Genomic DNA, 47,717 nt, shown 5'->3' on the forward strand with positions numbered 1-47,717 from the left:
CAGGGCGGTCGTGACCGTCATGAGCGCGGTCAGGGTGGTGATAGGGATCGCGGTCCGCGCGGACCACGTCGTGAGCCTGGAAATAGCCCCATCAAAGCGGGCGGCAGTCACGCCGATCAGGAAAGAGCAGCTCTGGAAGCGGTGCGTGTGGCCGTGGATGAACTGCGCAGCAATCCCACATTGGCCGAAATCAAACTCGATCCATCCAACAGTTTCTTCCGTCGTTTGCAGCATAAAAAAGCGGTTGCCGAAGGCTTCCATTCCTTTTCCACTGGGGAAGGCATGCAGCGCGCTGTCGTTGTAACGCGCGAGAAGACGGAGCAAGAGGACAATACATGACTTCGGTCGTTTGCATTACAGGCGCATCGTCGGGCATCGGCGAGGCGCTGGCGCTGGTTTACGCGGAGCAAGGCTGCCATCTTGTATTGGGAGCCCGCCGGCTGGACAAGCTGAAGGCGCTGGAAAGTGTTCTGAAAGACAAAGGTGCCGCCTCCGTTTTAAGCCTGCCCCTTGATGTTCGTTCCCGTGAGTCCGTTCATGCCTGGGTGAAATCGGCAGAGGAAAAGCATAGTCGCTTGGATGTCCTGGTGAACAATGCCGGTCTTGTGATCGGTCTGGAGCCGGTGGAAACCGGCCGTGTGGAGGATTGGGAGACCATCCTCGATACGAACGTCCTGGGCGTGATGCGCGTGACCCAGGCCTTGATTCCTGTGTTTAAAAAGCAGGGTTCTGGTCACATCGTGATGATCGGGTCGATCGCCGGTCATCAGCCTTATGAAAATGGTGGGGCTTATTGTGCCAGTAAATTCGGGGTCAAGGCGTTGACCGGAGTTCTGAAGCATGAGCTCAACGGCACGGGCATCCGGGTTTCCACGGTGGATCCTGGAATGGTGGAGACCGAGTTTTCCATCGTGCGCTTCCGTGGTGATAAGGATAAGGCCAAGCAGGTTTATAAGGGCCTTGTGCCCCTGAATGGCCGTGATATTGCTGAATGCGTGCACTTCATGACCTCCCGTCCGCCGCATGTGAATATAGATAGCATCGTCGTGATGCCGACTGCGCAGGCGAGCGTATATAAAGTGCACCGCGAATCCTGATGCTACTGCCATTCCGCCCGCAGCATGGGCTCCAGGTTTCTTAAGGTTTCCTGGAGCTCGGGGTAAGGGTGGGTTTCTCCTTTGAATGCATGTCTGATTAAATTCCCGATAATTTCAATATAGCCTTCGAGCCAGCCCATGCCGTGATGCGGTGGATTATGGGATCCTTGCGTCGATTCCTTGCGGGTCAAGACTCTGCGGTCGCGGCCTTCGCCGATGAAGATTTCGTCCGGTTGCTCGAATTTCCAGGTGGCCGCAAGTAAAGAGCCCAGAACGTTGACCTCGAAGTGATTGGTGGAACCATGGACCGCTTTGGAAATGGAGCCGAAGGCCCGTCCGGAATTGGGATAATGAACGGTGAGCTGCACATGCGAGTCCCGATGCGGTGAATCCGCATTGATGAACGAGCGCCAGCCGGAAATCCTTTCGGGGGCTTCGCCAAAGAGAAAGCTGACAGCGTCGACCCAGTGGGTGGCGATATCAAGGTAGACATCGTATTCACCCGAAAGGCGCGTATCATCCTTCCAGCTGGGGGCTCCGACTTTCTTCGCCAGCGCGCGTTCGGCTGTTGAAGCTTGCCAGTAACGGCCTTCTATGGAAATGATGTCGCCAAAGTTTCCTTCCTTGATCATACGCTTGAGCTTTTGGATGCCCCAGGTCTGCCTATAGACGTGCAGCACCGCGGTCGGGCTGGTGACGCCTCTTAAAAAATCCAGCTCCTGAAGGTTCACGCAGGCTGGTTTTTCACAAAGGATCGCCGGGTATCGCACGCGATCAGCTTCCAGTATGGAGGCTGCATGCAGACCGTGGGGGTTGGCAATGCAGAGAAGAGGCTGCTCGTATTTGTCCCTTTCGCTGACCAGCAGTGCCGAGCGTTCAAGCCAAACGGGCATTTCAAGATCCAGCTCGGGATACATGACTTTCAGACACGCGAGGCTTTTGGCAATGGCCTGGCCCGCACGACCTGTTCCCAGGATTAAAGGAGTGATTGGCATAAATTCCCCCATGTGTGAAACGGAGTTGTCAGGCTGTTGTTTCTACACCACAATTGCCCGGCGGGAAACTTTAGGAAAGGATGCTCCATGAATACCCTTATGAAAATGTGGCTTTCACTTTTTATCGCCCTTATGGTGACGGGCTGTTCACATACTGGGAATTCAGCGGCAGAGAAGGCCTATGATGCAGAACTGAGTGGTTTTGATTACCCGCGGCCTGTGCAGTTTTTTGAGGTGGAGAGTCAGCGGCAGAAGCTGCGGATGGCCTATATGCTGGCGGAACCTGGGAAGCCGAATGGGAAGACTGTTGTGCTTTTGCATGGGAAGAACTTTGCCGGATTTTATTGGGAGCCGACGATTGCGGCTTTGGTGAATCAAGGTTTTCGGGTGGTTGTGCCGGATCAGATTGGGTTTGGGAAGTCTTCGAAGCCGGAGGCTTATCAGTATAGTTTTTCGCAGCTCGCGGCTTTAACGGAGCAGCTTTTAACTCATCTGAAAATCGACAAAGTTTCCGTCGTCGGTCATTCGATGGGCGGGATGCTGGCGACCCGTTTTACGCTTCAATACCCGTCGCGGGTTGAAAAACTTGCCCTTGTGAATCCCATCGGTCTTGAAGATTGGAAAACTGTTGTGCCCTATGCAACCATCGATGAAACCTATGCAGCCGAATTAAAATCCACGGAAGAAAGCATCCGCGAGTATCAAAAAACCGCATACTTTGCCGGTCAATGGAAACCCGAGTACGAGAGTCTGATCGAAGTGCTCGCCGGCTGGACTCGGCATCCCGATTATCCCAAGGTCGCCTACGTCTCCGCCCTCACTTCCGATATGATCTTCACGCAACCCGTGCTCTATGAATTCGGCAACATCCAAACCCCTACCCTTCTCATCATCGGACAACGCGACCGAACAGCCATCGGCAAAGCCCGCGCGCCGGCTTCCATTCGGGAGTCGCTTGGCAACTATCCGGAGCTGGGACGGAAGGCGGCTCGGGCGATACCAAAGGCGAGTTTGGTGGAAATCAGAGAAGCGGGGCATATGCCGCAGGTGGAGCAGTTTCAAGTTTATTTCGATGCATTGAGTCATTTTCTAGGGAGTTGATCAAGGACTGTCCTCCGAAGCAGTCGGAGGACTATTCACTCAGGGCATAGTGGTAAGCTTTGAAGGATTGCACATTGGGAAAGTGTTGCCATACTTCTGCTCTATTTCCGATTCGCCAGAAACAGGGAACCACTCGCCAGTGGTCAGAAATCTAACAGAATCGCCGTTAAGGGCATCAACCCATTCATAAGGTGGACCGGAGGGAATATTCTTGTCCCTGACCTTCGCAAGCTGAGGGTCACCATCATCTGGAATAAGGTCTTTATTCGGATTGATTAAGGAATGGGGAACGCCTTTGGGATAAGTGCAGACACGGGCATTATTTGCATTACTGAAGGCCCTGAAAATAGCTTGATTGTCAGCAGTCGGATCCATTTCTGTCACGACGAACTGTATAGGAATCCGAACCTGCTTAATCGCTGCAGCGGCTTCCTCTCCGTAATGAACCATGGCCTGAGTTGCTCCTACATTGACTGAACAGTAACCCGCGCGTCCGTTTATACGTGCCCGATTCATGCGACAGGCTTCACCCCAATCGGTTGTCACACCGGGGTTGAAGAATCCAACGACATCGGCAAGAACTTTGTTTACGCTTGGATTTTGATAGTAGGGAGCATAGAGAAGAACACGGCTCCAGACATTTCCGTTCGCCGTCTGACCCATCACAGCGGCACCAGTTGCCAATCCTCCACCACCAGATAGACCGGCAAGAGCTTTGATGCCAGTACTTGCCGCTGCTATGGCATTCATTTGTTCAACGAATTTTATATATCGCGGATGCTGCTTGGAACCGTTCGCATAAATTTCCCCGGTGGTTTTGGAGGGCAGGTCTTCCAAGTGATCCTTCTTCCCCGACTCTACCCGACCTTGCCCTGGCATCAACGGCAGGAAAACGTCGAAGCCTTCAGCAGACAGAATGTCCGCGATATCAAAATACTGCTGAGGGCACGCGGTGAAGCCATGAAAGAACATAACCATGCCTTTGCGCGGCATACTCTCATTATGTGGATAGAACCGTGGCATGCAATCCGGTCTAATGGCCTTACCACTCGAATTTTTTCTATCAGTCTCATCCTTGATATGATCAAGCCACAGTTTCTTCACGGTCGCGTTTTCCATACGCTGGATGGCGGTATCCTGGTCCTCCACCGCACTCATTTTGGATTGAGTTGTCTTACAACTCCAGAAGCCGAGACAAATAGCTAACAGCCACAGATTCTTCATGCACAGAATCCTCTCTCAAGTATCGAAAACAATTGGTTGGGATGGATCTATCGTAAGGGGGCGGGCAAAGCCGGTCAACTTATTCTTAACGGGATTCCGCAGGCCCAGAAATCAAGCCGATTAGACGTAAAAATCATTTCTAATTTTCTTATTATAAACAAAGTGTTATATATATTTCGTTGAAATTTTCAACGCGGTCTCCGATAATTCCAGGGGCATTAGATGTGGAAGGACGTTTGGAATGACTTGAGAGCGTCGAGGCCTATGATATCCCTCGATGGATCACATGTCAGAGATGATCGGGATGGAAGGTATCAACGAGCTCTCAACTCTGTTGGTTGGATTTTGGCTTTAGGCGAGCCTATCGGCTTTCGATATTTTCGGCGACACGGGGATTTTGATGTTTGCTATTTGGTAGCGTGGCTGATGGAAGAATATCAAGACGCTGGGCAGTACATGGTTTTTCGTGCGTATTATTCAAAGCAGAACTACAGTTTCAGCGAGAGCGGTTACAGAAGGTTTCTAGCGGCAGAAATCGCATGCTTTTACGATGGACAGAATCCTAATCCTGGCAGGATTCTTCGGGATCGAGAAAGCGCAATGGCCTGCATGCACCAGAAGGATGGATACCATGAATGCACATGATGAAAAATTCTTAAAAGAGTACAAGATGAAGATCGGATCAAAGACTTATATCTTTCAAAATGTTGCGCTGGAAAGAAGTCCCATTGGAAAATGGGTCATCACCTACGGAAAAGTCCACGATATGATGAAGGCAGTAGCCGCAACAATTCTAGCGGACAAAGAGCAGGCTTTAACCTTTGACGAGCTGGAACATTTAGCTCAGACGGCTGAGATCAGCATGGCAAAGATCGCAGAACTGATCAAAGTTGATCGTTCCACCATCACAAAATGGAAAAAAGGTGATGGCATGGTTCCTTATACGGAAAGCTATTGTCTGAAGGATAAGCTCCCACGAATCATTTTCGATTTTGAAGATACGATAGAGACAGCGCAGAATCGAACAAGCTACTGGCTGGAAAAAGGCAAGTTGCCGTTTCCGAAGGATGTGGCGTGAGATAAGCGGGGCGCAAGCCCCGCGAGATGCGGCACGCAGCGAGCATACCACACTTTCGATTTACATAGGTGTGACGGTCTGCTCAATCCGACCGAAGATACTCTTCCCACCATTATCAAACATCTCGATTTCCACACGGTCTCCATATTGGAGGAAAGGTGTGGTCATCGTTCCGTTATCAATCTTCTCAATCATCCGCTTTTCAGCCAGGCACGACGAGCCGCGGCTGCGGTCTTCGTTCGAGACGGTTCCGCTGCCAAGGATGGTGCCAGCGGTATAGGACCGGGTTTTCGCGATGTGGGCGATCAGATCGTGGAAGGAGAAATGCATCTCAGGGCCAGCGTTGGGGTCACCGAAGAGGTTTCCGTTGAGCCAGGTTTTAAGAGGCAGGTGGACCCGGCCCTCTTTCCAGAACGAACCCAGTTCATCCGGGGTCACAGCGAAGGGAGCAAAGGCAGAAGCCGGCTTCGACTGGAAGAACCCGAAACCTTTTTCCAGTTCCGCAGGAATCAAATTCCGCAAAGAAACATCATTCACAATCATCACAAGGCGAATATACTTCTCCGCCTCCGCCTTCTTCGTCCCCTGCGGCACATCACCCAAAACCACGGCAACTTCCGACTCAAAATCACAGCCCCACGCGGTATCCGCGAGCGGAATATTATCCTTGGGCCCCAGGAAAATCCCGGACCCACCCTGATAAATCAAAGGATCCGTGCGCAAAGTCTCAGGAGGATTCGCCCCGCGCGCCTTCCGTACCAAAACCACGTGATTGATATAAGCCGAGCCATCAATCCATTCATAAGCCCGCGGCAACGGCGAACGCCAGGTCTGATCGCTGGTCTTCGAACCGAGCTGGGCATCCTTCTCCAGCATATCCGCAATATTCTTCAGATGCGGCAGCGCCTCGTCCCAATGATCCAGCGCTTCCTGCAAAGAGTTCACTTCAGGCCCGGCCGGCAGACAGCGCTGCAGATCCCGGCTGACGACCATCAGTTCTCCATCTCGTGTTCCGTTATCGCGTGTGCCGAATTTCATGATTCCCCCGTGGATTTAATCCTTCAAACCAACAGCATTCTTCAGCGATTGAATTTCCTGCGACGTGAGCTGGCGGTACTCACCCGGTTTCAGACTCTCGGGCAAATGCAGATCGCCATAACTGTAACGCAAAAGTTTAACGACCTTGTTATCCAAATGCTCGAAAAGACGCCGTACCAGTCGGTTGCGCCCCTCACGGACCGTGATCATATACCAGGCGCCACGGCTTTGTCCCATGTCCACCGTTTGAATAAACTGCAGATCCACACCCTGCGTCGCGCCATCATCAAGCGTGACGCCACGGCGAAGCTTGCCTTCCTCTTCATCGGTAAGGCGCTTCTGCACCAACACCTGGTAGGTGCGCGGAACTTTAAAGCTGGGATGGGTCAAGCGATGGACGAGTTCACCATCATTGGAAAGAAGCAGCAGCCCCTCCGTGCGATAATCAAGGCGGCCGACAGGGTAAAGAAGAAACTTCACCTGACGCAGGGAAGGCAGATCGTAGATGGTCGCTTTCCCTTCTTCACGCGCACGGCTGGTCAGGCACAGATCGGGTTTGTTCAGCATCCAGTAAACAAGAGGCGGACGCTCGGAAACCAGACGACCATCGACAGTCACCTGGTCCTGATCGGGATCAATCCTCGTCCCGAGTTCTTTCACGATCTTGCCGTTGATCGAGATTCTCCCCTCCGTCAGCATCCTCTCCGCCTCGCGGCGCGAGGCCAGTCCCAGCTGGGAAAGCCACTTCTGTATCCGGATCAACTTGTCCTGGCTCATCGTCGTCAAAACCTTTCGCATCAAAGCGGGCGCCGACGCGCGGCTGCTCCTCTGGTGCAGTCGGTTCGTCGCCTTGCATTTCAAGCTGCTCTCTTACCTGAAAATTGACTTTGATGTCAGCAAAATCGCCCTCGTCGGCGCTTTCAACCAGTCCCTCTGACACGGTCGGAGCGTCCGACTCAGGATCATCCATGAATTCATCGACATCGACCTCCTCACCCAGATCGAGGCGGTTCTCCGCTTCGGCCATGGTTTCGGGTGCGGGCTGGAACGCGGAAAGCGGCGGCAGATCATCGAGGCTATTGATGCGGAAAACCCGCAGAAATTCAGGGCTGGTGCCAAACATCATCGGCCGGCCTGAATCCTCTTTGCGGCCCACGCAGCTGATCAGCTCGCGATCGAGAAGGTTTTTGATGATACTGCCCGCATCGACGCCGCGGATCGCTTCGATATCCGCGCGCGTCACGGGTTGCCGATAGGCAATGATGGAAAGAGTTTCCAAAGCCGCACGCGACAAAGGTCTTTGCCTTTGCGAAAACATGCGCTCCATCAAAGGCGCGGCGGCAGGAACGGTGCGGAATTGAAAGCCGACGCCCTTGTCATGTTCCAGACGAAAACCGCCGTTGCGTTCGCGATAAAGGCGCAAAAGGTTTTGAATCACGCGCTCGATTTCCGCCGTGTCTCCCGGATTGCCGTCTTCATCCGCAAGGATTTCTGAGATATCCGTGACCGAAAGCGGTTTCGGAGCTGCAAAGAGTATGGCTTCGACCTGACCTTCCAGGGTCAGAGCCTCGTCCCAACGCATGAGCCCATCCTTCGATTCCCCGCCGGGATTGGCGTCCAGGATCAGCTCAGGCGCATCGGATGCCGCGGCGCTTTCCTGGTCGTCCGCATTATCCTCGGGGAAGTCCTCGTCTTCAAAAAGACTCTCGGGCTTCGGATCATCCATGCTCATACTCCATCCATTTCAGGCGGTTCTGCCAAACGAGGGCGGTCCACGCCTTTCACCTGCAAAGGCAGCTGATTGGCGTCGAGATCGCTGCGATAAAGCCAGAGAGGTCCGTTCAACTCCTCCTGGTAGATCTTCACCGTCTGGGCCTTGGCCAGCTCCAGCGTGGCCAGGATATAAACGACCAGTTCATAGCGCGACTGGAAGGTTTTGTAAAAGCCCTGGAACAGCGCAAAATTTACGTTACTGATGATGCGACCCAGCTCGATGATTTTCTCCTCGACCGTCACCTGGTGCATCTTCGCTTCGTGACGCGCGGCTGGCTTGCGTTCGGCCAGATCGCGCAGCATCTGTTCATACAGCACGATGAGCGAGGTCGGATCCCCAACCAAAGGCGCTTCAATGCTTTCATAAAGCGGTGTCAGTCGTTGCCATTCCATCGACGAACGGATCTGCACGCCGAACTGCGGTTTGACCGACAGATATTCGGCAACTTTTTTAAAGGTTTCGTACTGAAGGAGGCGCTCCTGCAGGTTGTAGCGCGGGTCGTCCTCGTTCAGAAGGCCGGCTTCATCCTGACTTTCCTGGCCGGGCAGCAGCATCTTCGTTTTGATTTCGATCAGGGTCGCGGCCATTTCGATAAATTCGCCGGCATCAGCCAAGTCATCGTAGCGCAGGATCCGCAGATACGCGAGGTACTGCTGGGTGAGCTTGAAGATATCAATGTTGAAAATGTCGATTTCGTTCACCCGGATCAGGTGCAAAAGAAGATCGAGAGGCCCCTCGAATTGCTCAAGTTTTAGGTAATACTGCGTCGTCATGCCCTGAGTCCCTGGCGCTTTCGTTGAGCCGGTTCTAAACAATCTGGAGATTCTAGCGAAAAGCTGGGACTTTGGATAGCACGTGGTGGGGACCCATCCTGGGCCCCATTTGGGCGTTTACAGCGGACGCCTGGACTGGCATAAGCTGCAGATCCGGGAGGATGACGCATGGAAACCCTGAAAAATAATCTGCCCCTGGCCACGGACGCTTTGAAAGCCACCTATGGAACAGCGGCTTTGCTCCCTATTGAGTTTTTCAAACTGCATGCGGACGAACTGCGAAATCTGATCGCGGGTCCTGTGGCGCGAACCTTTCTGTCGAGCGGCACGACGCGCGCGGACCGTTCGCAGAGCCATTTTTCAAAAGCCGGTTTGGAAAACTATAGACGCCTTTCGGTGGCGGCGTTTCAGGATATTTTGCGGCATTTTTTTACGGACATCCATGCGGTTTCTGGTTTGAGCCTGATACCCAGCGTGAAGGAATGGCCTGATTCAAGCCTTGCGCAGATGGTCGCGTGGATTGGTGATGAGCATCGGCTTGAATATTGGGACGGAACCGGACCTGTTCCAGAAAAGCCAATCTGGATCTTTGGTACAGCTTTTCATTTTGTGAATCTTGCGGATGATGGTGTGCGCCTCCGTTTACCGGAAGGCAGCGTCGTGATTGAAACGGGTGGAACCAAGGGCCGCTCGCGTTCGGTCACGCGTGAGGAACTTTACACTTTAATTTCCGAGCATCTGGGTGTCCCGCGCAATCGCATCATCAGTGAATATGGAATGTGCGAGCTGGCCACGCAGGCTTATGATTACGTCGCCGAGCCTGATGGTCCCGAGCTGACCCTCGATGAACGCTGGTTCCGTTTTCCATCTTCGATCGCTGTCTCGGTTTATGATCGACTGAGTCATGCCCAGGCGTCCGGTGAAGGGACTCTTGTGGTGCATGATGCCTGGCGCCTTGATTATCCCTTTCCCATTCGAACGGAGGATATGGCCCGAGTGCGTGCGGATGGGGCCTTTCAACTTTTGGGGCGGGTTCCCATGAGCCCTTTGAAGGGTTGCTCGATGCTCGCGGAGCAGATTGCGGGGGAACGAACCCTGCCGATGGCATCGGGTCCCTCGGGTCGCACGATGAAGGATCCCATTTCGAAAACACGGGCGGCAGCTGTTCATGCGATCGCGCATGATCTTCGCAGTGATCCTGAATTCTGGGCTCTCTGGAAGACCGAACTTCATCACACCAAGGCTGCGGAATGGTTGCGCGAGGATCTTGCTTACAGTCTGCCAGCCACAGTTGATGAGTGGATCAGCGCGGCTGAGGTCGCACGCGGCTCGGCCTGCCCTGCGCGCTGGCTGATCATTCCTCCAGAGTCTCATAACTTTGCCTGGCTTTATCCCATCCTCCTCGGGACCGTGCTTGGACTTGAGCTGCATCTTCGCGCACGCCCTGATGATCCGCTGGTGCTTTGGATGCAAAAGCGGCTTGCGCCTTTGGGTGGTTTTACGAGCTGGGCCGCGCCGCAGCGCATCGGTGTGGATCCGATGCCCGATGTGGACGCTGTCCTTCTTTATGGTTCCGATGAAACCATTGCCGCTGTTCAGGCCGTGTGCCCTGTTCCGATTCACGGTTTTGGCAGCTCACTTACGGTTTCCCTCATACATAAAAAAGGCGGAATCATCGGCCTTTGGAAGGACGCCTTCAGTCTTTTGCAGAAGGGCTGCATGTCGAGTCGTGTACTCTTCGTGCTGGAGGACCCTGAGGCTTCAGAGTTTCAAGAAGGATTTCTACGCAGTCTCCAGGAGGCGACGCAGCCGATTGGCCCCTTGCCCCTTGGAATGGATCTGGCTTTGGAACATGCTGCCTTTGGACTACGCTGTGAGGGCCGCATGGTCCCGCCCCGGCCCTGCGAAGGCGCGCCACTGCTCTTGATTCAAACGTTTGATCCCAAGAAAAATTTACAGTCCGTCTTGCTGGATCGCGCCATGAGCCTTAGTCTTGTTCTGGTCCCAAAAAATCTTTGGGCGGACTTCGCTGAATGGTTGCCGGCCCAGAAAAACCTTCATAAGATCGCGGTTCACGGTCAGACCCTGCCTTGGGCACTTGATGACCGCCGCTTCGAAATTGTGGAAGCGGGGCTGGCCAATGCTCCGAATTGGGATGGACGGCATCAAAATCGTCCCCTCTTCACTCTGAGGTGAAGAATCGGGGACGGAACAGTATAATAGAACAACTTGGGGATACCGGTGTTTTCCCTGCTACGAAGCACGAGGACTGGAACGTTATGAAAAGATGGGGTCTGACTTTGTTCGCAGCGGGAAGCCTGGGCCTTGGTGGCCAGGGTTTCGCACATCCGGCCGAGTATTCACCGATTCTGGCGCGCGCCTATATCAAATCCGGGGCTATCAATCCCGAAAACAGCCGCGAGTTTCGCCTTGATGAAGCCGAGCAGGAAGTCGAAGTCGGCAAATTCTGTAAGCAGCTCGGTCTGCAGTTTCGGAAGTTCGGCTGGGAATCCGATCCCTGCGGCGCTGTGAAATGGCAGGCGAGCATTCAGACTGTGGAAAAACGTCCTTTGCTCTATGCGTCCTTTGGCAAGGGCAAGGATGTGACACTGCTGCTCAGCGCTGTTCATCCGAACGAAGTTACGCCCGTACCCATGGGCTTTCGCCTGGCGCGGCATCTTATGGAAAATCCGGAACTGATCAAACCCGATCAGAAGGTTGTGATTGCGCCGCTGATCAATCCGGATGGATTTTTCTCCGAAAAGCCCATTCGCACGAATGCGCGCGGCGTCGATCCCAATCGCAATTTCTTCACGCTCGATTGGTATGAAAAATCCCTGAGCTGGTGGCAGTCGGGTCGCAATAAAAACCTTGCGTACTTCCCTGGGCATTTTCCGAATTCGGAACTTGAAACCATCTTTCAGGTGCGCCTCATAGATGATTTTCAACCGGATAAGATCCTCTCGATTCATGCGCCTTTGGGTTTCCTCGATTACGATGGCCCCGGCGATGAAAAAACCAGCACACTGACCCCTACCGAAACGCAGGCCCGGCAGCTGGCGGCGGCCATTTCCAAAAAGGCCAATAATTATCGGGTCGTCGATTATTCCTTCTATCCCGGATCGCTCGGGAACTTTGCCGGAAATGAGCGGCATATTCCGACAGTTACCCTGGAACTTAAAACCACGGACGCGAAAAAGGTCGATGAATACTGGGGCCAATTCCTGCCGGGAATGCTCGGGGCTATCGAATATCCGTTCAAGAAATCCGTGGAAGCCAAGCTCAACACTTTCAAATTCTATAGTCATTACGAACCTTTGGCCATCAAACCCAAGGACCGCAGCTGACCCTAAAGGCCCTTGTGATCCAGGCTTTTTAATGCCATATTCTCGATCCTAATTCCGGCTATTCCGCCGAATTTTGCGAGAGAATATGGACCAGTCCCCTCTTAATCTTGAAGACTTTCGCTATGATCTGCCTGACCATCTGATCGCGCAAACGCCGCTCAGTGATCGCAGCGGATCACGTCTTTTGATTCATCATACCGATGGCCAGCTGCAGCACAGCATGTTCCGCCATCTGCCGGAGCATCTGCCCAAGGGAACGCTGCTTCTATATAACGATAGTCGCGTGCTGCCGGGACGCTTGCTCGCGCAGACGCAGCATGGCGGCAGACTCGAACTCATGCTGATGCGGCCTTTGAGTGGACAGGGCAATCGCTGGGAAGCCTTGGGGCGTCCGCTTCGGAAACTTCATGAGGGGCTGAGCATTCCCTTAGGCGCCGGTTGTGTGGCCACGGTGGAGCGCCGAATTCAGGATGCTGCGCAGCCTTATTTGGAAGTGTCCTTCAATCTGGAGCATGAGGCCTTTTACGATTGGATGGAAAAGGAAGGCTATATTCCTTTGCCGCCTTATATTGCCCGGCCTGATGCGCTGAGCGCCCCGTCAAGTCCCGATCGCGATCGTTATCAAACGATCTATGCCAATGAAAAGGGATCGGTGGCGGCTCCGACTGCGGGTTTGCACTTTGATGACAGGATGTGGCAGGCGTTGCGTGAGGCCGGGGTGGAAACCGCGCCTGTGACCCTGCATGTGGGCGGCGGAACGTTTCTGCCGGTGAAATCGAACGAACTCGATGCGCATGTGATGCACCGCGAAACCTATCGACTCAGCCGGCATAGCTTTGCTGCGATTGAAAAGGCTCTGGCGGAAAAGCGGCCGATCGTGGCCGTGGGCACAACCACGCTCCGTTGCCTGGAATCCTTTGCCGTGCGTATGCGTGAAGAGGGTGCGGCGGCGCTGCTGGATCAGTGGCAGGAGACGCAGCTTTTCCTTTATCCGCGGCATCGCCAGGATATCCATCGGCCTTGGGCCATAAGCGGCCTTATGACGAATTTTCATCAGCCGGAGAGTTCGCTTTTGATGCTGGTGTCGGCGTTGGTAGGCTATGAGGCTATGCAGGATATTTATCGGAATGCGGTGGCCCAGGAGTATCGTTTCCTGAGCTACGGCGACACGAGTCTTCTCTGGCTGCCGAATTAACGGACGGCGTTGAGTTCCATAAGCTTCACCAGCATCTGCAGATCCTCGACCTGCTGCTTGAGCTGGGCGATCTGATTGTCTTTCAGTTTGACCTGCGCTTCCATACTCTGGAGGCGCAGTTGAAAGCTTTCCTGCAGATGACGCTCGATGGAATTGATTCGAGTCACGCTGTGTTCGCAGAACTGCAGAAGCGCCTGCGTATCCACCAGCGTGTTATCATGTTTCTGAAGGTTACTGCTGATATTGCCAGGTAGCGTGCGGAAGCTGGCTCCAGGTCGGGGTGCCTGCATCACTGCGGGTTCCTCCTTGATGACCGGCGCCGGAATTGCCAGCGGCATCACAGGCTGGGGCTCCGTCGCCTGTCGTGCTTCAGCCGCAGCGAACTCTGCGGCCTCCGCGGCCGTGCCCGGACCTACCGGAATATAATATTTGCCTTCCTTCAAGACCGCCTGAAGCTTGCCGGTTTTAATCCGGCGACGGACGGTCATATCCGAAACGGCAAAGGTTCGTGCGTACTCCACTATGGAAAGCCACTGCTCAGCCATAGAACCCCTCATGCGCAAGCTGATTTTTGCTGCTGTTATCAGTCTAACGCGGGGCCGGGCAGTGTAAAAGTCAGCCAATTCCTTGACGCGGAAGCTGCACGGCCGGCCCCAGGATACCGGCATCTGGGTAAGATATGCCCCGGATTCCGTCCAGGGCCTGGATCTATTTCTTCCTTAGGTCGATCCGCGCATCGCCATCCACCCAATCCACGAAAGCCACACGCGGGGTTTCCACGCGGTCTTTGATCAGAAGACTGGCGATCGGGTTTTCGATTTTTTCTTCCATTTTCCGTTTCAAAGGCCGGGCACCGTAGTTCGCGGTGTCGATGCTTTTCACAAGGCCGTCGCGGACAGCATCGGTGACCTGCAGCTCGACGTGAAGTCGGGCGAGACGTTTGCTGAGGTCATTCAGCATGATCTCGACGATCTCGCGGAACTGGTCGCTGTCGAGGCGGTTGAAAATAATGATCTCATCGAGGCGGTTGATGAATTCAGGACGCAGGAAGCCCTTGACGATTTTGAAGATCTCCTTGGTTTCCTGATCCTTGGACCACTCATTGACCTGAGCCCCGATACCGATCGGTGTGCGGCGGTCGGACATCACTTCGGAGCCGATGTTCGAGGTGCCGATGATCACACAGTTCGCGAAACTTACGCGCTGGCCTTCCGAATCGGTGAGCCAGCCTTCATCGAGGATCTGAAGGAGGATATTGAAGACATCAGGGTGAGCTTTTTCGAATTCATCGAAAAGCACAACCGAATAGGGCTGGCGCTTCACTTTTTCGGTGAGCTGACCGCCTTCGCCATAGCCGACGTAGCCGGGGGGCGAGCCGATCAGTTTACTGACATCATGCTTGGCCATGTACTCGGACATGTCGATGCGAATGATGCGATTTTCGTCGTCCATGATTTCCGCGGCTATGGCCTTCGCAAGCTCTGTCTTACCAACGCCTGTTGGACCGAGGAAAAGGAACGAGGCGATCGGAACATTGGGACGACGAAGCCCGGCACGGTTGCGGCGGATGGCGTTCGAGACGGATCGGATCGCATGGTTTTGTCCGATGACCCGTTTTTGCAGATGCTCTTCAAGGTGGAGCATCTTCTCGACTTCGGTGGCCACCATTTTATTGAGGGGGATGCCGGTTTTTTTGCTGATGACGGCGGCCACGTCTTCGCGGTCGACGCTGCGATCCTCCTGGCCTCTTTCCTTTTGGAATTCGGCTTTTTTCTGCTCCATTTCCGTTTCGAGCTGAACGAGTTCCATCTGAAAGCGCGACATCTGCTCGAAATCCTGGGCATTGAATGCACGGGATTTGGCTTCGGAAAGCTCCTGGCGCTTCTTTTCCAGTTTGCGAAGATCGGGCGGGGTATAGATCACTTTCAGGCGTTTCACCGCACCGGCCTCGTCGATAAGGTCGATGGCCTTATCGGGAAGACTGCGGTCCTGGATGTAACGATGAGAAAGTTCAGCGGCCGCGATCAGCGCGTCTTCCGTGTAGTGGACCTGGTGATGCTCTTCATATTTGGGCTGAATGCCCTTGAGGATTTTAATCGTATCCTCGACGCTGGGCTCTTCGACACGAACGGCTTCAAAGCGCCGGGCCAGGGCCTTATCCAATTCGATGTACTGCTTATATTCACGGTTGGTGGTGGCTCCGATACACTGCAGCTGACCACGTGCCAGAGCCGGCTTCAGCATGTTCGAAGCATCCAGAGCACCCGAGGCGCGACCAGCACCGACCACGGTATGGATCTCGTCAATGAAGAGGATGATTTCCCCGGACGAAGCAACCACTTCATCACGGATATTCTTCAGACGCTCTTCAAATTCACCCTGCATCTTCGCGCCCGCGAGCAGCGTGGCGATCTCAAGCGAAAGAATTCTCTTATTCAAAAGATATTCGGGCACATCCGCAGCGGCGATGCGGTTGGCCAGACCTTCGGCAATGACGGTCTTGCCGACACCCGGCTCACCCACCAGCAAAGGGTTATTCTTTTTACGACGGGAAAGGATCTGAATCACCCTTTCAATCTCGGCATCACGGCCGATAACCGGATCAAGCTCCCCCTTGCGCGCCAGGGCAGTCAGATCGCTTGTATATTCATCCAGGGCGCTTTGCCTGGATTCCTCTTCCCGATCCGTGATTTTATGGTTCCCGCGCATCTGGTCAAGAACACGCGCACATTCTTCATAACGCAGCCCGACCTCTTCCAGGATGCGTGAGGTTCCGGGAACGGTCCTATCAAAACAAGCTAGAAACAGGGCTCCGGTCGAAATATAAGTGTCGCCCATGCGGCGTCGTTCACGATCCGCAGCTTCAAAAAGATTCTCCACATCCTTGGTCATCCGAATCTGTCCAACCTGACCCTGGCTGAACTGGGGCAGCTCGTTGATCGCGGCCATGGCCCGGTCGACCATCTCCGAACGCAGTTCCCCAGCGTCGCGATCAAGTTCGTTAATGATTTTGACGACGATGGAATCCTTCTGATCAAGCAAGGCCATAAGCAGCCCTTCGGCACCAACCACCGCCTTGCGCTGGTTGGCATATTCCATCAGTGCTGCTTGGAGAGCTTCCGTAACCTTCACTGTTGATATCTTCAGCAATCTCTGAACCATGCTGGCCTCCGGCTTTGGACAGGTGAGCCCCGCAATCGGGGGTCCTTACTTCGCTGCAGTATATCATTGCCCGAGGCGCCAAGGGCTTCTATATTCAGGTGCGGCTAAATCGTCGGAGGTAATTCTATGGATTTTCGTGCGGCTCTCTTTGACTTCGACGGGGTCATCGTCGACAGCACGCCGACCCATCTGCGCGGCTGGCAGGCAGCGTTTCAGGGCTTGTTCAAAACCGATCTCGACTCCGCAACCCTCCAGAGCCTGGTGGGCCGTTCGACCGCAGCGATCGGCCGAATCCTTGCCGATCGCAGTGGCTACCCTGCTGCCAAGCCGGAGTTAATCCGGCGCAAGCAGATCCATGTTTTCGAACATCTTGGATCCATTGATCTGATCGAAGGGGCGCGGGAATTTCTGGAAGAGCTGCACAGACGGGCGATTCCGTTTGGAATCGTCAGCAATGCCCCGCGCGATTTCATCGGGGCCGCCATTGAAAAGCATCGCCTCCCTGTGCCTTTCTATTTAGGATTGGACGACTATCGACGCCCCAAACCTGATGCGGAGCCTTACGTCAAAGGCGCGGTCAAACTCGGTTTCACCTTCACCATGCATCCCAGTATCCTCGTCTTTGAAGACAGCACGCACGGCATAGATGCTGCGATCGCTGCGCACATGACGCCAATCGGCATCTGCTCGCAGCATCGGCCCGAGATTCTGACCAACGCGGGTGCCAGACTCTGTTTTGAAAATATGCGCGAGGCGGCCGTACTTCTTACTCGATAGACTCGCGAAGAAAATCCTGCCGCATCCGATCCAGCTGACCCGAAGTTTTCATCTCCTGAAAAATGGCATCGAGTTTCGGCACGAGGGCTTCGTGTTTTTTATGAACGTAATGAAAGGCTTCGATGCGTTCGAGGGGCGGCTTGAGCGCCTGGATGGAAGAAAGCTTAAGTTCTTTAATAAGGGCGAGGCCATTGATGTCACTGAAGATGGCCACATCAATGCGATCGGATTCGAGCATCTTGAAAAGATGACCAGGCTTATCGACGATCGTGACCCGCGGCAGACCCTTCACGCCTTTTTCCGCATACACCATGCCCCGCATGATACCAATGCGCAGATCGCGCAGGCTTTCCCAGCCGTTGATCCTGAGATCCTTGTTTTTGCTGAAAGCTGTGGCTTCAAACCAGAAAATGGAGGTGGGCACGCGTCTCAGAGAGGGGAATTCCTTCTCAACATCCTTGATCCGCGAAAGGTCGGCATCCACATAGCCGGAGTTGGCTTCATAGAGGGAACGCTTGCCGGGGAACTCGATAAATTCAATGGGGATTTGAAGGCGGTCATAGGCCTCGCTGACAATACGCATCAGGAGTCGATGATCCGGGCTTTCCATTTTTGCGATACGGAAAGCGTCCTTACCCTGGGCTCCGACACTCTGAGCAAGCAGAGCCGTGATCATAAATTTGAAGATAAGTCTTAGCATTCACCCTTCAATGCCGCCTGGATGATTCCCATTCTAACAGAGCATGGAAGTCTTTTGAATCCAGGTCATTTCGGAGTTTCTAACGGTGGGACGGATACCAAACGCAGCCTACGGATAATTACCGATGGATGGTCGAGAAGCAGAATAAGCGCGCCTGCCGACTGACAGGCGCGAGACAAGGAATCAAATCACACTGCTGGAAACCAGACGCAGATTGGCTGCCGACTTTTGCTTTTTAATCGGAGCCGGAAGGGTATCGAGCTGTTCCACAATATAGTTCCACAGCTCGACGCGATTTTTCATCGCCTCCTCGGCCGCCTGCTCGGCTTCCATGCTCATCTTTTCATCGTTGTTGCAAAGGATTTCGACCAGTCTTCCGCTCGCGGAAAAACCAGGACGCTTCAATCCTTCGATATGACGCTCGAAATAATCCAGAAGGCGACTGATCTTCACGTTGCCACCGAGCTGACCAAGGCGCAGAAGGAAGGAATCGGGAATGAAGGGTTCGCCTTCGTAAAACAAGGCCGCGGCGCGCTCATGCAAAGGCGCCTGCGCGAAGCGGCTCATTTTTCGAGCATAGCGGCTGACTGCCGCCGGAAAGCGCGCGTGCTTCAAAGCCGTTTGCCAGTTCTGTCCAGAATCCTGCAGATCAAAGAAGGAAACGATCGGACTGATATTCGCTCCCAAATCCTGCATGGCTTCCAGATAAATTTCGAAGTGACTCAGGAGCGAACCGTCCTGCTGCTCTTCGACTTCCTCCTCCAGGACCATCTCCGACACAAGGCGAATGGCTTCTTTCTGCGACTGGGAATTCAGAGGATGGATCAAGCCCACCAGCTCCTGGTGGATTTCTCTTAAGAGGAAATTATAGGACCACACGCAAATGACATGATGTTCCATGAACAAACGCAGGGATTGTTCATCATTCACACGTTCGTAGAGCTTATGGTTTTCCAAAATCTGGAAATACCGCTCAGTGATGAAAGACATTTGATCAATCCTCCTGAAGGGGGATGGGCAGATAAGCTACCAAATACGAGGGTGAGGTCCTATCTAAATTATACGGGAAGGATGAGCGGGCGAATAGGCCCGCGCGGAAGACAAGACGGATTCCCGCTTCATCTTTAACTTTTCGGTAGGATATGCTGATCCATCAATTCGGCTGTCGCCGCCAGAATACGCTCAACGCTCACCTGGTCGTAACATTTCACAGGCTTATCGCAGGATTTTTTCCAACACGGCGAACAGCTCACATCGGACTGTAATTTCACGCCGCGATCATAGAGATCGATCTCCTGAATGCAACTCACGCCGAACCACGCGATCGACGGTTTTTTCAAACCGATCGCAATGTGAAGTCCGAGCGAACAGGCGGAAAGAACCATGTCGGCCGTGTTCATCCAGAGTACACCCGATCGAAGGCCTTCGGTGGTCGGCGTGTTCAAAACCAGAGGATCATTGGCGAAAGCTTCTTTCATAAGACGCTGGCGCTCGGTATCTTCCGGGCCGCCGAGCAAAGCCACGGCATGATCAGGCCAAGCCTGACGCCACGCGCGAATCAATTCGATCGAACGTTCGACCGTAAATTTCTTATAAGGGAAAAGCAGCGAACAGCCCGTGTTGTAACCGATGATGCCTTGGGCTTTGCCACCGATCAAAAACTCACGCCGTCTGCGGGTTTCCTCAAGTTCCGCGGCTGTCAGCTGAAGGATGTAGGGATCACGTTGCCAATCGAGGGCCATGGTTTCGGTGATCTGCTGCGTTTCGGTTTTCTGATTGATGAAGAACTTCAACTCATCATTCAGGCCAACATCGTACTGATACTGCGCCTCAGGATTCAGCGGAACGATCACGCCGTTCGCATCAAGACCGAAGCCGCGCTTTTCCTTTGCCTTCAAACGCTGGGCGATCGCTCCTGCCTCAAGGGATTTATCCACCGCGAACAGCAGATCAAATTGCAGATGTTCCGCCGTATTGATCGCTGTGGTGTCGGCCAGGAGGATGCGATCTATATAAGGATTATTGTCGAGCAAGGCTTTCGTGTTCTTGAGCGTGATCCAGGTGATATGACTGTTTGGATAGCGGCGCTTGATGGCCGGCAGAAGACAGGTGCTGCGGAGCACAGCGCCCATGGCTTCCAAACTCAGAATGCAGATCCGCTCTTTCACGGGATCATAGTGCGGACATCCAGCGCAGTCACGTTTGTGGACGCAGGGCTTGTATCCCGAAAACAATCGACAGTCAAATTTGTATGCCATAGACCTATCCTGAACTGCTATAGTGCTGGAATGTAAACATTTCTCACGGGATCCCATGCCGCACAAGGACCAGAACCACATCCGCATCATCAGCCCGGCCGGACGCTTTCAAGCCGAATTGCTGGACGCGCGCCTTAAGGAGCTGGAAGCCATCGGGCTTCCGCTGAGCTATCACAAACTCAGTCCTGATCCAAGCTGGCCCTTCACTGCGGGCAGCCGACTGGATCGACTGGAGCAGCTGCAAAGCGCTCTCCTTGCACCGGACGTCAGATATTTGATGAGCGTGCGTGGTGGTTATGGTGTGTCTGACCTTCTTGACGGTATTAACTGGGATCAGTGTCGCGCGATCAGACCCAAGGCCGTCATTGGATTTTCTGATATTTCCGCGCTCCACTCAGCATTTTATACCAAGTTAGGTTGGAATAGCATTCATGGCCCCATGCCCGCTACAGAACTTTGGCGAAAGCATGGGGATGATGACGTCAGGGCCTTGCTGGATCTCCTTTCGGGACAGCGCCGCGACGTTGAACTGCCATTGCTCTATGAAGGCAAGGGTCTGCCGCCGCGGGTGCAAGGCCCCGCTTATGGTGGATGTTTGTCCGTTCTTACGAATCTGATCGGCACACCCTATTTTCCCAAAACACTCGAAGGCCACATCCTTTATTGGGAAGACATCGCCGAGCATCCCGCGCGCATCATGCGTTTTATGAATCAGTGGATTCAAAGCGGAGCGCTCAAAGGTGTGCGCGGCCTTATACTCGGACGCTTTGTCGGCAGCGAGGTGGAAGGCATGTGCACCGAAGCCCATATGCGTGAGACTTTGGCGCAAAGACTGAATATTCCCGTCTGGTTTTGTCCCCTCTTCGGGCACTGTTCACCGAACTGGCCCTTGCCGGTCGGCTGGCCCGTGGACGTCGACGGCGATCGTTTGCGATGGACGATGGAGCCACAAATTGGACTTATCAATAGCTAGGAGGAAGCCTCTTGACGACGCAACTGCAACCGGGCGATGCCGTTTATTTCATGGGAATTGGCGGCACAGGCATGGCCTCTGTCGCGGGACTGGCTCAGGAAGCCGGCTTTAAAGTCAGCGGCAGCGACGCGAATATTTATCCCCCGATGTCGACCATGCTCGAAGAGCTTGGAATTCCCGTTCATACGCCTTACGGTCCGGAAAATCTGAGCAAAGCCCAGCCCAAACTCGTGGTCGTCGGCAATGCTCTTTCGCGGGGACATCCCGAACTTGAAGCGCTTTTGAGCAGCGGCATCCCCTATACGAGCTTCCCGGCTTTTTTGGGCGATAACTTTCTGCACAAAAGAGCCAGCGTCGTCGTCGCGGGAACCCATGGCAAGACCACGACGACTTCGATCATGGCCTGCGTCGCGCGCGACCTCGGCTGGGAGCCGGGCTATCTGATCGGTGGAATCCCTCGGGATTTGCCGCAGGGATTCGCACTCGGCAAAGGCAAAATCTTTGCGATCGAAGGGGATGAGTACGATACGACCTTCTTCGACAAGAATTCCAAATTCCTGCACTACAGACCGAAGTATGTGATCCTTAATAATATAGAGTTCGATCACGCCGACATCTTCAAGGACCTGGCTGCTATCGAAGCCCAGTTCACCAAACTGCTGGGTCTTGTCAGTGATCCGACAAAAATAATCGCCAACATCGACGATCCCGGAGTGGCGAGTCTCCTCGATCGACTGCAGTTGACGCAGAAAGTCACGACCGTCGCCACCCTCGGCAAAAATACCAGCGCCAAAGTGAAACTTCTTAATCTGGAAGCACCCGCGCCCGGCAAAGGTGACCTGTGGACGATCACCGTGCAAACCGCCGATGGACAGATGCGGGCAGTAAAGACCCATCTGGCCGGCCCCCATAATGCCGCCAACATCTGTCAGGTCCTGGCCTGCCTGGATCTGATTCAGGCCGCCGGTGATGCGCCGCGGGTGGATTTCACAAAGGTCGCCCAGGCCATCCAGAATTTCTCGGGCGTCAAACGCCGTCTGGATCGACTCGCCAGCGTTCGGGACATCGATGTCTTTGAGGATTTCGCGCATCACCCCACAGCCGTGAAAGCCGTGCTGGAATCCATGCGCACACTTTATCCCGGCCGTCGTTTGATCGTCGCTTTTGAACCGAAGAATGCGACCAGCCGGAGAAACGTGTTCGTCAAGGAGTTCGCCAAATCGCTGAGCGTCGCCGATCGCGTCTTTATCGGCGCATGCCCTGTTGATCAACGTATTCCCGCCGATCAAAGAATGAATACCTCGGAGATGGCGGAACTCATCGGTGAACGGGCGCAAGCCTTTGGTGACAATGAAGCTTTGCTTGAATCGCTGGTGGCCTTGGCCAAACCCAATGATGCCATTATTTTCATGTCGAGCAGCAGCTTCTCAGGCATTCAGTATCGCTTGGGTGAACGCCTGAGCCACCCGAACGCCTAGGACTTCACCCAAGACATTTGACCGTGCAAAACACGACGTCTCCCCGAATTCTTCTGAAAATCCCACCTCCCCTTCCCTCGAAGGGGAGAAACGCAGCCTTTTAAGCGAAATCCAGGTTGCATTTTCCACCCCTCTGTGATTACGATTACCCCTCGTTATTGGCGACATTTGAGGTGTTCGAATATTTTCATATACTCAGGAGAAGACAGGATGATTCTCAAGACTCGCAAACCCTGGGCTGCTGTAGCAATGGCTTTGTCCATTGGTCTGGTTGGTTGCTCGGATGACAAGAAACCAGAAGAAGTAGTTCAGCCTGCTCCCGCCGAGCAACCGGCAACTCCTCCCGAGCCAGCTCCAGCTGCTTCGGCTGCGGAAGTGACCCAGCCTGTTTACTTTGCATTTGACGACTACTCGCTCAATAGCGAAGGCCAGGGCCAACTGAACAAACTCGGTGAGTTCATGAAAACCAGCGCTCGCGCTGTAACTCAAATCGAAGGCCACACCGACGAGCGCGGCTCGGTTGAGTACAACCTTGCTTTGGGTCAACGCCGTGCACAATCGGCTAAGAACTACCTCGTTCAACTGGGCATCGACGCCAGCCGTCTGCCAACCATGAGCTACGGCGAAGAGAAGCCAGCTGTGGAAGGCCATGACGAATCCGCTTGGGCGAAAAACCGCCGCGCTGAATTCGTTCTGTCGAATCCCTAATGCTTCATGACCTCTGAGTCTCTGGCTCAGAGGTCAGGCCCGACCTCGGCCCCGTCATTCCCCCCGGAAAACAGCTTGCATCCAACCGCAGCACTGCGTTGCATTCTTTCCAGTCTCGGGCTACCATCACAAGTTCATTAGACTAGCACGTCGTCCCGTAGCGAGTCCCGCTCTATTCTGGCTCTATTCTGTCTGGAGGCCCCTCACAGTGGATACCGCAATTATCATAGCCGTCCTGGTTGCAACAATATTCGTCAGCTTTGTCGCGTTTATCGCGTTCAACAAGAAGAATTTCAAGAAAGCGTTCGAAGCAGCCCAGGCCGATTCCGAACGCATTCTGGAAGAAGCGCACCGTGAAAAGGAGCGTATCGTTCAGGAGGCCCATAACGAGGTGAAGCAGGAGGCCAAAACGCGCCGCCTGCAGTTCGAAACCGAAGCCAAAAAGCGTCGTTCTGAATTGGCCAAGCTTGAAAGCAAGGTGAAAGGACGCGAGGAACTGCTCGAAAAGAAACTGAGCCAGCTCGAAAAGAAAGAGCAGGATCTTGAAAAAATGACTGGCCACCTCAATCAGGAAGAGGAACGCCTGAAGCAGCTGATTCGTGAAAGTGAAAAAGCTGTCGAAGACAGTCGCAAGACCCTGGAAACAATAGCAAATCTGTCGCAAGAGGAAGCCCGTCGGGAGCTCATCTCCTCTTTGGAAGCCGAAGCCAAAGCCCAGGCCCGTGAAAGCCTCAAGAAAATCGAAGAAGATACCAAGCTCGAAGGTGAGCGCATTGCCCGTTCGATGGTCAGCCTCGCGGTGCAAAGGGTTTCCTCCGAATACGTGAACGATTCCACGGTCACGGTCGTCGGCCTCCCCTCGGATGAAATGAAGGGCCGCATCATCGGTCGCGAGGGTCGGAACATTCGCGCGATCGAACAGGCGACCGGCGTCGACCTTATCATCGACGACACCCCCGAAGCCGTGATCATCTCCTGCTTCAACCCCGTCCGCCGCGAAATCGCCAACATCTCGCTCCAAAGACTGATCGCCGATGGCCGCATTCACCCCGCGCGCATCGAGGAAACGGTGAAAAAAGTCACCGAGGAATTCGATCAGATCATCCAGGAAAATGGTGAGCAGGCTGCCTTCGATACCGGCATCACCGATCTTCATCCCGAACTCCTGCGTTACCTCGGCAAACTCAAATACCGGACCGCTGGGGCGCAGACCGTTCTGCAGCATGCCGTGGAAGTCGCTCATATCTGTGGAATCATGGCCGGTGAAATGGGCCTCAATGTAAAGAAAGCCAAACGCGTGGGCCTGCTCCACGATATCGGCAAAGCCGTGGATCAGGAAACGGAAGGCCATCACTCGAAGATCGGCGCCGATCTTTGTATCAAGTACAACGAGCCGGCTGAAGTCGTGGATGCGGTTCTGAACCACCACAACGAGGATCTGAACTACGCCTATCCATTGACCGTGGTCGTGCAGGCCGCCAACGTTCTCTCCGAGCGCCGTCCCGGTGCGCGTCGCGAGGTGCTGGAAACTTACATCAAACGTCTGCAGGATATGGAAGGCCTCGTGAATTCCATCCGCGGCATCCAGGAATCTTATGTTATTCAGGCCGGCCGTGAAGTTCGCGCGCTCGTGACGCCAACCGGCGTCAGCGATACCGAAGTGATCGACATTGCCAATGAAATCGCTCACCGTCTCCGCAAGGAAATGACCTTCCCCGGCCAGGTGAAAGTTATCGTACTCCGCGAGAGCAAATACGCAGAATTCGCTAAATGACCATTAAAGTTCTCGCCATTGGCGACGTGATTGGAAAACCAGGTCGCCGTTGTCTCAGTAAGCTCCTGCCCCTTGCCCGCGAGCGTTTTCAGCCGGACATCGTGATCTGTAACGGGGAAAATGCCGCGGGAGGCTTCGGCCTCACGAAGAAAATCTACAATCAGTTTGTGGACAATTTCGGCATCGATTGCATCACCATGGGCAATCACTGGCACGATAAACCCGAGATTCATAGCTTCGCGCCGCAGGCCGAGCGCCTTGTGCTGCCTGCGAACATGATGAACGTGGATCGACTCGATGCCGCGTTCCGGGTTTTGAAAAGCAAGTCCGGGCATAGCTTCGCCGTGATCAACCTCATCGGCCGGGCCTTCATGCATCCGGATAATCGCGATTTTTTCACGCCCGTGGAAGCCATACTCAAACAGCTTCCCGATCAGTGTAAAATTCGGATCGTCGATTTTCACGGCGAAGCCACCAGTGAAAAACAGGGCATCGGTCACTTCCTGAAGGGCCGCGCCTCGCTCGTTTATGGAACGCATAGCCATGTGCCGACAGCGGACGAACGCATCATGGGCGGCTTCACGGGTTACACCACCGATCTCGGCATGACTGGTCCTTATGACTCAGTTATCGGTATAAGGACGGAAGCCGCGCTGCAGCGCATGCAGACCGGCGAAAAACGCCGTTTTGAACCCGCCACACATGACCTGTGGCTCTGCTTTATCCTGGCCGAAATTGACCCTGCAACGGGTCGATGTGTTGGCATTCAACGGCATCGTTGGGAATACGAGCAGATGAAAGACCAGATCACAGGGTCCGACGAAGATGAGTAAGCTCGCCAAGCGCCCGGCATTCGTGTTATGAACTTGGGTCAACCCCATCGCATTGGGGTATGATCCGGATGACATAAGGGCTGCGTCCCCGACGGGATTCCAGCCGCCAATATCTTTTGAAGGAAGAACACAGCATGCAACGAGGATCCTTCATCCTGGGCAGTTTCGGTCTTGCCGGTGCCCTTATCAGCGGCACCGCTTCCGCGATTTTTGTGGATGGCCATGGTTACTACAGCCTGCGCGGCGAAACCCGTACCAAACCAGAATTTCAGGCCGGTTCCAGCACGTTCCAGGCCGTCGATCAATTCTTCCGTCTCGACACGGAACTCCGGGTGAACGACAAATCCAGTGTCTTCGTGGAATTCAAAGTTTTCGATGATGAACGCGAAGCTTTCCTCGGTGATAAAGCCAGGCCTCAGCCTTGCCCATCGGGAGCCAATACTCCTGCCGGCACCGATTGCCAAATAGATCATCAGAACAGCGGTGAGCCGCGCTATCAGCCTTACCAGCCCAAGGTCACCAAGCTCTATGCGAAGTACGCGATGGATTACTGTCTTCTGACAGCCGGTCGCCGCGGTCGTCAATGGGGTATGGGCATGCTGCTCGACGACGGCACGCGTCCCTTCACAACCGACGCCAGCGTGTTCGATGGCGTGACCTGCGATATCAATATTCAGAAATCGCAGACTCTCGGTTTCTCGGTTGGTTATGACAAGATCTCGGAAACCGGATCCTCGATCCTTTCCACCGGAGTCGATAGTCAATCGTATGGCGCCACCAACAACGGTGATGACCTCGATCAATTTTTCCTGACTATCGAATACAACGATCATCGCGCCAACGCCGGCAAGGGCTTTTCCAAGCAGATCGGCATTTACTTCGCGAATATCGTCGGTGGTGACAACACCCGCACTGATTTGAAAATCGCTGACCTTTACCTGAACTTCCAGCTTCAGGACATGGTCATTCAAAACGAGGCCGTCTTCCGTCTCGGTCGCTCAGCAGATCCCAGCTGGTCGCTGCTTGGCGGCGCCCGCACGCTCGATATCGAAGACCGCGTGGTCAATGACCTGCAGTCGATCGCGCTGGCAGGATCGGTGGAATACTTCCTCTCGCGTTCAGGCGCTTACCTTGGACCGAAGGAATACAATCAGGGCAACGCCACCTCGCATTCGATCTTTGCCGGTTATGCCTACGCTCCCGGTGATGCGGATGGATACCTCGGTGAATACCCAGATCCCGCTGTTCCCAACAGCCCTCGTGACAAGAAGGTGACTGCGTTCGCGTTCCACCCGAACTTCAAACCAGGTCTTCTCCTTTTCAACGGCCGCAAAAAAAGCGACAGCATGCGCATTGATGGTGTGTTCGATCCTTATCGCGTCGTGAACGCAACCGTCTTCAACGCCGGCTACCGTTATCAGAGCGTTGAGAACGGCAACTTCGAAGCCAAGCTCGTGACCGCGAAAATGAACGAATCCATGCCGACCTCGGCTCAGGAAGCGGGCACGACAGGCGTGGGTTCCAACGGTGATAACCTGGGTGTGGAAGTGGATCTTTCCTATACCCGCGCTCTTGGCAAGGAAATGGAATTTGGCTTCGCTGGCGCCATCGGTCTGCCGGGCAATGCCTGGGAAACCAGTCCTGATGCCAAAGTCGAAAGCAGCTACCTCTTGCAATCGCACGTGACGTTTAACTTCTAAGATTGTTTTTTGACCATCAGCTGACGGCGGTGGAATGCAATCCCGACCATCAGCTGACGACGGCTGACATGCAATCTCAAAACTCCAGCTGGAGACGGCTGGAGTTTTTCCCCAGACCCACCCCTCGATTTCCTCGCGCATTCCCCTTTTTTATCCTTATAATGGAAGAGTCTTAGCCGGCATCCCGGACCTTTCCCTACGAGCGGAGAAAGCCTATGCATCAGAGCGAATGGCCTGCCCTGCAACGTCTTGATCTCGCCTATACGATTCCTTTCCTTTCGGCCTCGGCGGCGGCCATGTGTGAGCTTGGACTCGCGTCGGATCGTGATGCCGATAACCTCAGGCAAACCATCAAGGATCATCAGAGGCAACGCGGGGAAGGGCACAAGGTCCTGCTCCAGGAACTCATGGATCAGAATAATGCCATCGTCGCTCTGCTTCAGGCGCGCTATGGATGGGATGGCTTCGATGCCCTTCTTTTCCGCTGGACCATTAGCCGCGCCGCGGAGGATTTGGCTCATGAACTGTGGAATTTCAGCGAAGAGCTGGTGAAAAAAGCCGAGCTGATGTTCAACCAGCCCATGCTGATCATGGAGGGGGATGCCGTCGAACGTCGTTCGCTCTTTTCCATCTTCCTTGTGGATGTTGCGGCCCATATTGGCGGGATTGCGGAACAGCTGCAGAACCACGGTCTGTCGCTGCGGATTCACTATCCCCTCCCCGCTCTCGATGTGAAGCTGGACGGCCTCGACAAGGGCCTGGCCACGCACCTGGGCTTTACCTTGGGTGAAGTCGAAGCCCTTCCCTATCAAAAGCTCCAGGGCACCCTGCGGCTTCTTTATGTGGAGATGGAAAATCTCTTCGCCCTCCTATCAGCCACCCTGACTCAGATCCGGGCGAACTGCACAGGCAGCGATCACGATCAGGCCGTGCAAATGATTATCGAGGATATGGAAGGCGAAATGGGGCGACTGCAAAAAACGCAAGTTTATGCTCCCGCAGCGTTGCCTCAGATGGAGAATCGTCGGCAGAGACTGCTCGGAACTCTGCTTGCGGTGCGTTCCGGTATTCATGAAATACGGCAGCACTTTCAGGATATTCTGCGCACCAGTCGCGTGAAGGCACCTCTGGAATGGGTGTGGCCCGTGGCCGAGCGCCGACAGCTTTTGAGCGCCCTTCTCAGCCGCTCCGTCAGCATCCGCGATGCCGAGCTCGCCATGGATGCACTCGAACGCTACTGCCGCCAACACCTGGTTGCACCTGATCAACTCCTTGGTGCTGAACTGAATCGAATTCATAAGGAACTCGATGAGGCGTCCTTGCAGATCCTTCGTAAAATCGCTATGGATAAGGGGATCGGCCAATCCTTGATCCAGGAGAAACAGGTGGTATTGCATCGCAAAGACAAGTTGCTGCATGTCATCCAGACAAACTTAAGCCGCGCTTTGGTTCTGACTTTTCTGTGCCTTTATCTGCCAGGCTGTGGAGTTAAGACCGCTCCACGCTCGGACGTCCTTGACCTGCGTCCCGCAGTCCCCTACCATGCGGAGCAACGCACAAACCAGAAAAGTACGGAAAAACCCGTTCAACCCGCAACACCATCAAGACCACAGGAGAAATGAAGCATGGGCTCTGCACCGCGCATCACGGGCGTCTACACGGCAATCGTCACCCCCTTTACCAAGGACGGACAGATCGATTGGGGCGCCTTCGATAAGCTGCTGCATATGCAAGCCCAGGCCGAAGTCGATGGTGTAGTCGTGACCGGAACTACGGGGGAATCACCCACTCTCAGCGTCGATGAAAAAGTATCCCTCTATCGGCGTGCGCGCACCTTCCTTCCTGCCAGCGTGAAAGTCATGGCCGGCACGGGCGGCAACGACACGAAACAGTCGGTGGAATTATCCCGGCTCGCCCAGGATGCGGGCGTGGATTCGCTTCTGATCGTCACACCGCCTTACAATAAGCCTACGAAAGAAGGACTCTACGCGCACTACGAAGCCATTGGCAAAGCTGTGCGTATCCCGCTTTGCCTTTATCATGTCCCGAGTCGCACGGGTCAGAGACTTGCCCCTGAGGAACTCGCCTACATCTGTTCGCTGCCTCAGGTGACCGCAGTGAAGGAGGCGAGTGCGGATCTCTGTCTTTTTTCGAAAGCCGTAAGCCTGACCCTGGGTCAGGCGGATTATTTGAGCGGTGATGATTTCACCTTCCTGCCGACGCTCGCTGTTGGTGGCCAGGGCGTGATTTCGGTTGTCACCAATGTCTTCCCACGCGCCCTGGTGCAGTTGACCCGTCGCTTCCGTCGCGGGGACACCGGCGGCGCTCTGGCGATTCATCAGGCGATCTTTCCTTTCGTCGAATGTCTGTTCCTGGAATCGAATCCGGGCCCTGCGAAATATATCCTGGCTCAACAGGGCATCATTCAGGATAGCCTGCGTCTGCCTTTGGTTTCGGTTCAGCCGCCCACCGCAAAACGTCTGAACGAATGTTTTGAAATGACAAGACAGAAGCTTCAGGATGTGGGAGCGCTTTCATGAGCATCAAACGCGTTTGGATCAATGGGCTCTCCGGCCGCATGGGCCTTGAACTGCAGACTTTGATCGCGTCCTCCGAACGATGGGATCTGGTCGGCGGCACGAGTATCGGCGAGCTGGTCGATCGGGAATTCAATATCACCGAAACGAACTGGAAGCGTCTTCCCGAATGCCTCAACCGAACGGATGTGCTGATTGATTTCTCGGCCCCGGCGGGCAATGCCGAGCTTTTGAAGTTTTTTCAGGAAAGCAACGTGAAGGACAAGGCGGTGCTGATCGGCACCACCGGCCTGGATGCGGATCAACGCGGCGCCTGGAAAAAGCTCGCCAAGGAACGCAATATCCGACTGCTGCTGGCTCCGAATACCAGTCTTGGCGTTCTGCTGACCCTGAAGGTTTCCCAGCAGCTCGCGGGTGTCTTGAATAAATTCGATTTCGATATCGAAGTCGTGGAATCGCATCACAGGGCGAAAATTGATGCCCCGAGTGGAACCGCCAAATTTTTGGCGGAAGGCGTGGCGCGCAGTGTGGATAAACAAACCATCTACGGCCGTACCGGCAAGCGTCAGCCGAATGAAGTCGGGATTGCCTCGCTGCGGGGCGGCTCGGTTTTCGGTGAGCATGAAATTCGTTTCCTCGGGGATAACGAGGAGCTGGTCGTGAGTCATCGGGCTTTGTCGCGTACGCTTTTCGCGCAGGGCGCGCTTATGCTGGCCGGATGGATCGTGACCCGGAGTCCGGGCCACTATGGTCTTGAAGATGTCAGTATTGAAGATATGCTGAAGCTTTTACAGGAAAAAGGCGCTTAATCCTCGCGCCGGGCCTGCTGCAGATTGTAGTGGGCCGTGCTTCCTGTTTGCACCACGGAAGCTGTCCAGTAATCCACGGCAATGGTATCCAGACTCAGGATGGCTCCCTGCTGGCTTTCCACGATCACCGAGTAAACTCCAGGATTCATATTGAAGAAGACGGTCCGGCTCAGTCCCTCATCGGCGTTGCCGAAGGACCAGCCCTGGTTATAAACCTGACCCTGACTATCGACTAGTGATACATTCACCGCACCCATGCCGCTTTCCATGCGATGCAGAACCACGACGGCCCCCATTGCGGAATCAAAAGCTATGGATGCATGATTATCCTGAACCGCGAGTTCATGGAACACATCCTGGATGTAGCCACGCTGCAGCAACGGAGCCACAGGAATGCTGCGGCGGACCTGCTTGTCGCGATCGAAGGTATAAAGAGCCGTTTCAAATTCAGGAGCTTGGGCCACCGTATAGAGGCGACCTTTGAAAAGAGTCGTGCCTTCCTCGTAACCCAGAACCGCATCCCCAACGCGGGCCATGCTGCGGTTTTCACCCACAGTGATCATATCCACGAAGTCGATGGGTTGCAGAGGCTGTTCAAGTGCGGCCTTCTCTTCATAGATCTGATCCACAGCGCTCGGCACCGCAGCCAGGAACACGCGACCGTTGTCGTTGTTCAGCAGCGGCAGGTCTTCTTCCGTGTGAGCCCCGGCGAAGACCGGCATCGAAAGAGCCGTGCGAACATTGTCGCCTTCGAAGGTCAGCTCCACGAGTCCAGGCTTGATATTAAAGAAGCAAAAGCGTCCCACAGCATCTGTTTCATGCAGACTGGGCTGGGGCCAACCGAGCTGACTCACATAGTAGGGTCCATCCGCTTCCACATTCAAAGATACCTGAAATCCGGGAAGAGCCTGACGCCCATCTTCAGACATGACCCGGGCACAGAGTGAAGCCTTGTTCGTGTCCTGAGCCAGATCAAGTATATTGAGATAGTTGGAATAACTGCGGTAATTCATCGTACGCGTGCGCAGAACCTGATCGCGACTGTTGCGATAGAGGGCCACTTCACTGACCGTCGGAACGATCTGACCATTTTTCTCGTCCTGAATCTCCACAAAAAAGCGGGAGCCTTCAGGAATTTCGCCGAATTTCGCGTGGCCGTTGGCCGTTGTGCTGGCCTTCAAACGCGTGCCGAGGATTCGAACCGAGACGCCGCTCACAGGAAAAATGTCCGCGTTTTCTGGCGAGGAACGTTCATCAAGGACCTGAATATCAAGCGTGCGATAATCCGGGCTGGCATCGGGATAGAAAAAGCGGGCCTGCTGGGTTGCGACGCGTTCCTTGGTCGCTTCCACCTGGGCTACAGATGTGGCCAAAGTCAGAGGTTGGCGCGGTTTTTCCTGGCTATCAGCCGGAACCTCAGGCGCAGACAGAGACGTTACCGGGGCATCTCCGTAACTGGCATAAGGCTGCTCCATCAGGGGCAGAACGCTCGTCAGTTTTTGGAACGATGCCGGACCTTCGCTCGCCAAAAGCGGATCACGATGCTGCGTGCCGTCGCTGACTTCGATCGGGATGATATAGAGCTGATCGCCATAGGTCACATAAAGTTCCGTGCGGCCGGCATCACGGGCGTCGAGTTTTTTACGACCCGCATCCCAGCGCACGATCTTGGAATTTCTTAAAAAGATCTGGGGAGCGCCGCGCAGGTTCTTATCGACGACCGTAACGCCATCATCCTGCACCGACATTTTCAAAGTTTTGGGAGTAATGCGCAGCTCGTCACCGACTTCCACCAGTTCAAGCGTGGCGCCTGCGACTGTCACTGCGCGCTGAACCTGTTTCAGAGGAGCGGTTGGGGCTGGAGTTTTCGCGGCCATCGGCAAAGGACGAGGCGCTGCTTCCGGGGGCAGATCCATTTTCAAAGCCGCTTCGGCTTCGCGCAGGATTTCCTCTTCCTCCCGTTCCCGGGCTTTCATTTCATCAGGCAAAACTACGGGCGTCAGTGCACCTCCGGTTTTAGGACCGGCGACATAGACGAGCGGTTTTTGAGGATTCACAACCAAAGGAACCGGCGGCGCCTTGCGATCCAATGGCAATTGCCCGCGGGCAGCGGCCATGAGTTCACTTAAGGTTTTCGCGGGAAGATGCTTGATCGTCTGCAGATCCGCACCGGGAAGAGTGCGGGTCTTGGTCGGCTCAGCGGATAAAAAATCCTGACCGACCGCAAACTCGCCGTCCGCAGCGTGAGCAGGCATCGCCAGCCAGGCTGTCAAAGCCAGCATGGGAAGGGCGGCAGGTTGTTTCACACTACGCATGGATGATTCCTGATTCCACGGATGTTCCCTCGTGAAGGCTCATCGGCAGAAGCAAAGGCAGCCTTAAAGGCATACTCGCCTCTTTTATGATACCAGAAGGCCAGGACACACGGGCCTTATCTTACCGGGTCATTATTAGGAGAAGCTGAGAAAGAAGAAAAGAAGCTTTTTTTCAGGTTTTACCAAATCTACAGGCTTCGCACTTTTTCCTGAAGCCCGACGGGCAAGGTTGGAATAACCAGAAGTTCAAGCAAAGAGGCCTGGGAGCGTTTTGCGGGGTCGAAGCCTAGGGATTTTTCCCAGTCGGCCAGGATCTTCTGGGCCCCTTCGATCGAAGGAGGCTTTCTGGCTTCGATTTCAAAACAGCGAATCACGCGATCGAGGTACTGCGCCTGATAGTAAACCACTTCGGCATCGGGAAAGTAAAAGGCCTGGACCTCCTTGCGAAGGGTTCCCTGCCACAAAACCCCAAGCGGAGCAAGAAAGGCCCGGATGCGTTCGATCTGATTGCCCTTGGCAGGATCCAGATCAAGATTCACTTCCAGGCGCACTTCTGTATCCGCGCCGAGGCTTTTCACGGTCAGCTGCTGCAGGTAGCTATCAATCCGATGCCGATAGACAGCCTGCGGCGGATTTTCGACCAGGAAATAGGTGTCCTGCACATCCGTTTGGATGAATTTTTCCGGCTTCCGTTGATGCAGGTCATCGAGCAGGGACCTGATGTCCAGGTCTGCTTCGATGACGAACTTATGCTCGATTTCCAGAAACTGCAGGTTATCACTCATTACTGGATCTGTTGCACAGTGAAGAGGTTACTGGCTTCCTTGCCGAGCGAGGACAGCGAAACCGATACGAAGACGTAACGGTCACCATCGCTGAGCCAGGTCTTGCGTGTCATCAGACTGTTGATGATAGGAAAAACCTGCTCGATGTCGGGCGCTTCATCCAGAAGAATCCCAACCACGCCCCGCACCAGACGCAGACGGCGCACCACATCCGGGGACATGGTCACGGCGATGATTGGCGTCTGCACTCCATACGAAGACAAGTGAAGAGCGGTGTTACCGGCTTTGGTGATACACACGATGCCTTTGGCCTGATTGCGGTAGGCAGCGCGATAGGCGGCAAATGTTACCGCTTCGATCTCGGTCGTGATCTCGGGATGTTTTTTCACCCAGTTCAGACCCTGAGTCGTCGACGATTCGGCGTCTTCAATCGTTTTCACTGCAAGGGCCACGCCCTTCTCAGCAAATTTTCCGTAAGCGAGCTCTTCAGAAAGAACCACAGCATCCGCGCCGTCAAAGACCGCGTTGGCGATGTCGGAAACTTCAGCGCGCGTCGGCGTTACGTTGTGCCGCATCGAACCGAGCATCTCACTGGCAACGATCGACATCTTGGCGTAATCATTACACTTTTGGATGACTTCCTTGGTGACCATGGGAACCAGAGCCGGATCCATCCGCATGGCGAGTTCCACGCGGGAAATGACGACGCCATGAACGAAGGGCAGGAGCTCTTCGAGGTTTTTCAGTGTGCCTTTGGTGGCGACTTTCAAAAGCAGCCAGGGGGAATTCGGCTGCGCTTCCAGGCGTTTTTTCACCTTCTCCAGATCCGCGGCATCTTCAATCGAAGGCAGAATCAGATAGTCGATGTCGGGATCCGAAGCGGCTTTCCACGCGTCTTCAGGCACGGTATCAATTCTGATTTGTTTTTTGGTGGCGGGAACCACGACATCGCAATCGTTATGGAGCACACCGCCCTGAACGACTTCGAGAACCACGTGATCCTTTTTCACTTCCTTGGTCTTGCAGACGACCATGCCATTGGCAAGGTAAACCGAATGATCGACCGCGAAAAGATCGGGCCATTCTTCCGTGCGAATCGTCAGATCGCCCTGACCTTTTTCAGGGCTGACCTTGATGATGTCGCCGAATTTGAATTCTTTCGAACCTTCCAAACCGACCACCATACCGCGCACGCGATCATAAAGATCGACGAGCAAAGGCAGCTTTTCCTTGGCCATGGGGACTTCGCGTTTGATCCGGCGGCAGATTTCCCGTACGCGGTCTATTTCACCGTGTTTCGACACGATGCGAATGGCATCGACTTTGTTGGGGTCGATGGTGCGAATCAGTGCATCCGTCAAGCATGATGTTTCAAAAGACCAGACCACATGGGTTCTTCTCAGTTTGTTCATTCTTCTTTTCCACTCCCTCGAATCATTGTGCAGGAGCCCTGATAACACCGCGTTGGGGGCGATTTTTCCTGTCAGCTGAGGCGTTCACCCAGGCGGACAGGACGGCTGGACAAGGCATGGTCCATACGATAACGCTTTGCCAATGCCTCGTCAAAAGCAATAATGACAGTTGATCCCAGCATAAAGGTGCCAAGTTCCTGACCAGGTACAATCCTGTGTGTACGGTCCAGCTCAAAACTGCGTGGACCCTGCCGCGCCTGACCCAGACTGCCATTGCTGGCGAAATCTGTCAGAAACGGCGTAGTGATGCGACCCACATTCAAGGCTCCGACCATGGCCAGATAAAGCACACCATCCTTCGTCTCAATATCAAAGACAAGGCGTTCATTACGCGTAAAAAGGCTGGGCGTCCAGCGCACCGAAGGCTTGTTCACGGGCCATAGCTCACCAGGATAATAGCGAATCTTTTTCAGATCCCCCTGAATTGGGCTATGAACGCGGTGATAATTGTGGGGCGCCAGATAAATGGTGGCCGACCAGCTCAGATAAAGATCGGGCGGAACATCATCACCAAACATGAGTTCCGCCAGCGAGTACTCAAGACCCTTGGCCTGCACCGCACTGTTTTCGGTGGCAGGACCCGACACGCTCAGGACGCCATCGCAGGGCATGACCAGATCGCCCTGAATCGGACGGGCTCCGGGTTTCAGCTTGCGGGTGAAGACATCCTCGATCGTGGCGTAGTCTTCCAGCGGTCTTTCCGCCTCGCTCATATCGATGCCAAAAGCTTTGACGAAAGCGCTGCAAACAGGCTGTCCGAGCGTTCCAGGCAGTTTTAATCGTGCGGCCTTGCCAGCGGCGAGACTGATCATATTCAAAGGCAGAATCTGCCCCAAACCACTAAAGACCTGCTTGCGCATTCCACTCTTCTCCATGCTGATAAGTCTTGGATGAACCGGAAATTTGGGCCTGATACGCGGCGAAAACTTCGCGCGATCGTGCACACTGTAACGCCTTCCGCTGGGGTTTGCCCATACCTCTTTGTTTGGGAAGACCCGGCAAAAGACCGAGGTTGGCGTTCATCGGTTGAAAATCCCCGAGCCCGCCTTCGGTAATATAGCGGTAAAGCGCACCGATAATCGTGCCGGCAGGTGGCATCAGAAAGCTTTCATTTTGCACCTTAGCGCTGGCAGCGCGGCCAGCCAAAAGCCCGATGGCGGCGGATTCCGTATAGCCTTCGACGCCGGTGATCTGTCCGGCCAGGAAAATCCGCGGCGCGGTTTTGAACGATAAATCCGCATTCAAAACATCGGGGCTTTTCAGATAACTGTTCCGATGCACAGAACCGAAGCGGAAAAATTCAACATCCTTCAGGCCCGGCAGCATACTGAAAACACGTTTCTGCTCCGGCCATTTCATTTTGGTTTGAAAGCCCACCATCGAAACCATGGTGCCTTCCTTGTTTTCCATGCGCAGCTGGACGGCAGCCCAGGGCCTGTGGCCGGTGCGGGGATCGGTGAGGCCCACGGGTTTCATCGGGCCAAAGCGCAGAGTGTCCCGGCCGCGTTCGATCATGACTTCGATCGGAAGGCAGGATTCGAAATACGCGACGTCTTCAAAATCGTGCAGGGGCATTTTTTCAGCCGCGATGACGGCATCCACGAAGGCCTCGTATTCCTCTTTATTCAAAGGAACATTCCAATAGTCCCCATCACCCGAATCATCATAACGGCTGGCGCGAAAGACGATGCTTTCGTCGATGCTGTCCGTTTCCAGTATCGGTGCGATGGCGTCATAGAAATGCAGACGGCGGCTGCCTTGACAAAGACCCTGGATCTGATCCACCAAAGGCTGGCTGGTCAAAGGCCCTGAGGCGATGATCCAGGCTTCGTTCTCGCCGATCGCAGGCAGTTCGGTGACTTCAGCGTCGACGCGGGTGAATCCAGGAAAGCTTTCGAGGGCTTCCAGAATATACTGGGAAAAAACTGTGCGCTCCACAGCCAGGGCCTGGCCTGCAGGCACAGCGGCATGGGCGCCGGCCTTTAAAATCAGGGAGTCCAGCGCCTGCATTTCGCTTTTCAAAAGCCCTGGGGCTGAATCGGCCAGCATGGATTTCAAGGAATTCGAACAGACGAGTTCGGCAAGATCACCTGTGGAATGCGCGGGCGTCATTTTCTTGGGGCGCATTTCATAGAGGCGAACCTCATGTCCCGCGCGCAGGCACTGCCAGGCGGCTTCACAGCCAGCCAGACCACCTCCGACGATATGAATGAGTGCCTTCTTCATAGATTGCTCCTGCGCATGGGTCGATTGGGCCGATAATCGGCCCAGCTTTATACCAAATCGCAGGACACAAGACGAGCCGTTCCATCCTGAATCAGGCGCAAAAACCTGATCCGGGGCTTGGACATGAGGACATTACTGGCAGTCGACGATGCGCGCAAACTCGACCGGGTCAAGCGAGGCGCCGCCGACCAGAGCCCCGTCTACGTCGGCTTGCTGCATCAGGCCTTTGATATTCGACGACTTCACGCTGCCACCATAAAGGATCCGCAGGGAATCCGCAGCGGAGCCCAGCTTTTGCCGCAAAACACCGCGAATAAACGCATGGGCTTCCTGAGCCTGAGCGTCACTGGCTGTCAGCCCGGTGCCGATGGCCCAGACGGGCTCATAAGCGATCACAAAGTTGCTGGCTGTTCCTGTTTGCTGAAGGACGGCTTCCACCTGACGCTTCAGAACAGCTTCCATCTGCCCGCCTTCACGTTCGGTTCTTGTTTCGCCGACGCAGACGATGGGATTGATGCCCTGATCCAGACAGGCCTTGGTCTTCAAGGCAACGCTGGCATCGGTTTCGTTATAATACTGACGACGTTCGCTGTGACCGATCAAAGTCCAGCGGATGCCCAGATCCTTCAGCATGGGAATCGACAGTTCACCCGTAAAGGCGCCGTCGGCTTTCTCATGGATGGTTTGCGAAGCGATCAAAATCCCGCTTTTTTCGCCGTATTCGCGGGCTATTCCAAGGAATGGGGCGGGCACGGCCAGAAGCACTTCGACCTGATCACGCTTCAGATTCTTGGCTGCGATCTCGCGACTCAGGGTCTGCATATATTCAGGAACCTTCGAGTAAAGAAGGTTCATTTTCCAGTTACCGGCAATCAATGGTTTGCGCATCGTTGGTCTTCCTTATTGCTTCAAGAGGACTTTGACGCCAGGCAGGATCTGGCCTTCCAGGAACTCAAGCGAAGCGCCGCCGCCGGTCGAGATGTGATCCATTTTATCGGCCACACCCGCCTTGTTCGTTGCCGCCACGCTATCGCCGCCGCCGACCACGGTAAAGGCCGAGCTGCGCGCCATGGCTTCTGCGATGCGAAGGGAACCCTTCGCGAATTTATCGAATTCGAAGACGCCCATGGGTCCGTTCCAAAGCACAGTCTTCGAAAGCCCGATGATATCGCTGTAGCGCTTGATGGTGCGCGGACCGATATCAAGACCCATCAAACCCTTCTGAATCGTGCGTCCTGGAATTTCAACAGCCTCGGCATCAGCATCGAATTTCGCGGCAGCGACGTGATCTTCAGGAAGAATGATTTCCACTTTACGAGCTTCGGCGTTGCGGTAGATGGAAGCCACGAGGTCCATCTTATCGGTTTCCACGCGGGAATCGCCGACGTCCACACCCTGATACTTAAGGAAGGTGTAGGCCATGGCCCCACCGATCAGAAGGTAGTTGGCATGATTCAAGAGATTCAGAACGACGCCGATCTTATCCGAAACTTTCGAGCCGCCCATGATAACGGTGAAGGGGGCCTGAGGTTTTTTCTGCAAAGCGGAAAGAACGCTGATCTCACGCTCCACCAGAAGTCCGGCCGCGCGCTTTTCGCTCGGGAAGAGTTCAGCCGCCGCGACCACGCTGGCATGCGCGCGGTGCAGAGTCCCGAAGGCATCGTTCACATAGCAGTCGAAACCGTGAGCGAGCTTGGTGGCAAAATCAAGGTCGTTCTTGGTTTCACCGGGATGAAAGCGAAGATTTTCGAAGAGGATGATCTGATTTTTATTCAGCTGATTGAGCACCTGTTCGGCTGGCTCTTCGGTATAGTCACGCACAAAGACGACTTCCACGCCAAGCAGTTCGGCCAGGCGCACGCCCACGGGCTCGAGGGAATACTCGGGCATCACTTCCCCATCAGGGCGCCCGAGGTGGGACATGAGCGCGATCTTGTTCGTGCGTTCCAGAATATAGCGCAGGGTCGGCAAGGCTGCCGTGATGCGGGTATCGTCGGTGATTTTGCCCTTTTTAATCGGGACATTGAGATCGAGGCGCACGAGGACTTTCTTGTTCGTAAGGTCAAGGTCCTGGAGTTTGCGGAATTCCATCGGGCTTTCCTTTCTTCGAGTCAGGCGTTACACTCTCGCAACATACCGGGCTGAGAAAACTCTGCAAGCGAAAGAGGACATCATGGCAAAGATCCACCACCTGTTTGTGATTGACCCGATCGAAAACCTGAATCTAAAGCTGGACTCGAGCCTGCGTGTTGCCCGTGCTCTATGTAACATTGGCCATCTCGCTTACATCTGTACGCCCGGTCAATTGGAATGGTTAAGCCGCGAATCCTGCGCTGCAGCGTTCGCTCAGGAGCTGGCTTTCCCGGACGGAGACATCAATTCCCTTCGCATGTCCCCGGCCCGCCGTCTGCGCCTTGATTTCTTCCAGGCCATCCATATGCGGAAAGATCCGCCCTATGACATGAATTACATTTCCACGACATGGTTGCTCGATTCTGCGGTGGAACGCGGCGTCAAGGTTTATAACGCGCCTCTCGCGCTGCGGAACCTGAATGAAAAACTCAGCATCTTTAAATTTCCGGACGCGATCCGTGATGGTCTCGTCTCCGCGGATCCTCAGCAGCTCCTGCATTTCATCAAGGAATCCGCGAATGGAGACGCCGTGCTGAAACCCTTGACCCTTTACGGTGGTCGCGGGGTTTTGCGCCTGAATCTGAATCAGCAAAAGGAAGAGCAGGTGCTGCATATCCTGCGCGAAGAAACCCAGAATGGTCAGGATCTCAGGCTGCTGCAGGCCTTTGATCAGCGTATTTTCCAGGGTGAAGTGCGAGCCTTCAGCATCAACGGCAAAGCGCTGAGCTGGTGCCTGAAGAAACCGCACGGCGATAATTTCCTGGCCAATACCCGCTCGGGCGCGACGCTGGAATCCTATCAGCCGCACATAGATGAAGTGGCGATGGTCGAGAATGTTGCCGGCGCGCTTGTGAAGGATGGTGTTTATTTCGTGGGATTTGACATCATTGGCAACTTCATTTCGGAAATCAACATCACAAGTCCCCGGCTTTTGCATGGGCCTGATGATACGCGCGACTACTATAAGGAAATCGCAGCGAGTCTGGCTCACGATCTGGGATAAGCGGGAAGATTCTGCCGACTTACGTCCTTTACGTGAAATAAAAACCCAAGAATTATGAGATGTTGCAGGGCCCCCGCTCAAGTCGCAGGCTGGATATCCGAAGGACCTCACAGCTTGCGTCAAGACAGGGAGTTTGCTCGTGAGAACACTTCGCCGTTTCTATACTGGTCTGGCTTTGTCGGCTCTTATTCTTTCCTCGAACTGCACCACCAGCGACAGCGGTGATGTAGAAGACAGCTTCGAGGCTGCGGATGCAGGCAATCAGGTTGTTGAAGTTCAAAAAGACGAAATCAATGACAGTGAAATCCCCGATCCCGAGCAGGTCGCCGCGGATGCTCAGCGTGCTGCGGAAAGCGCGGGTGAATCCATAGACGGCAACAGCTCCGGCACCATTCAGGATTTGACTGCCGAGCAGCAGGCCGAGCAAAAATCCCCTGATCTTCCAGAAGATCATCCGGCCGACGCCAGCAATTATCAGATGGCTGAGCAAAACAAGACAGCGCAACCTGTGAGCGACGTAGAGCCTGCGGCCCAGACCGACAGCCTGCCATCCCTTTCCCAGGTCGTGGCAGAAAGCGATACACCGGCCGACACAGCCTCGCCTATGCAGAATTCCATGGTCAGCGCCTCGGACGCCGGCATGGACAGCACTGGGACCATGGATTCCGAGAAACCAGCCAAGGCTCGTAAAAACAAGGTTCGGAAGACCCGCAGTCCACGCGGCACCGAGCACCTTTCCGGTAACTTCTATATCGTTCAGCCGGGCGACACGCTGGGTCAGATCTCGACCATCATCTTCGGAACATCGCGCCGCTGGCAGGACCTCGCAACAGCCAACAGCCTGGACGCCAATACTCCGATCTTCCCCGGTGACGTTCTTCGCTATCCCGCAGATTCTGCCTCGGCGTCATTCGAAAGCGCCTATAAGAATCTGCCTCGCTCGAAGGTCGTTGTGCAGAAGGGTGACACCCTGGAGCTGATCGCCGAACGTCAGCTCGGTAATAAAGCCTTCTGGAAACTGGTCTGGCGCTGGAACGAAGCTATCATCGCGGAACCTAACAGGATTTTCGAAGGCCAGAGCCTTGACTACATCGCGGCCGAGGAACTGACCGCACTTCTTTCCGATCGTAAGGGACTTAAGTCGGCTCACTAAGAACCGGAATAGCTCCATGATGTCCGTAAAGTAAACTTGCTCCTCAAGGTCTTTTTCAACCGGTTCGATAAGTTGGAAGATACAAGATTGGGACCATGAGGAGTTAATGATATGGCCAACATGCTCGGCAAGTACTTAGGTGGTATCGGTGGTATCGCCTTTACATTCGCCAGCTTTATCGCCTGTGGATCACAGATGTATAAAGTCTCGGTGCATGAGGACATCGACACCACGAAGACCGAGACGGCCAGCCCGCATTCCAATGATAAGACATCGACTCTCTATGGTATTCATGCCGCCAAAGGCTGGAACGGGGTTCATATCCCCTTCAAGTTCGGCAAGGACATGACCCAGCAGCAGAAGGTGCACCTGATGGCGGCCATCCAACGCTGGGAATGGGCCGTCGGCAAAAAGCTCTTTGCATTTGATGGTGATCACGCGGGTGTGACCGGAGACTCCTTCAAGGACCTTTATAGCTCGCTCCAGGACAATGTGAACGGACATTATCTGGATAACAACTGGAGCAAGACCGGAAAGCCTGACTCCGTGCTGGCGACGACGATCTGGAACAACGGATTCGATGCCTCGATCATTGCCAAGGCTGACATTCGCTTCAATACTCAGAACTATCTGATCGGCGATAGCATGACTCTGAAAGCCAAGGATAACAAGGACGTCGTCGACATGCAGTCCTTGGCGCTGCATGAACTCGGTCACCTTCTTGGACTCACGCACGTCTCGGAAGACGTGGATACCTTGTCCATCATGAACCCTGCCCTCTTCATCGGCGAGGGCCTTGCCACTCGTGAACTGTCACGCGGCGATATTGAACGCATCCAGACCGTTTATGGATGCGAAGGCAAGGCCTGTGACATTGATGCGCTGCTGAAAGAGCAGGAAACGGCCGACTGGGAGAAGCTCACGCTGACCGCCCAGGCCTGGATCGAAACGAAAGCCCAGGAATCACCCAAGCTTCAGTTGAACTAAGCCATAACCACGTCATCTTAAGTTGTGAACCGGGTCCTTTGACCCGGTTTTTTTTCGTGTCCACGCTCCCTCAAAAAGTCATCGACGCCCGGTTCGCTGCATCCTATATTGATGCGAAGTGCGCGGACAGTGCCATAAGGAGCGTGTCATTCCATGATAGAGTTGGAACCCAGCTACGACCATAAGCAATACGAAAAGAAATGGTATCGCCACAGCCTCGAAAACAAGTTTTTCAGCGCTCCCGTCGATTCCAAAAAAGTGCCCTATACCATACTCATGCCGCCCCCGAACGTGACCTCCCAGCTGCATATGGGCCACGGGCTTGGCTATTCGATTCAGGATCTTTTCATCCGCTGGAAACGGATGAAGGGTTTCAACGCCTGCTGGCTGCCCGGCACCGACCACGCGGGCATTGCCACGCAGATGATGGTGGAAAAGGACCTGGAAAAGGAAGGCACGACGCGCTGGGAAATGGGCCGCGAGAAGTTCTTCCAAAGACTTGTGGACTGGAAAGATAAATACGGCGGCATGATCCTGGAGCAGTTTAAGACCATGGGTTTTTCCTGCGATTGGGATCGGCTCGCGTACACCATGGATCCGAAGCTTTCGGAAGCTGTGCGTTACGTGTTTGTGGAGCTTTACAAGGAAGGCCTGATCTATCGCGGCGAACGCCTTGTGAACTGGGACACCGTCCTGCAGACCGCTATTTCTGATGATGAAGTGGAAAGCAAGGAAATCCAGGGGATTCTTTACTATTACCGCTATCCGATCGACGGCACGGATGAATTCATTCCGATCGCCACGACGCGTCCGGAGACAATGCTCGGTGATACCGCGGTTGCTGTCAATCCCGAGGACGAGCGCTTCAAACACCTGATTGGCAAGCAGGTTCGCCTGCCTTTTGTGAATCGTTTGATTCCCATCATTGCTGATGAGTATGTGAAAAGCGAGTTTGGAACCGGCGCTGTGAAAATTACACCGGCACACGATCCGAACGACTTTGAGATCGGCAAAAGGCATAAGCTGCCCTTCATCAACGTGATGACCCCGACCGGAACCATGGCCGAGAATACTCCTGCTCCATTCCAAGGCCTCGACCGCTTTGTCGCGCGCAAGGAAGTCATCAAGCAGATGAAGGCCCTTGGTCTTTTTGATGAAGAAAAATCCTATAAGACCACGGTTCCGCATTCCGAACGCAGTAAGACCATTATCGAGCCCCGTCTGAGTCTTCAGTGGTTTGTGAGCATGAAGCAGCTCGCGGAACCTGCAGCTGAAGCCGCACGGAGTGGCGAACTGCAGTTCCATCCGGAAAGCTGGAAGAAGACGTATCTTTACTGGCTCGATAATATTCAGGACTGGTGTATTTCACGTCAGCTGTGGTGGGGCCATCGGATTCCCATCTGGTATTGCAGTGATTGCCCCGAAGTGACCACGGGCCTGGAAGATCCCACGCAGTGTGCGCACTGCGGGTCGAAGAAGATTCGCCAGGATGAAGACGTCCTGGATACCTGGTTCTCAAGCTGGCTCTGGCCTTTGAGTCCCTTTGGTTGGCCAAGTGATGGCAAGAATTCCAAAGAGCTGGAGTATTTCAATCCCACCGACGTGCTTGTGACCGCACCGGAAATTATTTTCCTTTGGGTCGCGCGCATGGTGATGGTGAATTTGAAATTCAAGCAACGCCTGCCCTTCAAACATGTTTATTTCAATGCCACGGTCTGCGATAAGCAGGGCCGCAAGTTCTCTAAAACATTAGGAAATGGCATTGATCCGCTGGAAGTCGTCGATAAGCACGGTGCGGACGCCGTGCGTTTCACTGCCATCAGTCTTGCGCCACTCGGTGGTCGCGTGCGGATGGATATCGAGGATTTTGAAAACGGCTCGCGCTTTGTGAATAAGATCTGGAATGCGGCGCGTCTTGTGTTCCAGCACCTTGATGGCAATCAGAAGCTGCCTTCGCTGCAGGGTTTGAATTTAACCTTGGCCGAAAAATGGCTGCTCCATCGCCTGCGTGAAGCCACAGAAAAAGTGGACCGTCATCTGGAAAGCTTCCGCGTGAATGATGCTGTGGAAGAGCTGCATCACTTCATCTGGGGTGCTTTCTGTGACTGGGGTCTTGAATGCGCAAAGACCGATCTGGCCTTGCCTGCGGGGCATAAGGACAAAGAGCGGGCACTGTCCGTGCTCGTCTATGTCTTCGACGGCGCCCTGCGTCTTGCGCATCCTGTGATGCCTTTCGTCACGGAAGAACTCTGGCAAAAGATGCCGCAGCATCCCGATTGGGGCGCGCGTCCGGCGAGTATCTGTGTGGCCAGCTTCCCCGACGCTCAAAAAATCCCGAGCTATGAAGAGGAAGCCAAACAGTGGAAAACCGTCCAGGATATCGTCTCGGGCATCCGCTCGGTCCGTGCCCAAATGGGTCTTCCGCCCAAACAGGAACTTCCTGCGCACATCCGCATCGACGAGAGTCTCGCGAAAACCGTGGCCGAAGCCGAGGAATGGATCAAGCGCCTCGCCCGCGCTGATAAAGTCGTCTCGGGCCCGCAGGTCGGCCGTCCCGGACAATCCCTGTCTGCCGTCGGCAAAGGCTTTGAAGTCTATCTCCCTGTGCAAGGTCTCATCGACATCGACAAGGAAAGAAAACGCCTTGCGACCGAAGAGCAGCGTTTGCAAAAAATCCTCGATGGCATCATGGGCAAGCTGAACAACGCAAGCTTCGTCGAGCGTGCGCCCGAGGAAGTCCTGGTTCAAACACGGGCTCAGAAGTCGAACATGGAAGAGCAGCTGAGTGCGATTCGGACCAACCTGAAGGCTTTGGCTGATTGAAAGTGGGGGCCCGTTTATCGGGCCCTTCCGAAAAATCCCTGGCTCAAACGCAATAGAACCCTTCGTTCTTCATCCCCTGGCAACGGCTCCCCTATGGAGCTCTACGCCAAAACAAAGGAATGAAACATGTCTCAAAAGTTTTCTTATTATTCGCTTTTTTCCTAATTTCTCCCCTATCTTTGATTGCCGACAGTGCCAGGGCGCAGTCTGCCGATGACATTCGGGAAATTCGTAAAATCCTGGCCGTGCAGCAGGCAACCATTGCTGAGATGAAACGCCAAGCAGTTCCGGTTGGCACTGTTGTGGCCTTTGCCGGAAACAGCATACCCAAAGGCTGGCTGCTCTGTGATGGCAGCGCCTATGCGAAAGCTACCTATCCTGATCTTTTCAATGCCTTGAACTCGACTTACGCAACGCAGGTGAACAATACAACAGGCACAAGCTTTGCCGCACCCGACGAAAACATGTTCCGAGTTCCGGACTATCGCGGCGTCTTTCTCCGTGGAACGGGCGCCAATAGCCTTGGCGTAACCACTCAGCTCGGTGGCTGGCCGGACGATTCCACTGCAGTCAATAGTTTAACGGCCGCATCCAGTTCCAGGAGCACTTCGCAGTCCACTGTCAGCGATCCTGGTCATGCTCATACTCTTTCGCAAAACGCCAACTTCTGGAGATTGGGTGGGAATGGTGCAGGTTTAAATGCGCCCGGTTTAAACAATACTGCGATTTTCTTCCTGGAAGTGCAAAAGGCACAAACCGGTATTGGGGTCTCGACGAGCACGTCGACGGAAACCAGCACAACACTGAGTGGTGCAGCCGAAACACGCCCGCAGAACAGGGGCGTTCAGTACATTATCAAGGCAGGATACTAAAAGGCTTTCATCAGAGATCACGGACGGCCACAGCAATCCGCTGCACGGCTGTCAGCAATTCATCTTCACTAATATTGAGCGCCGGGGTTAACGAAATCCCCTGCCCCTTATCCCCACTGGCCAGAGCAATCACACCATGCCGCCGCAGGATATCCATCAAACGCGCACCAGCCAAAGGCTCGCGGAGTTCGAGTCCAACCATTAGGCCGCGGCCGCGGACGGATGAATACAGAGGATGATTCTGTAGGGTTTCGCGGAGCATGACCTGGAGTTTTTCTCCGAGTTCCATGGCGCGTTGAGGGAGCCTTTGTTCCTGAATGGTGCGCAGGGTTTCAGTGCCCAGGCGACAGGATAAGGGATGACCGAAGAAGGTTCCGGTGTGAATGCCTTCGCCTTCGTTTTGCGGCCAGGCGTCCATGACGTCCGTACGGCCGAAGCAGGCGGAGAGTGGAAGACCGCCGCCGAGGGCTTTGCCGAGGCAGAGAAGGTCGCATGGAACCATTTCTGCGAAGGTTATTTGGCCTGTGCGGCCGAGGCCGGTGAAAACTTCGTCGTAGATCAGGAGGACTTTTTCCTGCTGGCAGATTTCGTAAAGGCCGGAAAGCCACTCGAGACTG

Annotated in this window: 41 protein-coding genes (1 of these 41 cut by a window edge); 22 read left to right on the forward strand and 19 right to left on the reverse strand. The window is 54.4% G+C overall.

What is annotated here, in order from left to right; translation table 11 throughout:
- Positions 1 to 339, forward strand: partial view of a R3H domain-containing nucleic acid-binding protein gene (locus VFO10_RS16230; RefSeq protein ID WP_325141995.1) — the end only. Its footprint begins 567 nt before the window's first position; only the last 339 of its 906 coding nucleotides appear in the window; the start codon falls outside the window, past its left edge; it ends in the stop codon at positions 337 to 339.
- Positions 336 to 1,097 (forward strand): SDR family NAD(P)-dependent oxidoreductase, encoded by a 762-nt coding sequence (locus tag VFO10_RS16235; protein WP_325141997.1) that lies wholly within the window; start codon positions 336 to 338, stop codon positions 1,095 to 1,097. Before VFO10_RS16230 ends, VFO10_RS16235 begins: the two co-directional genes overlap by 4 nt.
- Positions 1,098 to 1,099: 2 nt before the next feature.
- On the opposite strand, the gene VFO10_RS16240 is transcribed toward VFO10_RS16235, so the two are convergent.
- A complete protein-coding gene (locus VFO10_RS16240; RefSeq protein WP_325141999.1) occupies positions 1,100 to 2,092 on the reverse strand; it encodes a Gfo/Idh/MocA family protein in 993 nt (330 codons plus the stop codon).
- Positions 2,093 to 2,179: 87 nt separating this feature from the next.
- Between VFO10_RS16240 and VFO10_RS16245 the strand changes: the two genes are divergently transcribed.
- Positions 2,180 to 3,193 (forward strand): alpha/beta hydrolase, encoded by a 1,014-nt coding sequence (locus tag VFO10_RS16245; RefSeq protein ID WP_325142001.1) that lies wholly within the window; start codon positions 2,180 to 2,182, stop codon positions 3,191 to 3,193.
- A gap of 39 nt (positions 3,194 to 3,232) precedes the next feature.
- Here the strand turns inward: VFO10_RS16245 and VFO10_RS16250 are convergent, their stop codons facing one another.
- Positions 3,233 to 4,417, reverse strand: coding sequence for a serine aminopeptidase domain-containing protein (locus tag VFO10_RS16250; RefSeq protein ID WP_325142003.1), 1,185 nt, complete (start codon positions 4,415 to 4,417; stop codon positions 3,233 to 3,235).
- Between the two features lie 631 nt (positions 4,418 to 5,048).
- Between VFO10_RS16250 and VFO10_RS16255 the strand changes: the two genes are divergently transcribed.
- Positions 5,049 to 5,495, forward strand: a complete 447-nt coding sequence (locus VFO10_RS16255; RefSeq protein WP_325142005.1) for a hypothetical protein — start codon at positions 5,049 to 5,051, stop codon at positions 5,493 to 5,495.
- A gap of 60 nt (positions 5,496 to 5,555) precedes the next feature.
- On the opposite strand, the gene VFO10_RS16260 is transcribed toward VFO10_RS16255, so the two are convergent.
- The 4 genes from VFO10_RS16260 to VFO10_RS16275 are packed head-to-tail and all read right to left on the reverse strand — an operon-like array spanning position 5,556 to position 9,080.
- Entirely contained in the window at positions 5,556 to 6,533 is a 978-nt protein-coding gene (locus VFO10_RS16260) for a fumarylacetoacetate hydrolase family protein (RefSeq protein ID WP_325142007.1), read from the reverse strand.
- Positions 6,534 to 6,548: 15 nt separating this feature from the next.
- Positions 6,549 to 7,232, reverse strand: a complete 684-nt coding sequence (locus tag VFO10_RS16265; RefSeq protein ID WP_325142009.1) for a pseudouridine synthase — start codon at positions 7,230 to 7,232, stop codon at positions 6,549 to 6,551.
- Positions 7,168 to 8,259, reverse strand: coding sequence for an SMC-Scp complex subunit ScpB (gene scpB / locus VFO10_RS16270; RefSeq protein WP_325142011.1), 1,092 nt, complete (start codon positions 8,257 to 8,259; stop codon positions 7,168 to 7,170). Before scpB ends, VFO10_RS16265 begins: the two co-directional genes overlap by 65 nt.
- Before the next feature lie 2 nt (positions 8,260 to 8,261).
- Positions 8,262 to 9,080 carry a segregation and condensation protein A gene (locus tag VFO10_RS16275; RefSeq protein ID WP_325142013.1) on the reverse strand — a complete coding sequence of 273 codons (819 nt, stop codon included), beginning with the start codon at positions 9,078 to 9,080 and terminating at the stop codon, positions 8,262 to 8,264.
- Positions 9,081 to 9,248: 168 nt separating this feature from the next.
- On the opposite strand from VFO10_RS16275, the gene VFO10_RS16280 reads away from it, so the two are divergent.
- The 3 genes from VFO10_RS16280 (at position 9,249) to queA (ending at position 13,622) form a co-directional block, all read left to right on the forward strand.
- A complete protein-coding gene (locus VFO10_RS16280) occupies positions 9,249 to 11,276 on the forward strand; it encodes a hypothetical protein (RefSeq protein WP_325142015.1) in 2,028 nt (675 codons plus the stop codon).
- Between the two features lie 83 nt (positions 11,277 to 11,359).
- Positions 11,360 to 12,427, forward strand: coding sequence for a M14 family zinc carboxypeptidase (locus tag VFO10_RS16285; protein ID WP_325142017.1), 1,068 nt, complete (start codon positions 11,360 to 11,362; stop codon positions 12,425 to 12,427).
- 85 nt (positions 12,428 to 12,512) lie between these two features.
- The gene (queA, locus tag VFO10_RS16290; protein WP_325142018.1) at positions 12,513 to 13,622 is read left to right on the forward strand and encodes a tRNA preQ1(34) S-adenosylmethionine ribosyltransferase-isomerase QueA; all 1,110 of its coding nucleotides are present in this window, start codon (positions 12,513 to 12,515) and stop codon (positions 13,620 to 13,622) included.
- Here the strand turns inward: queA and VFO10_RS16295 are convergent.
- The gene (locus VFO10_RS16295; protein WP_325142020.1) at positions 13,619 to 14,167 is read right to left on the reverse strand and encodes a hypothetical protein; all 549 of its coding nucleotides are present in this window, start codon (positions 14,165 to 14,167) and stop codon (positions 13,619 to 13,621) included. The genes queA and VFO10_RS16295 overlap by 4 nt on opposite strands.
- 163 nt (positions 14,168 to 14,330) lie before the next feature.
- Positions 14,331 to 16,784, reverse strand: a complete 2,454-nt coding sequence (locus VFO10_RS16300) for an ATP-dependent Clp protease ATP-binding subunit (protein WP_325142022.1) — start codon at positions 16,782 to 16,784, stop codon at positions 14,331 to 14,333.
- 126 nt (positions 16,785 to 16,910) lie between these two features.
- Between VFO10_RS16300 and VFO10_RS16305 the strand changes: the two genes are divergently transcribed.
- On the forward strand, positions 16,911 to 17,561 hold the full coding sequence (locus tag VFO10_RS16305) for an HAD family phosphatase (RefSeq protein ID WP_325142024.1): 651 nt from the start codon (positions 16,911 to 16,913) through the stop codon (positions 17,559 to 17,561).
- Here VFO10_RS16305 and VFO10_RS16310 read toward each other — a convergent pair.
- The 3 genes from VFO10_RS16310 to VFO10_RS16320 all read right to left on the reverse strand — a co-directional run bounded on the left by VFO10_RS16310 (position 17,551) and on the right by VFO10_RS16320 (position 20,519).
- A complete protein-coding gene (locus VFO10_RS16310) occupies positions 17,551 to 18,261 on the reverse strand; it encodes a transporter substrate-binding domain-containing protein (RefSeq protein ID WP_325142026.1) in 711 nt (236 codons plus the stop codon). The genes VFO10_RS16305 and VFO10_RS16310 overlap by 11 nt on opposite strands.
- A 183-nt stretch (positions 18,262 to 18,444) precedes the next feature.
- Entirely contained in the window at positions 18,445 to 19,251 is an 807-nt protein-coding gene (locus tag VFO10_RS16315; protein ID WP_325142028.1) for a DUF3050 domain-containing protein, read from the reverse strand.
- A gap of 134 nt (positions 19,252 to 19,385) precedes the next feature.
- Entirely contained in the window at positions 19,386 to 20,519 is a 1,134-nt protein-coding gene (locus VFO10_RS16320; protein WP_325142031.1) for a glycosyltransferase family 9 protein, read from the reverse strand.
- A 55-nt stretch (positions 20,520 to 20,574) separates the two neighbouring features.
- Here VFO10_RS16320 and VFO10_RS16325 point away from each other — a divergent pair, with 55 nt between their 5' ends.
- The 9 genes from VFO10_RS16325 to dapB all read left to right on the forward strand — a co-directional run bounded on the left by VFO10_RS16325 (position 20,575) and on the right by dapB (position 31,331).
- On the forward strand, positions 20,575 to 21,492 hold the full coding sequence (locus tag VFO10_RS16325) for an LD-carboxypeptidase (protein WP_325142033.1): 918 nt from the start codon (positions 20,575 to 20,577) through the stop codon (positions 21,490 to 21,492).
- Positions 21,493 to 21,503: 11 nt separating this feature from the next.
- A complete protein-coding gene (locus VFO10_RS16330) occupies positions 21,504 to 22,970 on the forward strand; it encodes a UDP-N-acetylmuramate--L-alanine ligase (protein ID WP_325142036.1) in 1,467 nt (488 codons plus the stop codon).
- Positions 22,971 to 23,180: 210 nt separating this feature from the next.
- Positions 23,181 to 23,678 carry a peptidoglycan-associated lipoprotein Pal gene (gene pal, locus VFO10_RS16335; RefSeq protein ID WP_325142040.1) on the forward strand — a complete coding sequence of 166 codons (498 nt, stop codon included), beginning with the start codon at positions 23,181 to 23,183 and terminating at the stop codon, positions 23,676 to 23,678.
- A 208-nt stretch (positions 23,679 to 23,886) separates the two neighbouring features.
- The gene (rny, locus tag VFO10_RS16340; protein ID WP_325142042.1) at positions 23,887 to 25,452 is read left to right on the forward strand and encodes a ribonuclease Y; all 1,566 of its coding nucleotides are present in this window, start codon (positions 23,887 to 23,889) and stop codon (positions 25,450 to 25,452) included.
- Positions 25,449 to 26,285 (forward strand): TIGR00282 family metallophosphoesterase, encoded by an 837-nt coding sequence (locus VFO10_RS16345; protein WP_325142044.1) that lies wholly within the window; start codon positions 25,449 to 25,451, stop codon positions 26,283 to 26,285. Before rny ends, VFO10_RS16345 begins: the two co-directional genes overlap by 4 nt.
- 134 nt (positions 26,286 to 26,419) lie before the next feature.
- Entirely contained in the window at positions 26,420 to 27,985 is a 1,566-nt protein-coding gene (locus VFO10_RS16350; protein WP_325142046.1) for a hypothetical protein, read from the forward strand.
- Positions 27,986 to 28,200: 215 nt separating this feature from the next.
- The gene (locus VFO10_RS16355; RefSeq protein WP_325142048.1) at positions 28,201 to 29,607 is read left to right on the forward strand and encodes a hypothetical protein; all 1,407 of its coding nucleotides are present in this window, start codon (positions 28,201 to 28,203) and stop codon (positions 29,605 to 29,607) included.
- Between the two features lie 3 nt (positions 29,608 to 29,610).
- Positions 29,611 to 30,525 (forward strand): 4-hydroxy-tetrahydrodipicolinate synthase, encoded by a 915-nt coding sequence (dapA, locus tag VFO10_RS16360; RefSeq protein WP_325142050.1) that lies wholly within the window; start codon positions 29,611 to 29,613, stop codon positions 30,523 to 30,525.
- Complete coding sequence (gene dapB, locus VFO10_RS16365) at positions 30,522 to 31,331, forward strand: 4-hydroxy-tetrahydrodipicolinate reductase (protein ID WP_325142051.1); 810 nt, start codon at positions 30,522 to 30,524, stop codon at positions 31,329 to 31,331. The genes dapA and dapB overlap by 4 nt, the downstream gene beginning before the upstream one ends.
- Here the strand turns inward: dapB and VFO10_RS16370 are convergent.
- From VFO10_RS16370 to VFO10_RS16400, 7 genes are all read right to left on the reverse strand, one after another.
- Positions 31,328 to 33,646, reverse strand: coding sequence for a hypothetical protein (locus VFO10_RS16370; protein ID WP_325142052.1), 2,319 nt, complete (start codon positions 33,644 to 33,646; stop codon positions 31,328 to 31,330). The two genes, dapB and VFO10_RS16370, sit on opposite strands and share 4 nt — an antisense overlap.
- A 188-nt stretch (positions 33,647 to 33,834) precedes the next feature.
- Positions 33,835 to 34,431, reverse strand: coding sequence for a hypothetical protein (locus tag VFO10_RS16375; RefSeq protein ID WP_325142054.1), 597 nt, complete (start codon positions 34,429 to 34,431; stop codon positions 33,835 to 33,837).
- Positions 34,431 to 35,843, reverse strand: a complete 1,413-nt coding sequence (locus VFO10_RS16380) for a pyruvate kinase (RefSeq protein ID WP_325142056.1) — start codon at positions 35,841 to 35,843, stop codon at positions 34,431 to 34,433. The genes VFO10_RS16375 and VFO10_RS16380 overlap by 1 nt, the downstream gene beginning before the upstream one ends.
- A 71-nt stretch (positions 35,844 to 35,914) precedes the next feature.
- A complete protein-coding gene (asd, locus tag VFO10_RS16385) occupies positions 35,915 to 36,763 on the reverse strand; it encodes an archaetidylserine decarboxylase (protein WP_325142058.1) in 849 nt (282 codons plus the stop codon).
- Entirely contained in the window at positions 36,744 to 38,129 is a 1,386-nt protein-coding gene (gene trmFO / locus VFO10_RS16390; protein WP_325142060.1) for a methylenetetrahydrofolate--tRNA-(uracil(54)-C(5))-methyltransferase (FADH(2)-oxidizing) TrmFO, read from the reverse strand. Before trmFO ends, asd begins: the two co-directional genes overlap by 20 nt.
- 132 nt (positions 38,130 to 38,261) lie before the next feature.
- A complete protein-coding gene (gene tpiA, locus VFO10_RS16395; protein WP_325142062.1) occupies positions 38,262 to 39,017 on the reverse strand; it encodes a triose-phosphate isomerase in 756 nt (251 codons plus the stop codon).
- A gap of 12 nt (positions 39,018 to 39,029) precedes the next feature.
- Positions 39,030 to 40,220 (reverse strand): phosphoglycerate kinase, encoded by a 1,191-nt coding sequence (locus tag VFO10_RS16400; protein WP_325142064.1) that lies wholly within the window; start codon positions 40,218 to 40,220, stop codon positions 39,030 to 39,032.
- 82 nt (positions 40,221 to 40,302) lie between these two features.
- Here VFO10_RS16400 and VFO10_RS16405 point away from each other — a divergent pair, with 82 nt between their 5' ends.
- The 5 genes from VFO10_RS16405 (at position 40,303) to VFO10_RS16425 (ending at position 47,100) form a co-directional block, all read left to right on the forward strand.
- Positions 40,303 to 41,265 (forward strand): hypothetical protein, encoded by a 963-nt coding sequence (locus tag VFO10_RS16405; RefSeq protein WP_325142066.1) that lies wholly within the window; start codon positions 40,303 to 40,305, stop codon positions 41,263 to 41,265.
- A 139-nt stretch (positions 41,266 to 41,404) separates the two neighbouring features.
- Positions 41,405 to 42,418 (forward strand): LysM peptidoglycan-binding domain-containing protein, encoded by a 1,014-nt coding sequence (locus VFO10_RS16410; protein ID WP_325142068.1) that lies wholly within the window; start codon positions 41,405 to 41,407, stop codon positions 42,416 to 42,418.
- Between the two features lie 111 nt (positions 42,419 to 42,529).
- Positions 42,530 to 43,405, forward strand: a complete 876-nt coding sequence (locus VFO10_RS16415) for a matrixin family metalloprotease (protein ID WP_325142070.1) — start codon at positions 42,530 to 42,532, stop codon at positions 43,403 to 43,405.
- 153 nt (positions 43,406 to 43,558) lie between these two features.
- Positions 43,559 to 46,228, forward strand: coding sequence for a valine--tRNA ligase (locus tag VFO10_RS16420; RefSeq protein WP_325142072.1), 2,670 nt, complete (start codon positions 43,559 to 43,561; stop codon positions 46,226 to 46,228).
- 269 nt (positions 46,229 to 46,497) lie between these two features.
- On the forward strand, positions 46,498 to 47,100 hold the full coding sequence (locus VFO10_RS16425) for a phage tail protein (RefSeq protein WP_325142073.1): 603 nt from the start codon (positions 46,498 to 46,500) through the stop codon (positions 47,098 to 47,100).
- 10 nt (positions 47,101 to 47,110) lie between these two features.
- Here VFO10_RS16425 and VFO10_RS16430 read toward each other — a convergent pair.
- The coding region (locus tag VFO10_RS16430) for an aminotransferase class III-fold pyridoxal phosphate-dependent enzyme (protein ID WP_325142075.1) at positions 47,111 to 47,717 on the reverse strand (607 nt) is incomplete at its 5' end.

It is taken from the genome of Oligoflexus sp. (assembly GCF_035712445.1).
GTDB lineage: Bacteria > Bdellovibrionota_B > Oligoflexia > Oligoflexales > Oligoflexaceae > Oligoflexus.

Excerpts from the sequence above, each read along its gene's own strand:
- VFO10_RS16235 (WP_325141997.1), top strand. The coding sequence starts at position 336 with ATGACTTCGGTCGTTTGCATTACAGGCGCATCGTCGGGCATCGGCGAG.
- VFO10_RS16240 (WP_325141999.1), bottom strand. The coding sequence starts at position 2,092 with ATGCCAATCACTCCTTTAATCCTGGGAACAGGTCGTGCGGGCCAGGCC.
- VFO10_RS16245 (WP_325142001.1), top strand. The coding sequence starts at position 2,180 with ATGAATACCCTTATGAAAATGTGGCTTTCACTTTTTATCGCCCTTATG.
- VFO10_RS16250 (WP_325142003.1), bottom strand. The coding sequence starts at position 4,417 with ATGAAGAATCTGTGGCTGTTAGCTATTTGTCTCGGCTTCTGGAGTTGT.
- VFO10_RS16255 (WP_325142005.1), top strand. The coding sequence starts at position 5,049 with ATGAATGCACATGATGAAAAATTCTTAAAAGAGTACAAGATGAAGATC.
- VFO10_RS16260 (WP_325142007.1), bottom strand. The coding sequence starts at position 6,533 with ATGAAATTCGGCACACGCGATAACGGAACACGAGATGGAGAACTGATG.
- VFO10_RS16265 (WP_325142009.1), bottom strand. The coding sequence starts at position 7,232 with ATGCTGACGGAGGGGAGAATCTCGATCAACGGCAAGATCGTGAAAGAA.
- scpB (WP_325142011.1), bottom strand. The coding sequence starts at position 8,259 with ATGGATGATCCGAAGCCCGAGAGTCTTTTTGAAGACGAGGACTTCCCC.
- VFO10_RS16275 (WP_325142013.1), bottom strand. The coding sequence starts at position 9,080 with ATGACGACGCAGTATTACCTAAAACTTGAGCAATTCGAGGGGCCTCTC.
- VFO10_RS16280 (WP_325142015.1), top strand. The coding sequence starts at position 9,249 with ATGGAAACCCTGAAAAATAATCTGCCCCTGGCCACGGACGCTTTGAAA.
- VFO10_RS16285 (WP_325142017.1), top strand. The coding sequence starts at position 11,360 with ATGAAAAGATGGGGTCTGACTTTGTTCGCAGCGGGAAGCCTGGGCCTT.
- queA (WP_325142018.1), top strand. The coding sequence starts at position 12,513 with ATGGACCAGTCCCCTCTTAATCTTGAAGACTTTCGCTATGATCTGCCT.
- VFO10_RS16295 (WP_325142020.1), bottom strand. The coding sequence starts at position 14,167 with ATGGCTGAGCAGTGGCTTTCCATAGTGGAGTACGCACGAACCTTTGCC.
- VFO10_RS16300 (WP_325142022.1), bottom strand. The coding sequence starts at position 16,784 with ATGGTTCAGAGATTGCTGAAGATATCAACAGTGAAGGTTACGGAAGCT.
- VFO10_RS16305 (WP_325142024.1), top strand. The coding sequence starts at position 16,911 with ATGGATTTTCGTGCGGCTCTCTTTGACTTCGACGGGGTCATCGTCGAC.
- VFO10_RS16310 (WP_325142026.1), bottom strand. The coding sequence starts at position 18,261 with ATGCTAAGACTTATCTTCAAATTTATGATCACGGCTCTGCTTGCTCAG.
- VFO10_RS16315 (WP_325142028.1), bottom strand. The coding sequence starts at position 19,251 with ATGTCTTTCATCACTGAGCGGTATTTCCAGATTTTGGAAAACCATAAG.
- VFO10_RS16320 (WP_325142031.1), bottom strand. The coding sequence starts at position 20,519 with ATGGCATACAAATTTGACTGTCGATTGTTTTCGGGATACAAGCCCTGC.
- VFO10_RS16325 (WP_325142033.1), top strand. The coding sequence starts at position 20,575 with ATGCCGCACAAGGACCAGAACCACATCCGCATCATCAGCCCGGCCGGA.
- pal (WP_325142040.1), top strand. The coding sequence starts at position 23,181 with ATGATTCTCAAGACTCGCAAACCCTGGGCTGCTGTAGCAATGGCTTTG.
- VFO10_RS16345 (WP_325142044.1), top strand. The coding sequence starts at position 25,449 with ATGACCATTAAAGTTCTCGCCATTGGCGACGTGATTGGAAAACCAGGT.
- VFO10_RS16350 (WP_325142046.1), top strand. The coding sequence starts at position 26,420 with ATGCAACGAGGATCCTTCATCCTGGGCAGTTTCGGTCTTGCCGGTGCC.
- VFO10_RS16355 (WP_325142048.1), top strand. The coding sequence starts at position 28,201 with ATGCATCAGAGCGAATGGCCTGCCCTGCAACGTCTTGATCTCGCCTAT.
- dapA (WP_325142050.1), top strand. The coding sequence starts at position 29,611 with ATGGGCTCTGCACCGCGCATCACGGGCGTCTACACGGCAATCGTCACC.
- dapB (WP_325142051.1), top strand. The coding sequence starts at position 30,522 with ATGAGCATCAAACGCGTTTGGATCAATGGGCTCTCCGGCCGCATGGGC.
- VFO10_RS16370 (WP_325142052.1), bottom strand. The coding sequence starts at position 33,646 with ATGCGTAGTGTGAAACAACCTGCCGCCCTTCCCATGCTGGCTTTGACA.
- VFO10_RS16375 (WP_325142054.1), bottom strand. The coding sequence starts at position 34,431 with ATGAGTGATAACCTGCAGTTTCTGGAAATCGAGCATAAGTTCGTCATC.
- VFO10_RS16380 (WP_325142056.1), bottom strand. The coding sequence starts at position 35,843 with ATGAACAAACTGAGAAGAACCCATGTGGTCTGGTCTTTTGAAACATCA.
- asd (WP_325142058.1), bottom strand. The coding sequence starts at position 36,763 with ATGCGCAAGCAGGTCTTTAGTGGTTTGGGGCAGATTCTGCCTTTGAAT.
- trmFO (WP_325142060.1), bottom strand. The coding sequence starts at position 38,129 with ATGAAGAAGGCACTCATTCATATCGTCGGAGGTGGTCTGGCTGGCTGT.
- tpiA (WP_325142062.1), bottom strand. The coding sequence starts at position 39,017 with ATGCGCAAACCATTGATTGCCGGTAACTGGAAAATGAACCTTCTTTAC.
- VFO10_RS16400 (WP_325142064.1), bottom strand. The coding sequence starts at position 40,220 with ATGGAATTCCGCAAACTCCAGGACCTTGACCTTACGAACAAGAAAGTC.
- VFO10_RS16405 (WP_325142066.1), top strand. The coding sequence starts at position 40,303 with ATGGCAAAGATCCACCACCTGTTTGTGATTGACCCGATCGAAAACCTG.
- VFO10_RS16415 (WP_325142070.1), top strand. The coding sequence starts at position 42,530 with ATGGCCAACATGCTCGGCAAGTACTTAGGTGGTATCGGTGGTATCGCC.
- VFO10_RS16420 (WP_325142072.1), top strand. The coding sequence starts at position 43,559 with ATGATAGAGTTGGAACCCAGCTACGACCATAAGCAATACGAAAAGAAA.
- VFO10_RS16425 (WP_325142073.1), top strand. The coding sequence starts at position 46,498 with ATGAAACGCCAAGCAGTTCCGGTTGGCACTGTTGTGGCCTTTGCCGGA.